Source organism: Enterococcus sp. CWB-B31 (assembly GCF_020567645.1).
Taxonomy (GTDB): Bacteria; Bacillota; Bacilli; order Lactobacillales; family Enterococcaceae; genus Enterococcus_L.
Genome location: NZ_JAJDJW010000022.1, coordinates 10,881 through 54,626, shown reverse-complemented (window position 1 = coordinate 54,626; position 43,746 = coordinate 10,881). Strand labels below are relative to the sequence as shown.

Below are 43,746 nucleotides of genomic sequence, written 5' to 3'. Positions count from 1 at the left end.
ACTTTTGATGTGGTGGTCGGGAAACCAACTTCATCTTATCAGTTTAGGAGGCTTTTTTACTACCACGCTGGAAGCTCTCAAGAACCCCCAGCATAGCTGGGGGTTTTCAGAACATACAAAAAAAGGGTCTCAGACATTGGTATGTCTCGGACCCTTAAAATCGAATAAACGGTGTTCCAAAAACAACACTTTCGATAATAAGCCGAAAGTGTTGAGAATTACTATTTTGTTAAAAAATAGATGTTTCCTCGTGAGACACTCGTCACAGTTTAAGTCATATAAGTGATGAACAATATCTACTTGATCATAGAAAATTTGTAGAGCACCAAGTAGGAAGCCGCATAAGAACGCCTTGCCTTGCATCTGCAATTACTCGATGCATACAGCAACTGTGACAAGTAACCACAGGAGTACCCTGAATTAAGATTGATATTCAGTTTACGTTTCCTCTGCCGTTACTCACCGCATGGAGAAGCTTTGTAACAGCCTCTTTTCTCATCTTTTCAAATAAAATAGTACATAAAAATACTGGCAATATTGAAATAAATCAGTACACTGGTTAAATCACTCAAGGTCGTAATGAAAGGTCCGCTTGCTACAGCAGGATCGAAGCCTAGCTTGTCCATCAGCATAGGAATCAGACTTCCTGCAAGATTTGCAACAGTAATTGCACAAAGCATCGCCATACCAATGACAAAACCAAGCGGGAAGTTTTGTTTCCAGACACCAACAACAATGAATATTGTCAAACCAGTAATCGCTCCGGTGACAAGCCCTGTCAGCACTTCACTCACAATTAGACGACCAAAGCTGCTGTCTTTCTCATCATTTACAGCCAGACGCCTTACCGCCACCGCCAAAGATTGAGTCCCTGCATTCCCTGCTGTTCCTGTGATTAATGAAATGAATACAGCCAAAATACTGGCTTCACTAACAAGCTCTTCATAATGACTGATTAATGTCGCTGTGGACATCCCAAGAAAAAGCAATGTGATCAGCCAAGGCAGTCTCTTTGAAGCTGCTTTAAATGGATTTTCACTGACTTGTTCAACGTCAACCCCAGCCAAACCGGAATAATCGCTGGCAGCTTCATCATCAATGACATCAATAATATCATCAACTGTGACAATACCAAGCAAGTGATCGTCATAATCAATAACCGGTAGTGCCAGAAAGTCATAGTCCCTAATAGTTTGGGCAACATCCTCCTGGTCATCTCCTACATGAACAGAAATTACCCGTTCATTCAAAATCTCACTAATTAGAGTATCATCTTCATTAATAATTAAATCACGTAGAGAAATTACTCCGACCAGACGGTTATCCTGATCCACTACATAAACATAGTAAATAGTTTCTGCAACATCTGCCTGTGTTTTCAGAACGTACATTGCAGATCGAACCGTTTGATTGGCAACAATTGATACATATTCAGTGGTCATTATTGAGCCGGCAGTATCATCTTCATAATGCAGCAGTTCCTTTATTTCACTGGCATCTTCTGTACTCATCAAACTTAGATATTTTGCTTTCTGACTTTTATCCAGCATGTTCAGCAGGTCAACTGCATTATCCGTATACATCTCTGAAAGCATTTCTGCTGCATAACCTGGACGCATCTCAGCAATATAATCTTTCATGTCCTCATTATCTTCTTCTATCACATCAAACATGTCTGCCAGTTCTTTTGGAGACAGATAATTGTATAGCTGTTTACGCTGCTTCGCTTCAAGAGATTGGTAGAACTGTCCCTGCTCATAGATATGAAGGGATAAAAACAACTCTCTAAATTCATTCATCTGCTCTTCTTCCAAGAAAGTAAGCAAATTATCAAATTGTTCCTCTATTTCCTGTCCTTCATTCATTCCTGCAACCTCCTGTTCTACCTTATTTCAATAATTCTTTTCATGTCCTCCGCAACTGGAGAATCAATCCTCATTTTTTCCTGTGTAAATGGATGAATAAAACTCAACTGACTGCAATGAAGCGCCTGCCTTCTTATACCTAAATCCATGGAACCGCCGTACATTTCATCACCCAGCAGCGGACAGCCAATGCTTTCAAAATGAACACGGATTTGATGGGTTCTTCCAGTATGAAGCTGAATTTTTACAAAAGCTGAATCTTTCAGCTTTTCAGCCAGCCAGTACTCTGTTTTAGCGTATTTACCATTCTCTGATACCATCCTTTTTAACAAAGAGGACGTATCTCTGCTGATCGGACCAATAATCTCTTCATGTTCAGCTAAAGAATGGACAGCTCCTCCTACAAGAGCATAATAAATCTTAATAACTTGCTTTTTGCGCAGCTGCTGATCAAGGAGCGCATGAGCAAAACCATGCTTGGCAAACAACATGACTCCCGAAGTATCCCGATCCAAACGGGTGACAATATGAACGATCTGATCCGAATACTTCATCCGCTTATAATAACCCTTCACCTGATTTGCCATGGTTTCACTTGTATGATATTGAGAAGGAATAGATGCTATTCCAGCTGGTTTATTTACTATTAAAAAATGTTCATCTTCAAATAGAATATCTAGTCTCCCCTCCGAAGGAAGCATTGTTTCATGCTCTCCTTCGTCTGGGATAACGATCTTCAGCTGATCACCGAACGAAAGCTTAAATAAAACATTTTCCACCCGATCATTCACAGTAATTCGTCCGCCTTGAAATTTTATTTTCGCCAGCAAACCTTTTGAAACACCCTGCTCTTTCAAAAAAGACTTAATTTGCCGAGACTCTTCCTTCTTGTAAACCCATTGAAATTCCATAAATTATCTAGTCCTCGCTAATAAATGCATCCTTGACTCTATTCCAAAAATGCGTATGCTTATAGGAAGCAAAATGTATCCGTTCATCAGCAATGCGATATTGGATGGTATCCACCTCTTCCTGATATATATCTAACTGATCTACAGTAATCATATAATCACCGCGTTCCTTCAAAACAATCGTCACCCATTCTTTACTGGCAATTACCATAGGGGAGCCCAATGTACGAAAAACCCGATTATTTAATGAAGCAATTTCTGCCAGCTGAAAGGCATTAATACTTGGATGAATCACAGCTCCGCCTACACTCTTGTTATAGGCAGTCGAACCTGTAGGTGTAGAAACTGATAACCCGTCGCCTCTAAATCGCTCAAACAGATCATCCTTAATATAGATATCTGCTACCATTGTTCGATTAGAACGTTTAATGGTGGACTCATTTAGTGCTAAAAAATGCTTATCAGGCTGATCATCTCTAAAGCTGATTTTTACATCCAATAAAGGATAGCTGATACTTTTTTCCTGAGACATCAGCAGACTCTCTACAAGCTCTTCCAGTTCATAATCGCGCCAGTCTGTATAAAATCCTAAATGTCCGGTATGGACACCAAGAAATCTCACACTGTTCAACAGGTGACTGAAACGGTGGAAAGCTGAGAGCAACGTACCATCCCCTCCGATGGAAATAACCAGTTGAGGTTCTTGATTCGTTACTTCAATATTTTCCCTCTTTAAAAGTACCAAAAGCTCTTCAGCAACCTTTTTTGATTTATCTTCATTATTATGAACGATCGCCACTTTCATGATCTGCCCCCCTTCCTCCTTAAATTAATACAGTTTCAAATTCTCTACTATGTATAGTTAAGAAGTATTTGAAAAATTTTTTTATAAATTCTTTTTTATGGCTGATCTTCTTTGTAATAGCTTCTTTTATTTTTTCCTCTGCCATGAGAAAATAGGTGTTGTGCTTCCTGAATTTCTTCCCGAATATCTGACATTTCTCCATCCAACTGATACGCAGCCTCTGCGGCGCGCTGCAGTCGGGCATTTAATTCTTCTGGAAAGACTCCCTGATACTTATAATTCAAGGAATGCTCAATCGTTGCCCAAAAATTCATTGCCAGCGTACGGATCTGAATTTCTGCTAAAATCCTTTTTTCTCCAGTCACAAGTTGAACAGGATAAACTATAACCAAATGATATGAACGATATCCGCTCTCTTTTTTATTCGTAATATAATCTCTTTCCTGTACAATTTCCAAATCTTTACGATTCCTAATAATTTCGACAACCTGATAAATATCCTCAACGAACTGACACATAATCCGCAGTCCGGCAATATCCTGCATCTCTTCTTCCAAACGATCCATCGGAATCTTTCGTAAGGAGGCTTTCATGAGAATACTGTCTACAGGTTTTACTCGACCTGTCACAAACTCGATGGGGGTATGTCTGTTAAGCTCATTAAATTGTTTGCGTATCCCACGCAACTTGACTTTCATCTCTCCAACAGCTTGTTCATATGGCGCAAGAAAAAGTTTCCAATCTTTCTCCATATCTCTCCCTCAATTCCCTTGAATTTGACCCAATGCCTATTTTACCATAGACCAATTAAAAATAGGATTTTTTATTCTATTATAAGAATTATCTAAAAAGTCAAATAGTTCAATCACTTTTCTTGACGAAACTATGGAAGTTGTGTGAAAATTAGTACGAAGAAGGTGAGTTTCGGATGAGTAAAGATTTAGAAATTGAATACAAAACATTGCTCTCAAAAGAAAACTTTTTCCGAACTGCTGAGTACTTCAAATTTAAGGAAACAGATTTTTTTATTCAGATGAATACCTATTTCGATACGTTCGACTTTCAACTGAAAGAAAGAGCTATTGGTTTAAGAATTCGTACATTGCCTGATAAAGCAGAGGTAACTCTGAAAATTCCTAATACCGTTGGCTTACTGGAGATTACAGATTCTCTGAGTTTTGAACAGGCGAATAAAATGATCCATGCTTTTAAACTTCCTAAAGAAAGTGAAGTATTTCAAAAACTGAAAGAACTAAACATTGATAGTCCATTGCAAGTTATTGGTGAATTAAAAACAAAAAGAGCACAGAAAAAACTTCCCCAAGGTTTGTTAGCTCTCGATGAAAGTTGGTACAATGATACCCATGATTTTGAACTTGAATTAGAGGTTGAGGATGCTGTTACTGGAAAAATAGCATTTAATGAATTGTTAGACACTCTGTCTATTGAAAAAATTAGCGGTCCTAACAAAATTCAAAGAATGATGCTTTCCGCTCCTTCGCACCTCCGGTAGTAAAATAATTGAGCAGATTAGTTTCTTTTATTCTGTTTTTTTGTTAAATTACAAGGATTAGTTCATGTTGCGGAGATTGTCAAAGTGTCGAATTGGAGGAAGTATGAATGATTGAAATTTATTTGTTCGTGAATCCATTAGGGAGTATTTGTCTAGATATTGAAAGAGAGATACTTACATTTGCTCAGGCGGAAAATAGGAAAATTCAATTACGTTTGATCCCTTTGGTGAACATGAAAACAATTGACTTTCTGCTTAAAGTACATGGAATACACCCTAGTGATATTAAAGGAAGAAATCAACTGTTTGAAACAACCTATTCTGCTGCATTAGATTTCAAAGCTGCACAGCTGCAGGGAAAAAAGAAAGGCCGTCATATTCTCCTGAATCTTCAAAGTATGATTACTGAAAGCGGAGTTGGCTATTCACCTGATTTAGCCGAAACCTTGATTGTTGATGCAGGCGGAGATTTAGAAATGTTTAAAAATGATCGTAAATCCAGTTTTGTTAAAGAGTCATTTCAAATAGATCAGCAAATTGCAAGAGAAATGGGAGTTACTCAGCATCCATCTACAGTTATTTATAATTATGCCTGTGATAGAGATTATGGTGTATTAGTGGAGGGAGACATATCCATTCAGCAAATCGAACGATTGTGTGAAACATCCGAAAAAAATTATCTTCATTTTCATGATTCGCTTGAGTTGGCAGACAATAACGAACAGTCCGTTCCAAAAGGACATTTACATTTACTTTAAAAGAAGGAAACAGCCGAATAAATTGCTGCTTCCTTCTTTTATTGTTCATAATCTTTATCCGAGCAGACCCTCTTCTCATTTTAAATCCAGAAGCAGCAATAACAAATTATCTTCGCTTCAGTCAACTATTTTTCTACTCATTTGAATAAAATCTAGTTCTTTTCCAATGTCTCTATCAACTCTTCCAGTTCTGCCAGGCGTGATTCAAATACTTTCATCGCATCTTCTATATAAGCCGGTTTTGTCATATCAACACCTGCTTTTTTCATCACCTCAATCGGATAATCACTGCTTCCGGATTTTAAATAGCTCAAATATTTTTCCAAAGCTTCAGGCTCCTGCTTAATAATCTTGTCTGCAAGTGCAGAAGCAGCGGAAAATCCTGTTGCATATTGATAAACATAGTAGTTATAGTAGAAATGCGGAATTCTAGACCACTCTGAAGCAATCTCTTTGTCCTCAGCGACTTCCGGTCCATAATATTTTTGATTCAATTCTGCATAGTTTTCATTTAAATATTCACTGGTCAAGGGTGTTCCCTTCGCATCCTCAACATGGATAAATTGTTCAAATTCAGCAAACTGAGTCTGACGGAAAATTGTTCCTTTGAAACCATCTAAATAGTGATTTAACACATAGGCCCTTACCCGAGGATCTGCCTCTGTTTCCAAAAGATATTCAGTCAAAATATTTTCATTCGTTGTTGATGCAATCTCTGCAAGGAAAATCGAATAATCTCCGTATACATAAGGCTGATTATTTCTTGTAAAGTAGCTGTGAACACTATGTCCCATCTCATGAACCAGTGTATACAGCTGATCAAGACTGTCATGCCAGTTTAACAAGATATATGGGTACGTATCATAGGCACCTGACGAATATGCTCCGCTGCGCTTTCCCTGATTTTCCACTACATCAATCCAGCGATTATCAAAGGCCTCTTTTACAACATTTAGGTACTCTTCTCCCAATGGAGCCAATGCTGTCACAGCTTTATCTTTTGCTTCTTCATAGGAATATCTTACAGGTGCATCACCCAATATTGGCGTATACATATCGTACATATGAAGCTCCTCAAGATTCAACAGCCGTTTTCTCAGGCTTACATAGCGATGCAATAATGGCAGGTTTTTATTGACTACTTCCAAAAGTGTTTCATAAACACTTTCCGGTATATGATTATTGCTTAGTGCTGCTTCTCTGGCAGAGCTGTAATTTCTGATTTTCGCTTTAAAATTATGTGTTTTTACGTGCGAAGACAAAGTGGATGCAAACGTATTGTTAAACTGTTCATAAACACTGTAAAGTCCTTTAAATGCTGCCTCTCTTACCTTTCTGGAAGTACTCTCCATTAGTTGACCGTAAACTCCATGACTTAATTGAACTTTTTCACCCTTTTCGTTTTCAATCACAGGGAATTTTAAATCAGCATTATTCAAAATGGAAAATGTATTGCTTGAAGCTCCAAAAATTTCACTTGCTCCAGCCAATAAAGCTTCCTTATCCTCAGTCAATACATGGGCGCGACTATCTAAAATATTCTCAATGAAGTGTTTGTATGATTTCAATTCAGGCATTTCTTCAAAATAACCCCATATTTCTTTATCAGTAAGTGAAAGTACTTCCGGCTCAAACCAAGCTACAGCTTCACCAACTTTTGAATATAATGTTGCAGCCCTTGAATATAACGCCTGCTGTTCTGAATTCGCAGTATCCTGATCGTTTTTTAAATGCGCGTACACATAGATCACTTCAATTTTTCTATAGACATCCAGCAGATATTCAATACCAGACAAAAACGCTTTGCTGCCATTTCCAAGCGTTCCTTTTATTTGTTCAGCTTTCGTTATTTCCTCTGAGAGCTGACTATATGCTTTTTCGAAAGCTTCGTCATCTTTAAAAATAGCAGTTAAGTCCCACGTTAATTCAGTTGCAAGTTCTTCTCTTTTTGGTAATTGTTTTGCATCGCTCATATACATTACTCCCTTCATTCATATTATCTATAGTATCATATTTTTAATGGAGTACCAGTCTTTATCACTCGACCAGTACCGAGCTTTTTAAAGGGTGTTTTTGATTTAACTGACAGACTATTTACATTTTCTGTTACAGTAAAAAAATCAGCAGAATAAGGTTCCTGCTTTAGCAAGTCAAAGGTCATTAGACTCTCAATCAAATAGCAAACATACCACTCTATCAAGTCACCTTTAAAAACCAGCGGAAAATCATAAAGGATATCTTGTTTAATGATAAGCTCATACACAGCTTTATAGATATCCAGTTTTGAAATTTTTTGTAGTTTTGCCTTCAGCAGATATTCCCAAATTCGATGACGAAGAATAAATGCAGGTGCCTTGAAAATAAATGTTTGATTGATCGTATAATAAAACCAGGGATGAAGCTCCAGCAAATGTAAGTACCTTTCATAGAAATATGCCTGTTCATTCATAATATTCCGGTCTTTTGCAATCAGCTTTCTAGTAATTGTCCGATAATTTTTACTCATTTCCAGTTTAAGCTGATATCTTCTATAATGAAGTAAAGGCGCTCCGAAATTCCCTTGCAATAGTTCACCTAAATTTCCATAAAAAAATGACCAGCTTCTACTTCCATAATAAAGGTGTTTTTCCGAATCCTCTTCCAAGTGGTAGTGAAAAGCCAGCTGCTCTTTTTTCCAGTCTGCAGACCATATATGGAAGCCCAGTTCTTTTGTATAGTTGCAAAATTGTTTTGTACTGTCCTTTAATCTCTCTGGATTCCACAGCTTGGTCCCGCAAATCCATATCGGCTGATAGCCATGCTTTATGTAAGTAAGTGTCCTTTTCAACATTTTTTCAGGTGCTAATATACTACACTGAATTTCCACTGCCAAGTGACCAATCAGTATATCAGGACGCTGCTTTAAGTCCGGCAGATAAACTTCAAGCTGGTAGTCTATTTTAGATCGAAGACACCATTCTGCCAACGTACGTTTCAGCCATAAATGTTCTTCGGTCTCCTGCTCTCCGGAATATACACACGACTGATTAGACAGATGAGCGAAATGTGGAATTCTTATTTTTCCTATTTTTAAACGAACATGCTGATAACAAATTGGACAGCTAAATACCGTTGCCTTCCAGCCATTTATCTTATCCCGGTCAGTCTGTATCAGCGTGACTAATTTTCCTGTATCAGTTTTTGCAGTCAGCATTATAATCACCTCTGAATATAATACGCAAAAAAATAAGTATCCATCTCCAGTTTCCAATTTTTTTATACAACAAAAAAACCGAATCAGTCGGTTATTAACTGATTCGGTCTGACAAGTTTGTTATTGAAAGTAGTATCTCGTTAATTCTATTGCATTACGTTCCATAATACAACTTCCGTATTCATTAAGAACTTCAGGAGTAACAGATGCTACCTGCCCAAATTCTAGTAATTTTGACCATTCATTCTCCATCTCGTGGACAGAAACTTCATCTAAAAAGAATATAACCTGTAAAAAATATTTTTCTTTATATTTATATAGGTTGGCAAGCATTGTCTTTGCATATATTTCATTAGCCAATTGAATCATTGCATCAAAACTGCTCAATTCAAGAACAAAACTTCGGACACTGTCATCAACCAGATCTTTTGTCTCATCCACATAGCTTGCTTCAAGTTGTTTTCTGATCATCTCACTTGCTTCATCAGAACTTAAGTCATTGAAGCTGCCAATATTAGGAACATCATCAACAGAAGCGTTCTTACTGATGAACAATTCTAAACCATCACTTTTAGGCAGGACCTGAAAAGTAATAGCTTCACTTCCCTGAAACTCATCCTCAATATCCACTTCTTCCAAAATACTGTAGAAAAAGTTTTCTACTTCCTTATGATTCCCCAACAAATCCAGGAAAGTAATCCCACGATCTGCCAAGTCTTCATTACCAATCAATACTCGAATTGTATTTTCATTAATATGTTCCATTTCCATCTGGTTCCACCTCGCTTTTTGCTCAAGTCAGGAAACTACTTCTAGGTTAATTGTATAGCAATCACCTCAAAAGTAAAGAGAAAAGTTCATTTATTTGAAAAATAAACACCAGACATTATAAATTTCATAATAAATAAAGTTACTGTTAACTCTGGAAAAAGTATTTGCCGACAAAAAAAGAGTCCTACACAATTTAACAAGTAAATGTGAACAGAACTCTTTAAAACCTGCAGGAATAAACGGACAGAATCAGTAAGTATCCTGCATTATTTTATTTGTAACTATTTTGGGACTTTGTCCAAACTTCTCAATACCACAATAATTAACTTACAGTTTTATAAACCAGCCATCAATTGTGCCTGGCGTAACTCAAGTTGACGAACGTCTCTTGACAAAAAGCGTCTGATTTCATCTTCGTTAAAGCCAACCTGCAGTCTCTTGTCATCGATCATGATTGGTCGACGCAACAATCCTGGATTGTCTTTAACCAATTCTAATAAATCTTGCAGTGGAAGTTCATCAAGATCCATGTTTAACTTTTGGAAGACTTTAGAACGAGTAGAAATAATTTCTTCTGTTCCATTTTCTGTCATTCTTAAAATTGCTTTCAATTCAGAAATATCTAACGGTTCAGAAAAAATATTTCTTTCTTTAAAAAGAATTTCATGTTCTTGTAACCACGCACGAGCCTTTCGACATGAAGTACAACTTGGGGAAGTATACAGTGTCAACATTGCGCATCACTCCTCTTATGAGTTAGTTATTTTATTTAGAAAAGAAGTTATATTAGATTTCTCTTCCAAATACAGTATACCGAATTTCAAGTGGAAATACTAGAGGATTTTGAAGAAAAAAAATGTTTTTTGTAATTTTCTCTCTATTTATTTTACTAATAAAGTCAAATTAATACCTTTGAGTAATAACGTTATAACATTCCTTATCTTCCTGTAATAATTTTCACAACTATTACAGCTGAAAAAACTGTACTATTATCATCTTTTCAGAGACGAAAGAATTGATATGGGATTTAGTACCTGTCTAAAAACGCTAGTATGCCGATCGATTTAAAGCTAAGTTGGGCTTTTAATCCAAGAAATGTGCTGACAACTATCCAATAGTATTATATATGAGACTGCTGGATAGGAGACGAACAGTCGAAGAAGCGCAGGAGCAAGCTTTTAACCCAAAAATGAATTATTGCTAATTCATCTGATTGTCATTCTGCTGAAACAAGGGGGCTGATTTCGTTTAAAGATTGAATATTTACACATTCAAAGCTTACCGTCTGCATACAGCTATTTCTTTTTGACACATTTATCCCCAGCAGAGCAGTGCATGTCATCCTGCTAACGCTCCTAGATGAGCTAGTCTTTATTCAAAGAACATTTATCGAGGCTTGCGCATACAGCATGTCTTGTATGTCCTTAAGACATACGACGAGCATTCGAAAAAGCGTGGGAGCAAACTCCTGATAAGGATCTAAATTTTAACCCATTTATCTCTATCAGAGTATTGCCTACCATCTCACTAGTTTATTTATCTTAGTGAGACTGGCAATTTCATTAGATGTTTCTACACAAGTGAAACTGACAAAATATCCTCCAATTCTTTGGGTGAATTTTAGCAAATTCAACGGATCGTCGAACACATACCATCCCACTAGATGTTCCTGCAGCAATGGGACTGGCAACTCATTCCCTCCATAGTTTCCAGACACATCCTGGAAAAATTTCTGTTCTTTTCATTTTATTAATTGTATACTGTTTTATATGCGCAATTAAGAAAATAGGGTGGTTAATTATGGAAACAATTTTTTCAGGTATTCAGCCTAGCGGAGTACCAACAATCGGCAACTATATCGGTGCACTAAAGCAGTTCATTAACCTACAGAATGAATATAACTGTTACTTTTGTATTGTCGATGAACATGCAATTACTGTACCTCAGGACCCTCAAAAATTAAGACAGCAGACACGCAGTCTTGCTGCACTTTATCTGGCGGTTGGAATCAATCCTGACAAATCAACAATCTTTATTCAATCTGAAGTTTCAGCTCATGCTGAGGCTGCCTGGATTATTCAATGCAATACAACAATTGGTGAACTGGAACGGATGACACAGTTCAAAGATAAATCTCAAAACAATGGAAGAGCAGGTGTCAGCGCCGGTCTTCTGACTTATCCTCCATTGATGGTTGGGGACATCATCCTTTACAATGCGAACTTAGTTCCTGTTGGAGAGGACCAGAAGCAGCATTTGGAATTGACACGTGATTTCGTAGAGCGTTTTAACAAACGTTATGCACAGCCAAATCAGGAGATTCTTACAATGCCTGAAGTACAAATTGCAAAATATGGCAGCCGAATCATGAGTTTACAAAATCCAGCAAGTAAGATGAGCAAATCAGACAGTAATCCTAAAGGCTTCATTTCCATGCTGGATACTCCAGATGTAATTCGCAAAAAAATTAAATCAGCAGTGACAGATTCTACAGGAATTATTGAATATAATCCAGAAAATAAACCAGGAATTTCAAACCTGCTGAGTATTTACTCCGCTGCAACAAATCGTTCTGTTGACGAACTAGTTGCTTCCTATGAAAATAAAGGCTATGGAGAATTCAAAGCAGATGTTGCAGAAGCAGTTGTATCCCTCCTTTCTCCAATTCAGAAAAGACATCAGGAAATTCTCGCTTCAGATGAATTAGATGACATATTAGACCGCGGCGCAGAACGAGCTCGTTTTGTCGCAAATAAAACATTGCAGAAAATGAAAAACGCAGTGGGGTTGGGGAGAAAAGTCAGAAGAAAATAATAAATAAATAGACAAAAAAATGAGTTTGGAACAGAATTAAAGTTCCAAACTCTCTTCATATCTAAACCCGAATAAACGGCGGGACAAAAGCAAAAATTCTTTTTGCGACGAGTAACCGCAGGAGCAACTCCTTCGGAATTAAGCCGAACTATCCTGAAAATATGAGAAACTACTTTCGGATAGTCCTTCTTAATTCTCGGAGCTGATCGCTTTTGTCCCGACCTCACTTTATCTTTTAAACTGAGCATCATGAAGACGTCGATAATGTCCGCCTTTATCCATCAGCTCCTGATGGGTTCCTTCTTCGAGGATTCCTTTATCACTAACCACAATGATACGTGTTGCATGCTTAATTGTAGCCAGTCGATGAGCAATAATCAGCGTTGTTCTGCCGGCAGCCAGTGAATTCAATGATTCCTGAATAACCTGCTCTGTTTCTGTATCAAGAGCTGATGTTGCCTCATCTAAAATCAGAATAGGTGGATTTTTGAGAAACATCCGTGCAATTGCTACACGTTGTTTCTGCCCGCCGGAAAGTTTTACTCCCCGCTCCCCAATGATTGTGTCCAAGCCTTCAGGAAGTAAATCAATGACTTTTTCCAGATGTGCAAGCTTAACAGCCTGTTGAATTTCTTCCTCCTTGGCATCCAGATTTCCATAGGAGATATTCTCGCGAATCGAACCAGGAAACAGAAAAACATCTTGTTGAACAATACCGATTTGGTTTCTTAAAGATGCAAGAGTCATCTCCCGAATATCCATACCGTCAATTGTAATTTCTCCGCCCGTCACATCATAGAATCTTGGCAGCAAATTACACAATGTTGTTTTACCGGAACCGCTCTGTCCCACGAAAGCCACCGTTTCTCCCTTTTGAATCGAAAGATTAATATGACTTAAAACCTTTGTGGCATCTGCGTATGAAAATGAAACATCTTTATATTCAATATCCCCTGTTAAATGTGTAACCGCAACAGCATTGGGACGATCTAGAATGGTCGGTTTCTTATCCATTTCTTCGGCAAAGCGTTTAAATCCTGCAATTCCCTTTGGATAACTTTCAATCATCGTATTTACTTTTTCAATTGGACGAACGAAAACATTGGCCAGTAGAATAAAAGCAACAAACTCTCCCTGAGTAAGCTCTCCTTTAATAATATAGTACCCGCCAAAAATCAGTGTAAATAAGTTAATTAGACGAATCATCAAATAATTGTAAGCTGAGCTGATCCCCATAATCTTATAAAATAGGATTTTTGACTGTCTATATGTTTGATTTAATCCCTCAAAACGCTCACTTTCGAACGGTTCGTTGGCAAAGGATTGTGTCACTCGAATCCCGCTTACAGAAGCTTCCACTCCTGCATTAAACTCCCCCAGATTATCATAAATTCTGGTATTAACCTTTGTCATTTTCTTATTAAAGAAAATCAGGGCAATTGCAATGAACGGAATTAGTACAAATGTAGCAAGCGCCAGTTTGACATGAAAGCTCAGCATCAGCAGGAATGAACCTAATAAGGTCATAATCGTAATGAAAATATCCTCCGGTCCATGATGGGCAACCTCAGAAATTTCGAATAAATCTGTTGTTAAGCGACTCATCAGTTTCCCCGTTTTCTGATTGTCATAATATTCAAATGGCTGAGTTTGCAAATGCTGATACAGCTCCCTGCGCATATCAGTTTCTATATTGACTCCAAGCTTGTGTCCAAAGAACACAACAATATATTGGAGAATTGTATTGAGAACATAGAAAACAAACAAACCAAAACAAGCCAAGGCAATTAAACGAAAATTTCCTTTCGGCATCAGCTTGTCCAAAACCTGATTAACAACCACCGGAAAAGCCAGCTCTAAAAGTCCAGCCAAAACTGCACAGCTGAAATCCAATAAAAATAATCCCTTATATGGTTTATAATAACTAAAAAAACGTTTTAACATGTCATCGTCCCCCTCCTTTTCACATGCACGCCTCCTATTATACGAAAAGAAAATTTGAGATGCAAAAGAAGTTGGTAAATTTTGTAAAAACATCTGAAAATTTCTTTATTCTGCTGAAAATCGAGAAAATACATCAAAGTCGCCTGATCTCATCTGTGTCCATTTTTTGTACTGTCAAAATACATGCATCGAACCTAACAGCTTCTGTCTTCATAACTTAGGGGGGAGCTGTTTTATTTGTTTAAATCTGCCCTTTCTTATTGTAAATAGCTTAAAATATATTTATTTAAGCCTGAATTTAGTCTATCATTCAAAACCAGCTTTGTTTTTTTTAATAAATCAATTACAATGAAAGAGTTAAATATTTTTCTGAAACTAAAGTGTGTCTGAAAAGTTAGTGGCATTTGAATTTTTCAGTGATTTTTGTTGAAATCAAGGAAGAAAACACAGTTTATGTGGTTCATAAGCGAGTATTTATGACGATGCATTCTATAAAAATCATCAAACTATTCACCGCTTGAGTTTTCAGACACACCCTAATCAAAAGGAGTTGTTTTTGTTGTTAAAGTCCGTTGTGTTTGATGTTGATGATACTGTTTATGACCAGCAGGTTCCTTTTTATTCTGCTGTAAAAAAGATTTTCCCTACATTTCCTAATGAAGAGATACCCAAATTCTATATTCGCTTCCGTCACCATAGCGACAGTGTTTTTGAAAAAACAACTTCTGGTGAATGGTCATTGGCAATTATGCGCTTTTATCGATTAGCTGAATCTCTGAAAGATTTTGGCTGGTCCTCGTTAACAGAAAAAGAAAGCTGCGCTTTTCAACAGGTCTATGAAGATGAATTAGGGAATATCCAGATGCATCCTGAAATCGTTCGAGTGTTTGACTATTTAAAGGGAAAACAGATTCCCTTGGGGATTATTACAAATGGCCCCACTGACCACCAGTACAAAAAGATTAAACAGTTAAAAATCGAAGCATGGATTCCATCTGACAATATCTTTATTTCTCAAAGTACCGGTTTTCAAAAACCTCAAAAAGAAATTTTTGATCTAACTGCGAAACAGATGCAGCTTGATCCTCAGACTGCTCTTTATATCGGAGACAGCTTTGAAAATGATGTCGTTGGTGCGCATAATGCTGGTTGGCATTCTTTATGGCTCAATCACAGATTAAGAGATAAACCAAAAAATACGGAAGCATCCTCTCTAAAAGAATTAACTTCCTTCGATAAACTTTTTGATACAGTTTCCTCCTTCATCTAGTAAAAAAAAAGGGTTGTGACAGAGCTTCTTCATAAGAGCTTGATCCTACACTTCTTATGAATGCTCGACTCATACAAAGACTGGAACACCGTTTATTCGGCTTTAGGGGTACTTATATCACAATCCCTCCTAAAAGTCTTTGTATGTCTCTGCGGTTAGCTACCTTCTATTTAAATTTGAATGTGTAAGCATTCAATCTTTAAACAGAGTCCATCCCCTTGATCCAGCAGAATGCTAGACAGACGACAATCTTTAAAGGTGAAACATTCACCCCATAATTGGAGCAGCTGCCAATTAATAGGAGAGAACAACGCGACATTTTCTGCTGTGTTATTCTCGTGCTGTATGCACGTTTCTTGGATTAGAGTCATAACTTAGGTTTAACTTAGTCAATACACTACCAGAAAAAGTATTCTATTTTTTAACACAAAAGCATTTTTTTATTTGATAATAATTTTTTTCTTCTCGCCTTTAATAGTCAGTGTAAAGCTCAATGATTTTATCTCTTTAGGCAAATTATTTTTAACTGAAATTTCACCATTAGTAAAGGTAAGTCCAGCAAATCCATAGATTAAGCCTAGCCAAGAACCTCCCATATTAGCCGCATGAATCCCATGACTGGCATTTCCTTGATGATCTTCTAAATCCATTATTGCTGCTTCTTTAAAAAATTGATATGCCAGCTCTTTTCTGCCTAGCTTACTTGCTGCAACACCATACACTGCTTTGGAAAGTGAACTATCATGTGTAGTTAATGGTTCGTAAAAATCAAAGTCACGAGCGACTTGCTCAACAGGAACATCGAAAAGCATATGAGCTAAAATAGTATCTGCTTGTTTCAAAACTTGATACTTATAAATAATCATTGGATGGTAATGTAAGAGCAATGGATAGTTTTCCTCAGGCGTGTTTTCAAAATCCCATATCTCTTTGCTTAAAAATGTATCATCCTGATTAGTAATCATCAAAGTCTCATCAAAGCTAAAATACATTTGATCAGCACACCGCTGCCAATGCTTTGCTTCATCGTTATTTTTGTTCAGCCGATTTGAAAGCTGAACTGCATAATAGAGATTATTTTGTGCCATTTTATTTGTATAATAATTATTATTCACTAACGCAGTATATTCATCAGGTCCAGTTACTCCATGAATTTCAAAGCCTCGCTTTGAAAAAAAGCCGTAACTTGACCAAAATCTAGCAGTTTCAAAAATTAATTCACTATTTATCTCAATAAACTCGGCATCCCCTGTTACTTTTTCATATAGTTCAAATGCATAGGTGATATCTGCATTAATATGAACTTGTGCCGTTCCAGCAGGATAATAAGCAGAGGTTTCTTCACCATTGATTGTACGCCAGGCAAAAAGAGCCCCATTCATTCCCAGTTCTTTGGCTCTATCTTGTGCTTTGGGCAAAATATTTGTACGGTAGGTTAATAAGCTTTTAGCTATTTCCGGTTGTGTATAAATAAAGAAAGGCAATAGATAAATCTCCGTATCCCAAAAATAATGTCCTTCGTATCCTTCTCCTGTTAGTCCCTTAGCACAAAAATTGCTAAAGCCATCACGTCCTGCCGAGTTAAAGAGGTGGTATAAATTGAAACGAATTCCTTTTTGAAGCTGAGCATCACCTTCTATTTCAATATCTGAGCTTTCCCAAAAATTTTTGAAAATTTCGATTTGTTGTTCTTTAAGCTCATCATAGTGAACAGAGTCAAATTTATTTTCACGAGAAATTTGATAGAGCTGTGTGAAAGTCGTTATCTCCCCTTCATCAATTAACAACTCTTCAGAAAAAGTATCAAACCTGACATGCAGACTCAGGCAGCTATTTGGTGTAGTAAATTTATTTCCTTCGTGAAGCAAATTAACGCTAATTTTTTTAATTCTTGGATCAAATTCAAGGCTCTCCTCCACTGAAATAGGGATTGCCTTTTTAGTAATTTGTATTTTTCCGGAAAAATTGATTGCTCTAATCCTAATCTTTTGAGCATAAGTATTTCGATTGAAATGGCTGGTAAAGCTTTCAAGCTCATATTCAATTTTTTTTCCATCAGCTGTTTTATAGATAAATATTTCTGTTAGAATACCTCGTTTCATATCCAACTCGACATTCATAGAACACAAAGAAAGATTGTCATCTCCGTCAATAGCCAGTTCCACACTTCTTAAGTCAAATAAATTGACCATTGTTTGATGATTTTTGGCATATCCATATGCATTTTCTCCATAGTTGATCTCATTACTTTCATAAAATCCATTCAAAAAAGTACATGGATTACTTTCCTTTATCGGCATAGGCAGACTAGCACAAACACCTATAGCACCATTTGCTTGAGCAAATAAAGTTTCAATATTTTGAACAGAGGTATTTCCTAAATCATCTAAAGTTAAAATAAAATCATTAATCATCTATTTCTTACTCCTAATTCATAATTATATTTTTAGGTAATCTAAGAATAAATAAAAATTTTACTCAGATTATTTATTCCTAAATAGTTCTCTAAACAGCAGCTTGCTTAGTACGTGTTCTAGTGTCTTGTCCGGAAATTACTCTTCTGTAAAACACAACTGCAAGAATCGTCATGGTCAAACATTCGGGCAGTGAGCCGCAAGCGACTCGACTGCGAAATTTGGTTGTCCGATTCCATTGCTGAATCAAGTTAAATCAGCTGTAACGATCCTTGTAAGGCAGCTGCTGATTCCCGATTTTCCTTTAATACTATGGAAATTCTTGATTGTCCGATCTTTTTGTTTTTCACTGACTCAAACACACATCCTATCATTTCTTTCTCTTACCAAACAGCTCTTATTTAACCGTATTCGACTATTAACAAGGGTTTATCAACAAAAACAGAGAAAATAAATCTACAGATAAGAATGCTGGGGCGTGTCTGAAAAGTTAGTAAGATTTGAATTTTTCAGTGACTTTAGTTGAAATCAAGGAAGAAAACACGGCTTATGTGGTTCATAAGCGAGTATCTATGACGATGAGTTCTATAATATTCACCGCTTGAGTTTTCAGATACCCCCTAAGATAAAATCTATTTCTCACCATCCATCCGAACACCTTGCAGAAAGTATTTATTAAAAATAACATACAATATAACAATTGGAATGATGGAGATAATACTTGCCGGCATAATTTGATCCCAGCGTTGACCAGCATTTTGTGATTTAAATGTTTGCAGTCCTAATGTCAAAGTATACTTAGATGGTGTTGTCATGTAAAGCATCGGTTTTAAGAACTCGTTCCAAAAACCCATAAAGACAAAAACAGCTTGAGTCGAAATGCTGGGTTTAGCTAAAGGCATTACAATTCTAAAGAAAGTTCCTGTTCGAGATAATCCATCAATTGTTGCCGCTTCTTCTACCTCTTGAGGGAAGCTCAAAAAGAACTGCCGCATCATAAAAATATTTCCGATATTAATTGCAGCGGGTAAAATCAAGGCTGTAAAGCTGTCCTTCATCCCAAGACTTGAAATAATTAAGTAGTTGGGAATTAATAAGACCTGAGCAGGCACCATCATCATTGCCAGCATTCCCCAATAAATTCGCTCACGACCTGGAAAGGTAATCCGAGCTAAAGCATATCCGGCCATTGTATTCAAAAATAAATTGACTGCTGTACCTATGATCGATACAATCAATGAGTTCATAAACCAACGTGGAAAATTTTCACTTCGTCCTAAAATATATTGATAATTCGCCAATGTAAAATCGCCGCCAAAAATATTCATTCCACCGGAAACAATCTCTTTTAACGGCTTAAAGCTTGCAGCTACCGCCCAAATAAATGGATAGAAGGTTATCAAAGCATATAAAATCAAGATCACATACAATAAAATCTTAAAAAATTGCTGTTTTTTTGTCTTTTTCATTATTTTCCTCCATTTAATTTTTCAGCGATACGGCTTACAATAAAAATTATTATCGATAAAACAACAGCTAAGGCTGCGGCAAATCCCATGGTTGGCATTTGTCCAAATGCATTTTGGTAAATTAAAAGACTGAGTGTCAGAGTAGAATTATTAGGCCCGCCGCTTCCGTTACTAAAGATATACGCTTGGTCAAACATTTGAAAAGTTCCTATAATTCCTGTTATTATGACGTACGTTGTGATTGGTCGCAGATAAGGGATCGTAACAAATCGCAGCTTTTCTAAGGCATTCGCTCCATCAATTTCAGCTGCTTCATATAGAGAATAAGGTAAGTCCACTAAGGATGCAAGATAGATAGTCATAAAATAAGGTACAGTTGACCAGATATTCATTGCCATAATAACCTTTAATGCATATTCTGGTTCCTGCAAAAAATTGATTGGCGTATTATACAAACCTAAATTTATTAAAAAATCATTGATGGGTCCATTGATATTAAATAAGAACATAAAGATGATTGTCAAAGCGCTGGAGCTCGTCAGTGTAGGTAAAAAATATATCATCCGAAAAACTTTCTTTCCTCTAACATCACGGCTTGCTAGAACATACGCCATTACAAGGGCTATGATTGTTTGAATAGGAACAACGAACAGAGCAAAAACTGCCGTATTTTTCAAAGCGATTAAGCTCCTTGTATCTTTAAATATATTTATATAGTTTTCAAAGTTATTCCACGTATACTCACCAGTAAATAAATCAACTTTATTGAATGATAAATAGATAGCAAAAACAATTGAAATAACAAAAAATACCAACAAAACTAGAAGTGCAGGTAGGATAAAAGCATAACCTTGCATTATTTTATTGATTTCTCTTTTTGATTTTTTCACTCTTTTTTCCATTTTTTCCTCCTTAAGACCAACCATCTTTATTCTAACAAGCTTAAAGAATGTTCCGAGTAAGTTCAGGACAAACACTCATGAAAACTTTTGTCCCCATGAGTGTTTGACTTGACCTCCTACGCAGCTTATTCAGCTTTTTTAATATCTTCAATGGCTTGCTTGTCAGCTTTTTTCATTGCATCTTCCAGAGTTGTTTTCCCAGAAGCAACATCCGGCCAATAATTCATATAAGCATTATTAATCGTAGTCAGGCTGGTTCCTTTTTGCCAGACAGTAGAATAATCAACTGCAGTGAGATGAATCTTCAAATCTTCATTTTTACTAACATCTGCTGTTTCTGCTACATCATCTCGTGTTGGTAATGTTCCAGTACCATTTACCCATTTCGCCATACCTTCTTTACCAGTAGCAAATTTGATCCAAGCATCTGCCAAAGCCGAGCTGTTCGTTCCGGCGTATTTGCCCCAGCCAACAGAGAACATCATGCCGCCTTCTTCTCCTTTGTATGTCGCCATTGGTGAAACTGAAAAGTTGATATCTTTAAATTCATCTTTCAACGTTTGATACACCCAGTTTCCTTCATCCATCATTGCAATTTTCCCTGTGCCAAATGCTTCTCCATTCCACCCGGCACCAATCTCTTGAGGGGTTACTACAGCATCCGTACCAATCAATTCTTTAAGAATAGACAGATTATTTACAACATTTTCATCTTCAAGGTTAGGCATACCATCTTCCATTATCGGCTCCGCTCCATCACGGGCCGCCAAATGATAGGCGCGCGAAAGTTCGGCAGTATAGCTCATTGCTTTTACTTTTCCCTCCCCATACTTTTCATCTAATTTTTTTTGAAAACCCGGCAACCAATCGATTAACTCTTCATAAGAACCGGGAACAGAGTCAGGATCAACACCAACCTCTTCAAAAATACCTGTATTTTTATACAAAGCTAATGTTGAAAAATCTTTAGGAATAGCATAAAGATTGCCATCATCACTAAATGAATTTATCAAATTTTCATAGTATTTATCTGCTGAAAATCCTTCTTTATCTAATGGTGCAAGAGCTTTTTTACTTACTAAAAATGGAAAATATGAGGAATCTACATAAAATGCATCCGGTGCTGTTTTACCGATTAAATCTGTTTGAATTTGCGTATTATAATCTGTATATGTTTTTAAACTTACTTTTGCGCCTGTCTCTTCTTCAAAATCCGTTATCAAAGATTTTAAGGATTTTTCTTCTGACTCATTTCCTCCCCAAACACCTAATTTCAAGGTCTTACCATTAAAATCAGTCTCATCTTTTCCATTATCAGAGCTGTTGTTTCCACATGCAACCAAACTAATTGAAGCAACAGCTAAAATCCCAACCATAAATAATTTTCTCCATTTTTTCATAATCATCCTCCTAAGATAGTTGTAATCGATCTTTTAATGTGTAATTTTTCCCTTTTGAAATAAACGTTATATCAGCTCCATTCGCTTCTTTTGTCAATTCAAATCCATCGCTAGTTACTTTAACAGTGATAGACTGTCCTTGATAATCAAATCCATACGTTAATTCTTTCCAGGCATTTGGCAGATGAGGTTCAATTCTCAACTGCCCTTCAATCATACGAACACCGCCATAGCCAAAAACAATCATTTGCCAGATTCCTCCGAGACTTCCAGCATGAATACCATCATCTGAAGATTTCATGTATTCACCCATATCAATGTTGCAGGCTTTTTTGAAGAATTCATAGGATTCGTCTAGTTTCCCAAGATCAGCAGCAAGAATGGCATGTGTGGAAAGACTCAGTGAACTATCGTGAGTTGTTTTTGGTTCATAGTAGTCAAAGTTTTTTAATTTCAGTTCATGAGAGAATAATCCTTCGAACAAGTATAAGAGCAATAATACATCTGCTTGCTTTGTTATTTGCATTTCATTTACTTGCTCTAAATTATAGTCATGAAACAATCCATCAACTCCATCTACTGCCTTATAGTTAGACAAATCAATGACTTCCTTCTCTAAATATGAATCATCCTCTGGAATAATCCCCTCTTCTGTAGGCTGTGGTAAAAAGATTTTATCGACCTTTTGTTCCAGGTCACTGAGTACACGCTCCAATTCCAATTTTTGATTCAGCTTTTCAAAAAGGACAGGTTGATTTTCTTTGAGTTCTTCAGCTAAATTTAGAGCGTAAGTGACATTCCAATGTGCTGTATAATTTGTATAGGCATTATTGTTAACATGCTCCTTATATTCATCTGGTCCAATAACATCTCTAATCTCATAGCAGTCCTTTTCAGTATTGTACTCCAACCTGCTTCCCCAAAACTTAGCAGTATCAAATAGAATTTCATAAGCTTTTTCCTCTGCAAATTCTTTATCCCCGGTAACATCAATGTACTGCTTTACTCCAAACGTTACATCGCTTGTAATATGCTGCTCAATGAAGCCTGACCAAATTTTGGTTGATTGTCCTGTGACAATATCTGCAGCACCCCAAACTGGTGTTACTTCTCCATCAGTCGGATTTGCTGCTTCCCATGGATATTGGGCTCCTTCATATCCATTTGCTTTTGCTTTTTTATGAGCACCATCGAGACCTAAATATCGATAGGTCACTAAGCTCTTAGCGATATCAGAGTGTGTGAAATTAAAATATGGCAGCATAAAAATTTCTGTATCCCAAAAAGTGTGTCCTTTATAGCCTTCCCCACTCAAACCTTTGGCACCAATATTCATTCGATTATCATGAGCAGGTGTCATTATGTGTAAATGATATTTTGCAAAATGGATAGCTAGTTGATCTTTAAAATTTTCTGATTCAATTTTGATAGGGTGTTTATTCCAAATCTCTTCCCATTTTCTTGACGATTCATTTAACAGATCATCAAAAGAATGCATTTCGATTTCTTTCATTTCAGAAATAGCCGTTTGGCGAATGGCAGCTGCCTGATGATTAGAAAGATCATTATCAATAGAGGTATAGACACTCATTCTTTTTTCTATCAAAGCGCTTTCTTTTGATGGGAGATCAAAAAAGTAATTCATAAAGATTTGACGCCGACCCATTTCGATGCGTTCACTTACATTGGCTGCTTTTATATCATGAGCAACAGTGAAAACAAAATCAATTTTGCTGTCTTTCGTTCGCGGCATCATTTGCATGAACCTGCCGTCTATTAAGCCTTTTTCCCCTTCAGTAAAATGCTGACTTCCTGAGTTTGTAACTTGACCATCTATACCAGAACGAATTTGAATGCGAGCAGACTGCTCTGCTAAATTTTTTATCTCCACCAGACTTGATAAATAATGTCGACGAGCTTTGGATACAAAACGGCGAAAGGTAAACTGTAACTTTATTGTTTCAAATGTCCATTCAAATTCGCGTGTTAGTTCACCTGTTCTCAAATTTAAGCGCTTACTATAATTAGATACTTTTCCTTTTTCCAAGGTAAAATTTTCACCATTAATAATAAAATCCATCCACCACAAATCAGGAATATTTGGTAGTTCGCTCACTTCATTTTCATCAAATTTGTTGAATGTTCCCGCAACAAATGTATTACGGCGTTCATTAGTATAGTGTTCTTCTGCAGCACTTCGAGTGCCGAGATAGCCATTTCCCAGTGCCATGATACTTTCTGTCTTACCTAAATATTTACTGTCAAAGCCTAGTTCTTCAATTTGCCAAAGTTTATCTTTGAGATAATTCATTTTTGCCAACTTTTATCCTACTTTCTACTGTTTATTCCAAATTGTTTCCAGCTTGTTCCATGTTAATTCACTTGTATCCTTAACAACTGCAATATCTGTTCCCAGAATCTCTGGACTGCCAACTCCTATCGGCACTGCCCCGGCAGCCTTGATTGCTTGTATTCCTGCTTGAGCATCTTCAATTCCTAAAGCATCCTTAATATCTACCCCGACACCTTCTGCAGCAGCTAAGAAAATATCTGGTGCAGGTTTACTGGCACTAACTTTCTCTGGGTCAGCAACCATATCAAAATAGTCTGTCAGCCCCATTTGTTCTAAAAGAAAAGAACCATTTTTTGAAGCAGATGCAAGAGCAATCTTAATATTCTTTTCTTTTAAGCTTTTCAATAGTTCTAAAATTCCAGGATAAATATCTTTTGATGAAACAGCTTGGATCATTTGAACATAATTATCATTCTTTCGTGCAGCCAGGGCATTAAGCTCTTCCAATGAAAATTTATTTTCCTTATCGCCGGCCGCTATGATACGACGTAAAGACTCTTCTCTTGAGACTCCTTTTAACTGCTCGTTAAATTTTCTGTCAATTGAGATATCCAATTCATTAGCCAGCTTTTTCCAAGCTAAGTAATGGTATTCTGCGGTGTCCGTAATCACACCGTCTAAATCAAATAAGACTGCTCTAAACATTTTTTCAGAGAACTCCTTTATTATTTTTATCCTAAAACGTTTTAGTAATCGGCGAAAAAAATTATTCATTAAAATAAGTATTATTTCGAAAAATAACGACGACTAATCCAAATAGGTAAATGCCTATTATTAAAATTAATTTAAGCTGAAGCAGCAGTCCTAAAATAATAAAGGGGATCAGATATAGTGCATAGGCAACTAGTATTTTTTGGGGATCATAATTATTTCGATAGAACCAAGCTAAGAAATAACTCACTGCAAAAGTAACTCCTACTGTTAAAAGAAGAGACTCCGTTGACATCTCAGTCACAAAGAACAACCTCACTTTTAGCTGTGATATCATGCAAGAATTTCTCTGTTTTGAAATAGAGAACAATGCTAATCAATCCAACTATCCAGCCTAAAATTGGTAAAAAATACAAAATCTTAACCACTTCCCGCACGCTATCATCCATGATACTTATACCTGTATCTTTTACTTTGATTTTTGCGAACGATTTTCCAATTGTTTTTCCGCAAAAGGAGTGAACCGCCACAACATGGTAAATAATAAAAAGAGCCGCAGTTACTATTTCTGGCGTAAAATAACCACTTGACACTGCATTAACTAAAAAATACAGCGGCAAATAGATGACAATCCAATCAATTATTGCTGCTAAAACTCTTTGAACAAAAAATAATTTTTTCATACTACCACTTCCTAAAACGTTTTAGGTATATTCAGATTATATTTTGAAACGCTTTCAATGTCAATCTTTTTTCAAAAAATTTTTGCACTCTGTCTTTCTATCAATTCAAAATCAACAAAAGAATGTTTAGCTTGCCCTGTTTCTATATGTTCAATTAAGTTTTCAGCAGCTGCCTTTGCAATTTTAAAAATATCTTGTCGAACAGTAGTTAATGTTGGCGTTGTATAGGATGCTAACGTAATATCGTCGAATCCTACTAAAGCAATCTGATCTATTAGTTCCAGCTCTTTCAATGCCTTCAAACAACCAATTGCCATAAGGTCACTAGCAGCAAAAATAGCATCATATTTCTCTAGCTCATTTATTTTGAATAGCTTCAAAATCATTTCAAATGCTCGTTGCTCACTATAGTCAGCAAATACTACGTGGGGCTCTTTTACAGCCTCTTTATATCCTGCTTCACGTTCAAGAGATACCGTTGCCCTAGGATCCCCATTCATAAATAGGATATTCTGAAATCCCTTATTAAGGAGAGCCTTTGTCATTTCAAAGCTTGCTTTTTCATTGTCAATACTAACCATTCCAATTTCTGTATTATCTATATACAAATCAATAGCGACTACAGGTAAATCAAACTGTTTCAGCTCTTCATAATACGGATCAGTTGTGCGCAGACCTTGAATAATTACCCCTGAAATATTATGCTCGCTACAAAACTGTTTAAGTGTTTTTTCATTTTGCTTCTTTAAATTCGTAGAATAGAATACAAACTCATACTTTGTATCATCTAAATATTCACTAACACCAGAAATGATTTCTAAGGGCATTGCCACTCCTCGAGCAATAGCATTAATATCATTTAGAATAAGTGCAACTGTTTTCATTTGTTTGCTTGACAAACTGCGTGCAGCAGAGTTTGGGATATAGCCAAGCTGTTTGGCAGCCTCTTGAACCCTTTTCTTTGTATCTTCGCTAATATCCTCATAATCATTAAAAACATGTGAGACACTACTTACTGAAACTCCAGCTAGTTTAGCAACATCTCTTATCGTTATTTTCTTCACTATACATTCCCATCCCCTCTACCTCTATTGTATTCTATAGATTACTTAAACAAAAATCAAACAGCAGTTGTATCTATTCCAAGGTTCAAGCACAGATTGTTTCTCTCTAATAAAATATTAGCTTATATCCATATCTTGTTAGATATTTACAGCAGAATTTGCTCTAACAAATAATAAACAGCATTTACAATACTTAGAATTTAATTCCCCTGGAATAAAAACAATCCTATCAATAATTCATCCCCCACAAGTAAGGGTCGTCTCCTTCCTTCCATAGATAATAAACTAAGAAACATAGACAGGGGGATTAATATAACTTTTGGACCGAATTCTTCACACCAGCTTTCGATAGATGACCGATTTCAACAAGCAAAGATTACTGGAAACCATTATATGTGGGGACTTACGATTCCAGTATGCCTTGCATATCCCCGGTTCCAATCAATAACCTTTCAGTAAAAATAGTTTTAATCGTTTCCGAAGATGATCGTATCTTCAAAGGTAAGAATTTTTATGAATTCTTGCTATTAGCCTACGCATACAGCTATCTCTTTATACATGGAATAAATTTTAACAAATTTATCCCCATCAGAGCTTCGCATACCATTCTGCCTGCTGTTCCTGCAATAGTAGGATATCCTTGTATCTACGAGTCTCACTACATTGCGCTACACTACACTTCGTTTCGATCTCATCAATTTCTAAATGGCAGAGCCATTAAGAATTGAAGGACTTCGTTTCGATCTCATCAATTTCTAAATGGCAGAGCCATTAAGAATTGAAGGACTTCGTTTCGATCTCATCAATTTCTAAACGGCAGAGCCATTAAGAATTGAAGGACTTCGTTTCGATCTCAACACTCTCTAAATATCAGAGTCATTAAGAATTGAAGGCCCTTATTACATTCTCGATACAAACACGTCCATTTGGAAATGTGTCGGCAGGTCTTATATGACCCATCGGACCTGCGACGAGCATTCGTAGAAGCATGTCCTTGTATGATTTCCTTCAGATAAGAAAAGACTGTCACCATGCTCCTTACTATTTAGCTTTTCAATCTTTTGACGAATTATTCATCACCCATACTCAAAATAGTTCGAATGTCCTCTTCAGTTAACTTGCCAAGCTGCTGTTCATTTCCTTGAATCACTTTTTGGAATAGCTCCCTTTTCTCCTGCTGAAGCTGATCCATTTTCTCCTCAATCGTACCTTCAGCAATCATACGATACACTTCAACTACCTTCTTTTGACCCATTCTGTGCGCTCGTCCCGCAGCTTGTTCTTCCACTGCCGGATTCCACCATAGATCATATAAAACAACAGTATCAGCTCCCACCAGATTTAGTCCTGTTCCTCCGGCTTTTAAAGAAATCAGAAAGACATCCTTTTCTCCTTCATTAAACGAGTTCACCATTTCCAAGCGATCTTTTGGTTTAGTACTGCCGCGTAAATAAAAAGTTTCAAGACCAAGCTCATTCAATTCTTTTTCAAGAATTGACAGCATACTGGTAAACTGAGAAAACAGCAGCACACGCCGCTTATTTTCCTTTGCAGTCTGAAGAAATACTTTCACCTGTTCAAGCTTTCCAGAACTTCCATAGTAATCATCCATAAATAAACGCGGATCACAGCAAATTTGACGAAGTCTGGTCAACCCGGCCAAAATGCTGATACGATTCTTTTTGAACGCTTCGTTGTCCATTTGACTGATATCTTCCTGCATTTTTCTCAGATATGCCAGATAAACAGCTTTTTGTTCCTCTGTCAGTGTACTGTACAGATTATTTTCTATTTTATCCGGCAAGTCAGCCAATACATTTTTCTTGTCCCGTCTCAGAATAAAGGGACGGATCATCCTAGCTACTTCTTCCGTTGCCAATTCTCTAAAAATCATTTTCTGCGGGAAAAAGCCCGGTAAAACAATTTGGAAAACAGACCAAAGTTCATCCAGTGAATTTTCAATAGGTGTTCCGCTTAATGCAAACCGCTGAGGAACATCCAGCTTTCGAAGTGCCTGAGCAGTTTTAGTTCCGCTGTTCTTGACCATTTGAGCCTCATCCAAGACTAAATACCCCAAATTCATTTGTTCATAGCTTTCTACATCCTGGCGAAAACTATTATAGGAAGTTATTAAAATATCCTGATCCTCTCCATTTTCCAGCAAGTCCAGACGTTCAGCTTTCTGACCCGTTATAACACATTCCTTCAACCCAGGGGAAAATTTCTTCAGCTCAGCCGACCAGTTATAAATTAAACTGGCTGGAGCAATAATCAGTGCCGGCTTCCTCATCTTCAGTTCTTCCTTTTCAGAAAGCAGATAAGCAATCATTTGAACGGTCTTTCCTAACCCCATCTCGTCTGCTAGAATACCGCCAAAGCCATAATGACTGAGCATTTTAAGCCATCTGAATCCTTCAACCTGATACTTTCTCAAAACAGCCTGCAAGGTTTTAGGCAGCTCCGCTTCATAGTTTTCAGGATGAGTCAGATCATCTGACAATTGTCGGAAGGAGTCGGAAAATACTGCTCTGGAATTATCCCCCAGCATTTGTTCAATAATTAATCCCTGATTTTTGGGCAGCTGAATTTTTCCCTGAACATTTTTCATATTTTCACGAAGCTTCGATAAAACCTCACTGGTTTGATAAAATTCTTCAGAATCAAATGAAAGAATTTCACCTGATTCCAATGCATAGAATGAATCATTTCTCAAAAGACTTGCCAATGCGGCATCAATTTCATTCTCATTCACTCCGGCAATATCAAAACGTACATCCAACCAAGAATCAGCGTCTGTAATTTCAATCGTAGGCTGGTGACTTTGGGCATCCAAATAGAGTTCCCTCAGCTTTTTACCCATCAGCACTTCTCCAAGTTTTCGAAATAACGGAATTTCCACTTTAAAAAAGTAATACAGTCTTTCGCCGGAAGGCAGTCTTCTTTCAAACCCCGTTTCATTTTCTGTGTAGGAAAGCTGTTTCAATAATTCTACAGCAGCGGTTTCTTTGCGGATATCCCGAATTATTTCTTTTCCTTCAGATGTACTAGTATTCTGAGCTGGATCTGTAGAGAAAATCATATTGCCATAATGATAGTCCACTCTAACATCCAGTTTTTCTTTTCGCTTTTTAAAAATAAACTGAATATCAAGAGGCTCAACAATCAGCTTATGCTTCACCTCATCATCAATCTGCACATCCCCGATTTTTTTGAGTAGGGGTACCACAGAACTGAATAGCTCGGATAGCTGAATCTGTTCATAAATAATCTCAGATCTCTCCATACGTTTCAGCAATTGAATAAGCATACTGTAAATTTCTTCTTGTTCCCTTGAAAGAATATATATGATTTGATTAAAAATACCCCAATGATAGTGGCTAAGATAAGGGCTAAACAACTCACCAATAACCAGTTTGTACTGATCATCAGCTGTTCTTTCAACAACAAATTTCAAGGGAAGCTCATTTGCTGAAAAATTAATATGGCGAATTTTGTGATCATCCAAAATTAATTGTAAAGAATTGGTCTGGTTCATTTGTTCAAGCAGCTCTTTTGATTGCTCTATCGGCAGCAGCAAATAACGCTTATCCATTTTCCCTTTTACCTGAAGTCCTTTAACACCAAGAAGCTGACTGGTTTGATAAATTGAGGCCAGCTGATTTAAAATCAGTAAATCCTGTTCTGAAAAACTGTTATGCACCATGCGAAAGATATGTTGTTTGCTCACACTGTAAGTCTCTTCTTTTATAAACTTCTGCAGAAAATCACCAATATTTTTAATAATATACGTTCTCTTTTTCGCATCCTGAATCCCCACTCTTAACGAAATTCCCAGCAGAGCAAATTCTGGATAATAAGCATTTGTTTGAATATTTTCTACCAAATATTCCACTATAAGCGAGGACTGGCTGGATTCTTCTATTTCTTTCTGAAATTTAGCAAAGCCTTTCGTAAACATTTCAGCACTGGAAACTTTTTTAGCTGCAGAAGCTGCTGGCCGGCTGGTCGTCATCACTCTTGGAATCCCCTTCGAACGAAGATACAGCTCAACTGCAACAGTATGTTTACAATACCCCTGTTCAAGCCAGTATGAGCACTCGCATTTATCCTGCTCTTTTGGACTGCCGTCCAGTTCAACCAAATAAAGTTCTGTTCCAAGTACTTCACCATACCACACTTGCTTATCCCAATCCTGTATAACAGAAAGGACTCTTCCTTCATTCAGATATTCCCGTCCTCTTGTAATAATTCGATCCGGTATACTCCACTTCATCTTCTCACCCCGCTTTCCACTCTACATCATTTGATAACCTACACTGCTTTGACCGACACCATTTGTATTAATTCTCATCTGCTGTGAAATTCTGCTCTTAAGCTCGGTCACATGACTGATGATGCCGATCATACGACCTTCATTTTCGATCGTTTCTAAAGCTTCAATTGCCATTTCCAAAGCTTCCTCATCCAAAGAACCAAAGCCCTCATCAATGAACAGAGCTTCAATCAGAACACCGCCAGCCTGTTCCTGAATGACTTCTGCCAGAGAAAGAGCCAATGCCAAAGCAGCTATAAAGCTTTCTCCGCCTGATAAAGTTCTGGCACTGCGGCTTGCACCTGCATTGTCATCATAAATATTGATTTCCAGTCCTGTTTGACTTCTAAAACTGTTCTTCTCTTTGTTCAATTCAAACTGATATCGACTGTTAGTCAATACAGCCATTCGACTATTGGCTGTTTTCAAAACTTCCGTCAAGTAAGTTTGTAACACATATCGCTCTAAACTTGTCTTTTTAGGATTATTACCATTTACAGTCTCAGAAAGCTGCTGAAGTGCTGCAACTTCTTCCCATTTTTTATCAATTGCTGCAGCTGCAGCACTGACTTCCTGTTGAATTACTTCATTTACAGACATCTTTTCTTTTATCTGATAATATCTTTCTTCTTTTTCAGCAATCTCATTTGCAGTCCTCTGATATTGCTCTTCTATTTCTGTCAATTCTGAGAGTTCCACTGTCTCTATTTGTTGTTCTATTTCCCGAAGCTGAAACTGAATCTCTTTCTTCTTTTCTTCATATGCAGCAATTTTTATTTGCAGCTCAGGAAGTGTTGCTAATTCCTGCAGCAATTCTGAAAGTTCTTCCGAAGTGTAGAGAACTCCTCTGAGTTTCATTGACATTTCAAGCTTTTGTTTGGCCTTTTCGATTTTCTTTTGATCTTCAGCCAGGCCCTCTGCCAAAGTTTGAATCCGATGTTTTGTTTCCTGTTTGGCGGACTTATGTTCATCCAGCTGTTTGGCGATTTTCTCAGAAGCACACAGCCATTTATCTCGCTCTGATTTTAATACTTCCAGCTTCTGCAGACACTCATCCAGACTCATCTTATCATCCAGCTGTCCAAGAATTGTTTCAATCTTCCCCTGTAAAACCTGTTGCTCTGAATATTTTTTTAGATAAGCCTCATCTAACCCCTTCATCTCAGCCTGAGAAGTTTCAAGTGTTTCTGCAAAAATTGCAGCTTCCTTTTTATGCTTCTCCATATCAGAAAAAAGTCTTTCAAATTCAGCTTCTTTACTGTTCAGCTGGTGTTCTCTCTCATTCCACCATTCTTCAGTAAGGTTTTGACTATTCATTTTCTCATTGCTGAACAAGAAGACTTCCTCGAGTATATACTCTTCTTGTTGACTAATCTCTTTTTCTGCAGCTGTCGTTTCTTCCAGCAGCTTTCTACTCTCCAATTGAAGAGTAGTCTGCTGTTCTTCAAGTTCTTTCAGACTTTTCTCTGCAAGCTCCAAGTCCTTTTCTGCTTTTTGAACCTCATCCAATGAAACCTCATGATACTGTTTCTGACTAGGGTGGTCAACAGCTCCGCAGACCGGACAGGGTTCACCATCTTCGAGAAGAAGACTCAAGCGATTAATCTGTATTTTGATTGACTGATTTCTCTTATTTTTAAGATCTTCAGCTGCAAATTCAAGTTTTTGTTCAACTGCTTCAATCTGTTCATTTAATAAAAGCAGCTGCTCCTTATTATTTTCTATTCTTAAAATCTCTTTTTGGAATGACTGCCATTTTTCAACCATCTGCTTCCAGTCTTTTATTCGCTGTGTGTGAAGCAGCTGCTCTTTTTCAATATTAGGCAGCTGATTAATTTTTTCTTGTACTAACTGCAATTGATCAGTCAACTGCTGGTATTCTTCTTTTTTATGATTCAGCTGATCTTCAAGTGTAAGAAGGTTTATTTCAGACAGCTCTTTCTCCATTTTTTCTTTTTCTTCATATAAAGGAAGCTTTGACGTCAGCCTATTGGATTCCATTTGCTTCGCACCCATTTCTTCTTTCAGCTCAGCGAGTTGGTCAGCCTCTTTTTGGAGCGAATCACTCTGTCCATCTATTTCATTTTTTGTTTCAATCGCTTCTTTATACTGCTGCTCCTTCTCCAATAAGGAAGATTCCTGTTCTTCAATAGAATCAATGAGATTTTCCTGAGTTGCCGCCCATAAAAGCTCCTGTTCTTTTTGTTTTGCCTTTTTCTGCTCTTCTTCTTTCTCAGAAAGCTGCTCCTGTTCAAGCTTTAGCTCCTTTTGTTTCTGAATCAGCTTCAACTGTTCCTCAAGTCGATATTTTTCCTGTTCAATATTTTTAATCGTATGTTTAAGCTCGGTAAGCTCTTCAAATCGCCTTTGCTGCATTGACTTCACTTGTTTTTGCTGATCGGCAAGCAGCACCAGTTTTTGTTCAGTCAAAAGCTCTTCAATATCCGTCCTTTCTTCTTCCCAGTAGACCTGTTCCATTTTCATTTCAATTTTCTGACGGGTCTGATTGATTTCCTGATTTCTATTATTTGACTGCTGCTTCAATTCCTCACCAAGTGCTTGATAGATTTGTGTACCAAATAATTTACGGAGAACTTTCTCTTTTTCGCTGCTGTTTGCAATTAGAAAGGTCCGAAAATCTCCTTGAGGAAGAAGAACAATCTGAGAAAACTGATCTGCATCCAGGTGAAGCAGCTCCTGAATAAATGCGTCTACCTCTCTGCGTTTTGTATATTCCCGCAGTTCTTTTCCATCCGCACCTTTTATAATTAGTGAAATCTTGGCGCTTTGAGTCCTGGTTCCTTCTCCTCTTTTCTTGTACAGCTCCTGTTCGGGACTACGTGTAACTACATAGAAAAATTCGCCATGTGAAAAAAGCAATTGAACTTGGGTAGGCTCAGAAGGGTCGGCAAAAGTAGAGCGCAACTCTTTCCCCTGACGTATCTTTCCAGAGCTTTCTCCAAATAGTGCATAGCTCATCCCATCGAAAATTGTCGTTTTTCCCGATCCGGTCTTTCCGCTTATCAAAAATAAAGACGATTCTTCAAAATTTGTAAAATCAACTGTTTCATCAATATAAGGTCCAAAGTTTTTTAATTTAAGTGTTAGTGGCTTCACCCTATTTCCCTCTTTCCTTTTGATGAATGGTTTCCAAAGCTTCCTTCAGCCAGAGTTCCTGCTGCTCCGTCAATTGCTCTTCAGTTACTTCTTTAAAAAAACGTTCACTAAGCTCGATCGGCGTCAACTGCTTCATAATTTCCTCACGAATTGTTTCTTGTTTATCATTTTCCCGCCCTAAAACTCGCTCAACACCGAGAATATTAGGATAAACTTTGCGTAACAAGTACATCATATTGGGAATAACTGCTCGATCAGTCAATTGGATAAACATAAAATTGTTACGATCAATTTTTTCATAAAATTCTGGCTGGGTTAATTCAGTAAAGCTTCCTTGAATATCTACAATTTCCCTTAACGGTTTCAGTACCTGAAAATCAAGCGTACAACTATTTGCATTTATATCGACTATCCAAACTCCTTTTTCCTGCTTTCTTTCTGAAAGAGAAAATTTCAATGGCGAACCACTGTACCTGATTTTGTCTGATATTAAGGCATCCTTATAATGAAGGTGACCAAGAGCTACATAGTCAAAACATTCAAGCAAATCCAATGATACTGTGTCTAATCCGCCGACGGTCAGCTTCGTTTCTGAATCTGTTTTAGTACTTCCCGCAGCAAAAAAATGACTAACTAAAACGTGGGAGAAGCCTTCTTTAAAATTTTTTTTCATTTCTTCAACAACAAATATCATCGCTGTTTCAATCGTTCGTATCTCTTCATTTTCAAAATAAAGTCGAGCAGAGATTGGTTCAAAATATGGTAGTAAAAAGAACTGAATCCCCTGATGTTCTACTGGTTCAAATGCCTGTTTCAACTGCGTGTGCAAATGAAAGTCTGATTGCTTGAACCATGGACCGCCTGTTTCCAGACGAATACTGCTGTCATGATTTCCTGAAATAGCAAAGACAGGAAACTGTTCTTCCAGATTTAGTTCAATAATCATCTGATTAAATAGTTCCACTGCTTCCACAGATGGAACTGAACGATCGTATAGATCACCTGCGATAACAATACCATCAACTGCATTCTTTTTAGCCAAATCAATAATTTGATGAAAAACATGAAGCTGATCCTGCAAAAGATCATAACCATGTAATTTTTTCCCTATATGCCAATCTGCTGTATGTAAAAACCGCATTTAATCACCTCTTCTAATTATTAAAAAATCAAACAAAGCAGTCCTATCTGCACTTATACATGCTTTTATTACTTAATCCTATGTATTTTTCTACTTTCATTTAAAAGAAAGAATCATTTTTATTTCCTACAACGGCTAAAAAAGCCCTTCTCACCATTATATCAAAAATAGCGGGCTGTGCTACAGATAGTATTCCAATTTCTTTTATTTATAACTGAAATACACAATTAGATAAAAATAAATTTCTAAAAACTACTCATGTTTGATAATTGTTTTAAAATAGTACAGATACCAGAGATGCAGCATAAAAAATACAATTGATTAATTTACATAAAAATAGAGAGGTCGAGACAAACACTCATGAGTGTTTACCCCAAACTCTCTGCCCTTAAAAATAATTTTTTCTTTTATATTGCTGGAGCACCCAGACAAAAAAGAATTTTTATAAGATTATTTTGCTTCATACCTAAAATTAGGATCTACTTCATTGTCTAATTCAGCAAAAGCTTCGTTCATTCTCTGTTCAACTACTGCAATTCCCTCTTTATCCATCTTCTTAATATCGCTGACATCGATTGGAGCACCAAATGCTACTGTAACCTTTTTACGTTTAAGCAAGTCTTTAAATGTCAGCGGACCCTGATAAACAGACGGAACAATCTTCACTTTTGCCATTTTCGCAATAAGTGCCACTCCTCCCTTCAACTCAGAAGAATGTCTGGTGCCGCTTGGAAACATCACCAGGCTTAATTGGGTATCCTTCAATGTTTTCACAGGTGTTTTGATTGCACTTGGACCTGGTTTTTCTCTATCAACAGGAAACGCATTAGCATGTCTCAATATAAAACTCAAAAACGGATTCTTAAATAATTCCTTTTTCGCCATAAAACTAAATTTTTTTGGTGAAGCACCAACTGCCAGATGCAGCGGCTCCCACCAGGTTCTGTGCGGCGCAACAAGAATATAATTTTCATTTTGCGGTAGGTGTTCCTTACCGACAAGACGCATTCTGCCGTTTAAAACGACTAAAACAACACGAACGATTCCCCGTATAAATGTAAAAAACATCATTATTCCCCTTTTCTTAATGTCACTAGGGCGTGTCTGAAAACTATAGAGGAAACCGTTTAAAGTTTGCTCATTTCATTTTTTGGAAATATTCGTCACTAGCGTTTTCAGACAGGTCCTAGTCTTTTATTCAACTTTCACGTTCAGCTTTTTTAGCCCGGCAGTCGGACAAACTATGTTATTCAATCACACGTTGTTTTATCTTCCCACACATTAACAGCATCCAGTGAATCAGCTGTTTTTAATCTTCTCCCATAATAACATAGTTATATTTTTATGAAAATAAACTTTGATCGCTTTCACGAAAACATTTTTCATCTTGCGAAATAAAGAAGCCCCCTGTATGATAAGAATTGATTAAAATTTTAACAGATTATACTTAAGCAGAGTATGAAACTGCTTGAAAAAATTCTCTGTGTTTATTACAAAAAAAGTAAAGAAAGGAGCTGCCGTCATGCTTTTAGAAAATGAACGAGTTGATCAGCTGTATGCAGAAGATATCCAAATTATTCAAAGCAAAGAAGTTTTTTCATTCTCAATGGATGCTGTCCTTCTTGCAAATTTCCCTACACTTCCTAAGCGGGGCTTGATCGTTGATCTTTGTGCTGGCAATGGTGCGGTAGGTCTTTTCGCAAGCAGAAAGACCAGTGCAGTAATCAAGCAAATTGAACTTCAGCCCAGGCTGGCTGATATGGGCACCCGCAGCATTCAGCTGAATCAGCTGGAGAATCAAATGGAGATGATTCAGCTTGATTTAAAAGATGCTCCGTCTGTCATCAAACCTGATTCTGTTGATTTGATTCTATGCAATCCACCCTATTTTAAAGAACTGCCTGACAGCAGAAAAAATCCGAATCCGTATCTCGCAATTGCTCGACATGAGATTCATACCTCACTAAATGAAGTAATTAATGTCTCTGCAAAACTTCTGAAAACAAATGGCAGATTGGCTATGGTCCATCGACCGGATCGTTTCCTTGATATTATGAATGGTATGCAGGAAGCAAACATTGCACCAAAGCGAGTCCAATTTGTTTATCCGAAACCTGAGAAAGAAGCAACTATTCTTTTGGTGGAAGGCATTTTAAGAGGAAAAAAAGACGGCTTTCGGGTACTCCCGCCTTTTTATATTCAGAATGAACACGGCAGTTATCAGACAGAAATGGCGGCTTTATTGTATGGAAACTAAACATTATTTCTATGTCCTATTGTGTAAAGACGGTTCTTTTTATGGCGGCTATACTACTGATCCCAAACGCAGGGTTACAGAACATAATTCAGGAACTGGAGCAAAATACACTCGCGCACCTGCCAGAAGACCCGTTCAAATGATTCACTTGGAAAGCTTTGATACCAGAAAAGAGGCAACTCAGGCAGAATATGCCTTTAAGAAACTCACAAAAGCAAAAAAAATTTCCTATTTAAAAAAGAATAAGCCAGCTTGTACTATACGATCGTTCAAGCCTGAAGATGCTGAAGCTGTCTCCCGCCTTCTAAAAAGAAACTTTCTGGAAATAAACAGTCAGTTTTACCCAATGGAACAAATGGAATTATTGGTCGAAAAATACTCAGCCCAGGCAGTAATCAAACAAGCCTCCTGTGCTCATACCTATGTAGCAGAACTGGGTGATACATTGATTGGGACAGCAACCATATGCCCCTACTTCAATTCCTTAACAGAAAGCATCATTCTCAGTGTTTTTATTTTACCGGAATATCAGCAAAATGGTATCGGAACAAGTTTGCTTAAAAGATTAAAAACAGATCCTTTTTACATAAGAGCAAGTCGAATTGAAGTACTAGCTTCCAGAAACGCCCAGAACTTTTACAGCGGCTTTGGATTTAAAATAAAAAATCCTGCAGCCTCGGAAAATACACAAGGCTATGTGGTGATGGAGAAACACAGAAAAAAATGAGTATTAAAAAGACAACATTCGCAACTTAATACATGCGAATGTTGTCTTTTATTCATCTATAATCCTTGCTCCCAGCGTATTCGCAAAATGTCCCAATGCCCATTCATGCCCAACAGGGTCAAAGCTGGCAACAGCATCTGCATGAATGAAAATTTTATAACCTAAATTATAGGCATCTACTGCTGTATGCAGAACACAAATATCTGTACAGACACCTGCTAAATGGATTTCTGAAATGTCTCTTTCTCTTAGACGTATATCCAAATCCGTTCCACAGAAAGCTGAATAGTGTCTTTTATCGATCCAGTAAATATTTTCCAAATCCTTTGTTTTTGTATATAAATCATTCAAACTTCCATACAATTTTCTACCTTTTGTACCGGCAAGATTATGTGGCGGAAATAATTTATTCTCAGGATGATGGACATCCGCTTTATCGTGTCTATCGATGGCATAAACAACAAAATCACCCGCTGCAGTAAATTTATCCGTCAGTTCTACCAAAGCTGCTTCAATATCCTGTCCGGCTTTTCCTGTTGTCAGTGCACCATCCGCTGCAACAAAATCATTGGTATAATCAATAGAAATCAAGGCTTTCACACAATCTCCCCCATTCATTACTAATTCTGTTTGCTTGTAAAAAATTTTCCAAGGTTGCCCAACATCAAAAATCGTGGTTGCAGCTTTATATTTACACTAAATGCTTAATAAATACAATAACCATTTCAGCCGATTTTTTCCCAGCATCTTCAATAAAGTCATCAAAGCTCTGTGTCGCTTCATGATCAGCCGTATCACTGATTGCCCGAACAACTAAAAATGGAATGTTAAATTGAGCCGCAGCCTGAGCTATCGAAGCTCCTTCCATTTCACAAGCCAATGCATCTGGAAAATCAGATACGATGCTTTCTATTTTCTCTTTACTGTCAATAAATGAATCTCCTGTTACTATCAAGCCATTGCGAACAGGCAAGCCTACTTTTTCCACTGCTTTTTTCATCTCAGCCTTCAAATAGGAGCTGCATTCATAATAAAGCGGCATTCCTGGAAGCTGTCCTTTTTTATAGCCAAATCCAGTTACATCCACATCAAAATAAGCTAATTTATCTGCAATCACAATATCTCCCACAGCCAGACCATGACCGATCCCGCCGGCAGAACCTGTATTAATGACCATATTCACACCATATTGATGTATAAGTAAAACTGTTGTTACAGCTGATAAAACTTTTCCTATTCCTGAACGAACGACAATCACCTCATGATTCCCCAATGATCCGGAAATAAAAACAGCTCCTGCCCTTTCCCATGATCTTTTTTCAGTCAGGACCTCTTTTAAAGCCTCTATTTCCTGTTCCATCGCTCCAATAATGCCTATTTTCATTTCTGTCCCTCATTTCTATAAATTCAAAACAATTAATATTACAATGATCAGAAGTATTCCTACAATGACAATTGCTTTCGTCAATTTACTGCTTCGCTCTCTGATCTTTCCCTGTTCACCGGAACGTGTTGTCAAAACCTCTTTATTTTTTTTGCGTTCTTTTCGATAAAAATCAGATATCTCTTTTTCTTTTTCCTGATATTCCTCTTCAGCGATTTCCTGATTCCTTTTCATTTCTGAATCAGCAGCCTCTTTTCGCTTACGCAATTCTGTCCGAGTGATTAACGGACCTTTTGCCATCTCTATACCTCCTTCAAAGCCTTTCTCATTTCCATAAGCTCCCAGTACTGTACAGCAAAAAGAGTTTTCGCATCACAAATCATTCCATTTGCAATTTCTTGTTTAGTCTGTTCCAACGTCAGCTCATACAATTCAATTACTTCATCTTCGTCCTGAGGAAGCGGATTTTCTGCTTTTTTTAAATTTTCAGCATAAAAAATATGAAGTAATTCATTAGCAAAACCTGGTGTCACATACATGGCAGCAACTGGCTCAAGCAGCTCTGCCTGATAAGCTGTCTCTTCTTCCAACTCTCTAAGTGCCGTTTCTTTTGGATAATTTTCTTCTCCGGGATCAATTTTCCCAGCTGGAATTTCCAGTGTTGCTTTTTCCAAAGGTTTGCGGAACTGCTTAACTAAAACCATTTTATTTTCAGCAGTAATCGGTATAATTGCTACTGCACCCGGATGAAACACTAATTCTCTTTTAGCAGTTGAGCCGTCAGGAAGACGAACATCATCCACAACAACTTCTATAACACTCCCCTTAAATATCTCTTGTCTTGAAATCGTTTTTTCTTCAAAGTCTTCAAAGCTCAACATATCCTCACCATTCTTTCTAGTGTAATAATACCTAATTTTATCATTTAGTGATAGCTTTTTGAATATTGATTCACTAACAACATCAGCAAACATGAAACTTTCAGGAAGTATACCCGTCCATTTCATACTAACTCCTGCCATCATTCTTTCAAAAAATAGCACATTTCTTCTGAAAATAAACTTTTTTCACTTTTTCTTACGTTTTTTGTAAAAATTAAAATCAACCCTAGGACGGATATTTTTTCTGCAAAGGAATGTGTTAGAATAATTGGTGTAGAAGGAGAGAAAACTCCTGAATAGGAAAATTGGAGGGAATCCACATGAAGGGTAAAAAATTTTTACAAGTAATTGCTTATATAATTATTGCTGGACTGTTTGTTCGTTTTACTTACATCAGTGTTGACCTAATTGCTATATTGCTTGTCATTGCTACACTGCTTACTTTATTTACAGGTCGCAAAAAAGTGAAAAACAGTGCCTCGCTGCCGGTCCTGACTAAAACAAAAGAAGCTCATTACGAGCAGCTTGGGATGAGCGACGCTGAAATTGCATTTTTCCGGGATACAATGAATTCTGCAAGAGTCCAAATCGTAGAACTTCAAGACAATATTAATCAGTCAACAAAACTTAGAGCCATTGATCTGCGGAATGACACATTACGTATTTCTAAAGCGCTGTTTAAAGAATTAGTCAAAAACCCGACAAAGCTGCATTCAGCAAACCATTTTCTTTACACGCACCTGCCTAATATAGTAGATTTAACTAAGAAATATCTTGAGATTGATAATCATGAAATTAAGAGTAAACAAGCTTATGAGAAGCTTGAAGAAAGCGCACAAATTATTGATCAGGTTTCTAAATTAATCAAAAAAGATTATGAACAGTTTGTAGCAGATGATATTGAAGATCTTGATATTGAAATATCAATTGCTAAAAACAGTCTGAAAAGGGATAATAGTAACAAAGAATAAAAACTTGTTACTATAATTAGGAGGTCACGAATAGATGGAAAACAAGGAAAAAGATACAGTCTCAGTGGATAACGCGTTGGATGATTTATTAAACAATCCATTCTCCACCCCAGTAGATTCATTAACAACAACACAGCAAGATGAAATCTCTGCTTTACAAAACCAGCAGATCGCACCCCGGCTGATTGACAAACTGCCTGAAGATCGTCAAAAGCAGGCACAGGAGCTTGCTGCCAAAATTGATATTCAGGATACACAGGCGATCATTACTTATGGTTCAAATGCTCAAAATAAATTAAGCGAATTCTCTCAATCCATGTTGAATCATGTACAGTCTCAAGACATTGGGCCTGTGGGAGATTCTCTGACAGATTTAATGTATCGTTTAAGTGAAGCAAATCCGGATGAGCTTCGTTCCGGTGAAGGAAATATCTTCCAAAAAATGTTTGGGAAAGTGAAACAGTCCATTTTTGAGATCACTGCAAAATATCAAAAAATCGGTGCTCAAATTGATAAAATCGCAGTTAAGCTGGACAGAGAAAAAGAAGGTCTTTTGAAGGACAATTTGATGCTGGAACAACTATACAATAAAAACAAAGACTATTTCGATGCTTTGAATATTTATATTGCTGCCGGCGAGTTGAAAATGGAAGAATTGAATACAACCATTATTCCGGCAGCAATGAAAAAAGCTGAAGAAACTGGTGATCAAATGGATGTTCAGATCGCCAATGACCACGCACAGTTTCTGGATCGCTTAGACAAACGCACGCATGATCTTCGTTTAGCCCGTCAAATTACTATTCAGCAGGCACCGCAGATTCGTTTAATTCAAAATACCAATCAGGCACTTGCTGAAAAAATTCAGGCTTCAATCAATACAGCTATTCCTTTATGGAAAAATCAGGTTGTTATTGCTCTGACTTTGTTAAGACAAAAGGATGCAGTTACCGCTCAGCGTCAAGTCTCTGAAACAACTAATGACCTTCTGAAGAAAAACTCAGAAATGCTGAAAATTTCTGCTATTGAAACTGCAAAAGAAAATGAACGCGGTATTGTCGATATCGAAACATTGCAAAAAACTCAAAATGATCTGGTTGAAACGATTCAAGAAACATTACGAATTCAACGGGAAGGTAAAGAAAAACGCCGTGCTGCTGAAATTGAGTTAAGCCATATGGAAGAAGATTTAAAGAACAAGCTTTTGGAATTAACACAATAATGTTAGTCAACTGCCGATCAATAAATGATCGGTAGTTTTTATTTTCTCCTTGGCTAGAAGAGACTGTGACATATCAATGTCTCTTCCAGTATCAGCCATTCTATATACACATCAGCAATCTGATCTTCGATTATTTTGATAGCAGTCGGATTCGTTGCACCCATGTATGATTCCTCCCACATCTTTCGCTGGTTTTCAACTGGTGTGTTTAAAATTTCTTCAATATTTTTATGAGCCATTAACTATTTTACCGCCTTTTAAGCTTCTATATCTATACTTGACATTCTAACTCCCCTTCCTTTAAATCTCTCTTTTTATTCCACCACACAAAAAGAACTGCTTCAGTATAAGAAAAATCCATCCTGTTTTAACTATCACTTTTATAAACAACAGTTAAAACAGGATGGATTCTATTTGATTTTGTCGGAAAACTATAAATATAATGAGTTTTTAGATAGAGCTAAGCATTATTTCAAAGCTAAACTAGGGCGTGTCTGAAAAGTTAGCGGCATTCGAATTTTTCAGTAATTTTTGTTGAAATCAAGGAAGAAAACACAGCTTATGTGGCTCATAAGCCAGTATTTATGACGAGGAGTTCGATAAAAATCATCAAACTATTCGCCGCTTGAGTTTTCAGACACACCCTAATGTATTGACCAATTTAAAACTAAATTATACTTCTAAACCAATAAACATGCAGCCTATCCAGTAGTATTACATATGAGACTATTGGATAGACAACAAGCATTTGCCAAAAGAACAGGAGCAAATCTTTTCATGCGACGAGCATTCGAAGAAGCGCAGGAGCAAATCTCTTCATGCGACGAGTAATCGAAGAAGCGCAGGAGCAAATCTCTTCATGCGACGAGTAATCGAAGAAGCGCAGGAGCAAATCTCTTCATGCGACGAGTAATCGAAGAAGCGCAGGAGCAAATCTCTTCATGCGACGAGTAA

General features: G+C 37.0%; 35 protein-coding genes and 1 pseudogene. 9 read left to right on the top strand and 27 right to left on the bottom strand.

The genetic code is table 11. The features are described 5' to 3' along the window. Positions 1 to 503: 503 nt before the first annotated feature. The 4 genes from mgtE to LI954_RS14930 all read right to left on the bottom strand — a co-directional run bounded on the left by mgtE (position 504) and on the right by LI954_RS14930 (position 4,333). Entirely contained in the window at positions 504 to 1,865 is a 1,362-nt protein-coding gene (gene mgtE, locus LI954_RS14945) for a magnesium transporter (protein WP_202067700.1), read from the bottom strand. A 17-nt stretch (positions 1,866 to 1,882) separates the two neighbouring features. Further along, entirely contained in the window at positions 1,883 to 2,776 is an 894-nt protein-coding gene (locus tag LI954_RS14940; protein ID WP_229444835.1) for an RluA family pseudouridine synthase, read from the bottom strand. A gap of 7 nt (positions 2,777 to 2,783) precedes the next feature. After that, positions 2,784 to 3,581, bottom strand: coding sequence for an NAD kinase (locus LI954_RS14935; RefSeq protein WP_229442471.1), 798 nt, complete (start codon positions 3,579 to 3,581; stop codon positions 2,784 to 2,786). Between the two features lie 95 nt (positions 3,582 to 3,676). Next, a complete protein-coding gene (locus LI954_RS14930) occupies positions 3,677 to 4,333 on the bottom strand; it encodes a GTP pyrophosphokinase (protein ID WP_202067697.1) in 657 nt (218 codons plus the stop codon). A 176-nt stretch (positions 4,334 to 4,509) separates the two neighbouring features. On the opposite strand from LI954_RS14930, the gene LI954_RS14925 reads away from it, so the two are divergent. Both LI954_RS14925 and LI954_RS14920 read left to right on the top strand, forming a co-directional pair. Next, positions 4,510 to 5,094, top strand: a complete 585-nt coding sequence (locus tag LI954_RS14925; RefSeq protein WP_202067696.1) for a CYTH domain-containing protein — start codon at positions 4,510 to 4,512, stop codon at positions 5,092 to 5,094. Between the two features lie 107 nt (positions 5,095 to 5,201). Next, a complete protein-coding gene (locus tag LI954_RS14920) occupies positions 5,202 to 5,852 on the top strand; it encodes a DsbA family protein (RefSeq protein WP_202067695.1) in 651 nt (216 codons plus the stop codon). A 152-nt stretch (positions 5,853 to 6,004) separates the two neighbouring features. On the opposite strand, the gene pepF is transcribed toward LI954_RS14920, so the two are convergent. The 4 genes from pepF to spxA form a co-directional block, all read right to left on the bottom strand. After that, the gene (gene pepF / locus LI954_RS14915) at positions 6,005 to 7,825 is read right to left on the bottom strand and encodes an oligoendopeptidase F (RefSeq protein WP_229444834.1); all 1,821 of its coding nucleotides are present in this window, start codon (positions 7,823 to 7,825) and stop codon (positions 6,005 to 6,007) included. A 35-nt stretch (positions 7,826 to 7,860) separates the two neighbouring features. Continuing rightward, entirely contained in the window at positions 7,861 to 9,045 is a 1,185-nt protein-coding gene (locus tag LI954_RS14910; RefSeq protein WP_202067693.1) for a competence protein CoiA, read from the bottom strand. Positions 9,046 to 9,165: 120 nt separating this feature from the next. Further along, positions 9,166 to 9,816, bottom strand: coding sequence for an adaptor protein MecA (locus LI954_RS14905; RefSeq protein ID WP_229444833.1), 651 nt, complete (start codon positions 9,814 to 9,816; stop codon positions 9,166 to 9,168). A 335-nt stretch (positions 9,817 to 10,151) separates the two neighbouring features. Further along, a complete protein-coding gene (spxA, locus tag LI954_RS14900; protein ID WP_202067691.1) occupies positions 10,152 to 10,550 on the bottom strand; it encodes a transcriptional regulator SpxA in 399 nt (132 codons plus the stop codon). Positions 10,551 to 11,616: 1,066 nt separating this feature from the next. Here spxA and trpS point away from each other — a divergent pair. Then, positions 11,617 to 12,630: a tryptophan--tRNA ligase gene (gene trpS, locus LI954_RS14895; protein WP_202067690.1), complete on the top strand. Its 1,014-nt coding sequence runs from the start codon at positions 11,617 to 11,619 to the stop codon at positions 12,628 to 12,630. A gap of 228 nt (positions 12,631 to 12,858) precedes the next feature. On the opposite strand, the gene LI954_RS14890 is transcribed toward trpS, so the two are convergent. Further along, the gene (locus tag LI954_RS14890) at positions 12,859 to 14,574 is read right to left on the bottom strand and encodes an ABC transporter ATP-binding protein (protein WP_202067689.1); all 1,716 of its coding nucleotides are present in this window, start codon (positions 14,572 to 14,574) and stop codon (positions 12,859 to 12,861) included. A gap of 559 nt (positions 14,575 to 15,133) precedes the next feature. Between LI954_RS14890 and LI954_RS14885 the strand changes: the two genes are divergently transcribed. Then, positions 15,134 to 15,844 carry an HAD family hydrolase gene (locus LI954_RS14885; RefSeq protein ID WP_202067688.1) on the top strand — a complete coding sequence of 237 codons (711 nt, stop codon included), beginning with the start codon at positions 15,134 to 15,136 and terminating at the stop codon, positions 15,842 to 15,844. Between the two features lie 440 nt (positions 15,845 to 16,284). Here the strand turns inward: LI954_RS14885 and LI954_RS14880 are convergent, their stop codons facing one another. The 13 genes from LI954_RS14880 to LI954_RS14820 form a co-directional block, all read right to left on the bottom strand. After that, the gene (locus tag LI954_RS14880; protein ID WP_229444832.1) at positions 16,285 to 18,258 is read right to left on the bottom strand and encodes a glycoside hydrolase family 65 protein; all 1,974 of its coding nucleotides are present in this window, start codon (positions 18,256 to 18,258) and stop codon (positions 16,285 to 16,287) included. Positions 18,259 to 18,890: 632 nt separating this feature from the next. Continuing rightward, entirely contained in the window at positions 18,891 to 19,727 is an 837-nt protein-coding gene (locus LI954_RS14875; protein ID WP_202067687.1) for a carbohydrate ABC transporter permease, read from the bottom strand. Next, positions 19,727 to 20,629 carry a carbohydrate ABC transporter permease gene (locus LI954_RS14870; protein WP_202067686.1) on the bottom strand — a complete coding sequence of 301 codons (903 nt, stop codon included), beginning with the start codon at positions 20,627 to 20,629 and terminating at the stop codon, positions 19,727 to 19,729. The genes LI954_RS14875 and LI954_RS14870 overlap by 1 nt, the downstream gene beginning before the upstream one ends. Positions 20,630 to 20,754: 125 nt before the next feature. After that, positions 20,755 to 22,029, bottom strand: coding sequence for an extracellular solute-binding protein (locus tag LI954_RS14865; protein ID WP_202067685.1), 1,275 nt, complete (start codon positions 22,027 to 22,029; stop codon positions 20,755 to 20,757). A 10-nt stretch (positions 22,030 to 22,039) separates the two neighbouring features. Further along, positions 22,040 to 24,340, bottom strand: a complete 2,301-nt coding sequence (locus tag LI954_RS14860) for a glycoside hydrolase family 65 protein (RefSeq protein ID WP_202067767.1) — start codon at positions 24,338 to 24,340, stop codon at positions 22,040 to 22,042. A gap of 24 nt (positions 24,341 to 24,364) precedes the next feature. After that, complete coding sequence (gene pgmB / locus LI954_RS14855; protein WP_202067684.1) at positions 24,365 to 25,027, bottom strand: beta-phosphoglucomutase; 663 nt, start codon at positions 25,025 to 25,027, stop codon at positions 24,365 to 24,367. Between the two features lie 61 nt (positions 25,028 to 25,088). Then, positions 25,089 to 25,283, bottom strand: a complete 195-nt coding sequence (locus LI954_RS14850) for a hypothetical protein (RefSeq protein ID WP_202067683.1) — start codon at positions 25,281 to 25,283, stop codon at positions 25,089 to 25,091. Between the two features lie 46 nt (positions 25,284 to 25,329). Beyond that, positions 25,330 to 25,716, bottom strand: a complete 387-nt coding sequence (locus LI954_RS14845) for an RDD family protein (RefSeq protein ID WP_229444831.1) — start codon at positions 25,714 to 25,716, stop codon at positions 25,330 to 25,332. 71 nt (positions 25,717 to 25,787) lie between these two features. After that, entirely contained in the window at positions 25,788 to 26,780 is a 993-nt protein-coding gene (locus LI954_RS14840; protein WP_229444830.1) for a LacI family DNA-binding transcriptional regulator, read from the bottom strand. 1,069 nt (positions 26,781 to 27,849) lie between these two features. Then, positions 27,850 to 31,053: a DEAD/DEAH box helicase gene (locus tag LI954_RS14835; protein ID WP_202067680.1), complete on the bottom strand. Its 3,204-nt coding sequence runs from the start codon at positions 31,051 to 31,053 to the stop codon at positions 27,850 to 27,852. 21 nt (positions 31,054 to 31,074) lie between these two features. Next, positions 31,075 to 34,209: an AAA family ATPase gene (locus tag LI954_RS16245; RefSeq protein ID WP_202067679.1), complete on the bottom strand. Its 3,135-nt coding sequence runs from the start codon at positions 34,207 to 34,209 to the stop codon at positions 31,075 to 31,077. Between the two features lies 1 nt (position 34,210). Then, entirely contained in the window at positions 34,211 to 35,350 is a 1,140-nt protein-coding gene (locus tag LI954_RS14825; RefSeq protein ID WP_202067678.1) for an exonuclease SbcCD subunit D, read from the bottom strand. A gap of 450 nt (positions 35,351 to 35,800) precedes the next feature. Next, the gene (locus tag LI954_RS14820) at positions 35,801 to 36,418 is read right to left on the bottom strand and encodes a lysophospholipid acyltransferase family protein (protein ID WP_202067677.1); all 618 of its coding nucleotides are present in this window, start codon (positions 36,416 to 36,418) and stop codon (positions 35,801 to 35,803) included. Positions 36,419 to 36,872: 454 nt separating this feature from the next. Here LI954_RS14820 and LI954_RS14815 point away from each other — a divergent pair, with 454 nt between their 5' ends. The 3 genes and pseudogenes from LI954_RS14815 to LI954_RS14805 all read left to right on the top strand — a co-directional run bounded on the left by LI954_RS14815 (position 36,873) and on the right by LI954_RS14805 (position 38,334). Beyond that, positions 36,873 to 37,607, top strand: a complete 735-nt coding sequence (locus tag LI954_RS14815; RefSeq protein WP_202067676.1) for a tRNA1(Val) (adenine(37)-N6)-methyltransferase — start codon at positions 36,873 to 36,875, stop codon at positions 37,605 to 37,607. Continuing rightward, positions 37,597 to 37,845, top strand: a pseudogene (locus tag LI954_RS14810) (GIY-YIG nuclease family protein); the annotation flags it as partial. The gene LI954_RS14815 and the pseudogene LI954_RS14810, both read left to right, overlap by 11 nt. Next, positions 37,831 to 38,334, top strand: coding sequence for a GNAT family N-acetyltransferase (locus LI954_RS14805; protein WP_324254765.1), 504 nt, complete (start codon positions 37,831 to 37,833; stop codon positions 38,332 to 38,334). The pseudogene LI954_RS14810 and the gene LI954_RS14805, both read left to right, overlap by 15 nt. Before the next feature lie 48 nt (positions 38,335 to 38,382). Here LI954_RS14805 and LI954_RS14800 read toward each other — a convergent pair whose 3' ends face one another. From LI954_RS14800 to LI954_RS14785, 4 genes are all read right to left on the bottom strand, one after another. Further along, positions 38,383 to 38,934 carry a cysteine hydrolase family protein gene (locus LI954_RS14800; protein ID WP_202069202.1) on the bottom strand — a complete coding sequence of 184 codons (552 nt, stop codon included), beginning with the start codon at positions 38,932 to 38,934 and terminating at the stop codon, positions 38,383 to 38,385. 91 nt (positions 38,935 to 39,025) lie between these two features. Then, positions 39,026 to 39,718 (bottom strand): 5'-methylthioadenosine/adenosylhomocysteine nucleosidase, encoded by a 693-nt coding sequence (locus tag LI954_RS14795; RefSeq protein WP_229442455.1) that lies wholly within the window; start codon positions 39,716 to 39,718, stop codon positions 39,026 to 39,028. Between the two features lie 15 nt (positions 39,719 to 39,733). After that, complete coding sequence (gene macP, locus LI954_RS14790) at positions 39,734 to 40,018, bottom strand: cell wall synthase accessory phosphoprotein MacP (protein ID WP_202069200.1); 285 nt, start codon at positions 40,016 to 40,018, stop codon at positions 39,734 to 39,736. A 2-nt stretch (positions 40,019 to 40,020) separates the two neighbouring features. Beyond that, entirely contained in the window at positions 40,021 to 40,599 is a 579-nt protein-coding gene (locus LI954_RS14785) for an NUDIX hydrolase (RefSeq protein WP_202069204.1), read from the bottom strand. Positions 40,600 to 40,919: 320 nt separating this feature from the next. On the opposite strand from LI954_RS14785, the gene LI954_RS14780 reads away from it, so the two are divergent. Together LI954_RS14780 and LI954_RS14775 are read left to right on the top strand one after the other, a co-directional pair. Then, positions 40,920 to 41,570: a 5-bromo-4-chloroindolyl phosphate hydrolysis family protein gene (locus tag LI954_RS14780; RefSeq protein ID WP_202069199.1), complete on the top strand. Its 651-nt coding sequence runs from the start codon at positions 40,920 to 40,922 to the stop codon at positions 41,568 to 41,570. Positions 41,571 to 41,604: 34 nt separating this feature from the next. Further along, positions 41,605 to 42,792, top strand: a complete 1,188-nt coding sequence (locus LI954_RS14775; RefSeq protein WP_202069197.1) for a toxic anion resistance protein — start codon at positions 41,605 to 41,607, stop codon at positions 42,790 to 42,792. A 53-nt stretch (positions 42,793 to 42,845) separates the two neighbouring features. On the opposite strand, the gene LI954_RS14770 is transcribed toward LI954_RS14775, so the two are convergent. Continuing rightward, the gene (locus LI954_RS14770; RefSeq protein WP_202069195.1) at positions 42,846 to 43,031 is read right to left on the bottom strand and encodes a hypothetical protein; all 186 of its coding nucleotides are present in this window, start codon (positions 43,029 to 43,031) and stop codon (positions 42,846 to 42,848) included. Positions 43,032 to 43,746: the final 715 nt, after the last annotated feature.

Bases quoted from the DNA above. Each gene is read 5' to 3' on its own strand.
- LI954_RS14905 (WP_229444833.1), bottom strand. From the start codon at position 9,816: ATGGAAATGGAACATATTAATGAAAATACAATTCGAGTATTGATTGGT.
- LI954_RS14935 (WP_229442471.1), bottom strand. From the start codon at position 3,581: ATGAAAGTGGCGATCGTTCATAATAATGAAGATAAATCAAAAAAGGTT.
- LI954_RS14825 (WP_202067678.1), bottom strand. From the start codon at position 35,350: ATGCGGTTTTTACATACAGCAGATTGGCATATAGGGAAAAAATTACAT.
- LI954_RS14845 (WP_229444831.1), bottom strand. From the start codon at position 25,716: ATGAAAAAATTATTTTTTGTTCAAAGAGTTTTAGCAGCAATAATTGAT.
- LI954_RS14770 (WP_202069195.1), bottom strand. From the start codon at position 43,031: ATGGCTCATAAAAATATTGAAGAAATTTTAAACACACCAGTTGAAAAC.
- LI954_RS14870 (WP_202067686.1), bottom strand. From the start codon at position 20,629: ATGGAAAAAAGAGTGAAAAAATCAAAAAGAGAAATCAATAAAATAATG.
- LI954_RS14920 (WP_202067695.1), top strand. From the start codon at position 5,202: ATGATTGAAATTTATTTGTTCGTGAATCCATTAGGGAGTATTTGTCTA.
- LI954_RS14835 (WP_202067680.1), bottom strand. From the start codon at position 31,053: ATGAAGTGGAGTATACCGGATCGAATTATTACAAGAGGACGGGAATAT.
- LI954_RS14880 (WP_229444832.1), bottom strand. From the start codon at position 18,258: ATGATTAATGATTTTATTTTAACTTTAGATGATTTAGGAAATACCTCT.
- LI954_RS14785 (WP_202069204.1), bottom strand. From the start codon at position 40,599: ATGTTGAGCTTTGAAGACTTTGAAGAAAAAACGATTTCAAGACAAGAG.
- LI954_RS14865 (WP_202067685.1), bottom strand. From the start codon at position 22,029: ATGAAAAAATGGAGAAAATTATTTATGGTTGGGATTTTAGCTGTTGCT.
- mgtE (WP_202067700.1), bottom strand. From the start codon at position 1,865: ATGAATGAAGGACAGGAAATAGAGGAACAATTTGATAATTTGCTTACT.
- LI954_RS14940 (WP_229444835.1), bottom strand. From the start codon at position 2,776: ATGGAATTTCAATGGGTTTACAAGAAGGAAGAGTCTCGGCAAATTAAG.
- LI954_RS14820 (WP_202067677.1), bottom strand. From the start codon at position 36,418: ATGTTTTTTACATTTATACGGGGAATCGTTCGTGTTGTTTTAGTCGTT.
- LI954_RS14875 (WP_202067687.1), bottom strand. From the start codon at position 19,727: ATGAAAAAGACAAAAAAACAGCAATTTTTTAAGATTTTATTGTATGTG.
- spxA (WP_202067691.1), bottom strand. From the start codon at position 10,550: ATGTTGACACTGTATACTTCCCCAAGTTGTACTTCATGTCGAAAGGCT.
- pgmB (WP_202067684.1), bottom strand. From the start codon at position 25,027: ATGTTTAGAGCAGTCTTATTTGATTTAGACGGTGTGATTACGGACACC.
- LI954_RS14860 (WP_202067767.1), bottom strand. From the start codon at position 24,340: ATGAATTATCTCAAAGATAAACTTTGGCAAATTGAAGAACTAGGCTTT.
- LI954_RS14890 (WP_202067689.1), bottom strand. From the start codon at position 14,574: ATGTTAAAACGTTTTTTTAGTTATTATAAACCATATAAGGGATTATTT.
- macP (WP_202069200.1), bottom strand. From the start codon at position 40,018: ATGGCAAAAGGTCCGTTAATCACTCGGACAGAATTGCGTAAGCGAAAA.
- trpS (WP_202067690.1), top strand. From the start codon at position 11,617: ATGGAAACAATTTTTTCAGGTATTCAGCCTAGCGGAGTACCAACAATC.
- LI954_RS14775 (WP_202069197.1), top strand. From the start codon at position 41,605: ATGGAAAACAAGGAAAAAGATACAGTCTCAGTGGATAACGCGTTGGAT.
- LI954_RS14930 (WP_202067697.1), bottom strand. From the start codon at position 4,333: ATGGAGAAAGATTGGAAACTTTTTCTTGCGCCATATGAACAAGCTGTT.
- LI954_RS14815 (WP_202067676.1), top strand. From the start codon at position 36,873: ATGCTTTTAGAAAATGAACGAGTTGATCAGCTGTATGCAGAAGATATC.
- pepF (WP_229444834.1), bottom strand. From the start codon at position 7,825: ATGAGCGATGCAAAACAATTACCAAAAAGAGAAGAACTTGCAACTGAA.
- LI954_RS14910 (WP_202067693.1), bottom strand. From the start codon at position 9,045: ATGCTGACTGCAAAAACTGATACAGGAAAATTAGTCACGCTGATACAG.
- LI954_RS14795 (WP_229442455.1), bottom strand. From the start codon at position 39,718: ATGAAAATAGGCATTATTGGAGCGATGGAACAGGAAATAGAGGCTTTA.
- LI954_RS14925 (WP_202067696.1), top strand. From the start codon at position 4,510: ATGAGTAAAGATTTAGAAATTGAATACAAAACATTGCTCTCAAAAGAA.
- LI954_RS14780 (WP_202069199.1), top strand. From the start codon at position 40,920: ATGAAGGGTAAAAAATTTTTACAAGTAATTGCTTATATAATTATTGCT.